Raw genomic sequence first — 54722 nt, 5'->3', positions numbered from 1 at the left:
GATCCCGGCCTCGAAGTTCTCGTAGCGCAGGCGCACATCGGCCCAGTAGTCGGAGAGCTTCTGGAGCTTTTCGGGATCGAGACCGGTATCCCGCTCCTGACCCTGGAGGGCGGAGACCACCGCGTTCATGGAGGGCTGGCTGGTCATGGAGGACATGGAGTCGATGGCGCAGTCCACGATGTCCACGCCGGCCTCGGCAGCCATCAGGTAGGCGGCCACCTGGTTGCCCGAGGTGTCGTGGGTGTGCAGGTGGATGGGCAGGCCCACCTCATTCTTGAGGGTGGTGACCAGCTTCTTGGCGGCGTAGGGCTTCAGGAGGCCGGACATATCCTTGATGCACAGCATGTGGGCGCCCCGGCGCTCCAGCTCCTTGGCCATCTTCACATAGTAATCCAGTGTGTATTTGTCCCGCTTGGGATCCAGGATGTCGCCGGTGTAGCAGAGGGTGGCCTCGCAGAGCTTGCCCTGCTTGAGGACCTCGTCCATGGCCACCTCCATACCGGGAATCCAGTTCAGGGAGTCAAAGACGCGGAACACGTCGATGCCGGTGCGGGCGGCCTCCCGGACGAAGGCCCGGATGAGGTTATCGGGATAGTTGGTATAGCCCACGGCGTTGGCGCCGCGCAGAAGCATCTGGAAGGGGATGTTGGGGATCTTCTCCCGCAGCATCTCCAGCCGCTCCCAGGGGGACTCGTGGAGGAAGCGGTAGGCCACATCGAAGGTGGCGCCGCCCCACATCTCCAGGGAGAAGCAGTCGTTCAGGATCTCGGCGGTACCCTCGGCCCCCTTGAGCATATCCCGGGTGCGCACCCGGGTGGAGAGGAGGGACTGGTGGGCGTCGCGCATGGTGGTGTCGGTGATGAGGAGCTTCTTCTGATCCAGCACCCAGTCCCGCACAGCCTCGGGGCCCTTCGCGTCCAGAAGCTGCTTGAGGCCGGTGCACTTGGGCGGGGTGTGCTCGAAGGGCGGGAAGCGGGGAATGTCCCGCTGGACCCGCTCGGCGGAGGGATTATCCACCTGGATCTGGGCAATGTACTTGAGCACCTTGGTGGCACGGTCCCGGCTGTTCTCAAACTCGAAGAGCTCGGGAGTCTCGTCGATGAACTTGGTGTGGCACTTGCCAGCCCGGAAGGTGGGGTGGTTCAGAATGTTGGTGACGAAGGGGATGTTGGTCTTGACGCCGCGGACATGCTCCTCGCTGATGGCGCGCAGGGCCTTGCGGCAGACCGCCTCAAAGGTGGAGTCCCAGGAGGTCACTTTGACCAGCAGGGAGTCGTAGTAGGGGGAGATCACCGCGCCGGTGTAGGCGTTGCCGCCGTCCAGACGCACACCGAAGCCGCCGCCGGAGCGGTAGGAGGTGATCTTGCCGGTGTCGGGGGCAAAGTTGTTGGCCGGGTCCTCGGTGGTGACGCGGCACTGGATGGCGTAGCCGTTCATCTTCAGATCGCTCTGGCTGGCCATGCCGATCTCGGGGGTGGAGAGGGGCTTGCCCTCGGCGATGAGGATCTGGGCCCGGACCAGGTCGATGCCGGTGACCATCTCGGTGACCGTGTGCTCCACCTGGATGCGGGGGTTCATCTCGATGAAGTAGTGGTTGCCGTCCTTGTCCACCAGGAACTCCACCGTGCCGGCCGAGACATAGCCCACGTGCTTGGCCACCTTGACGGCGTCCTCGTAGAGGGCCTGACGGGTCTTTTCGGGCACCGACCAGGCGGGGGCGAACTCCACCACCTTCTGGTAGCGGCGCTGGAGGGAACAGTCGCGCTCACCCAGGTGGACCACATTGCCGTACTGGTCGCCCAGGATCTGCACCTCGATGTGCTTGGGCTCCACCAGGTACTTCTCAATGAAGATGTCCTCGTTGCCGAAGGCCTTCTTGGCCTCGCTCTTGACCAGCTCAAAGGCGGGCTTGACCTCCTCGGGGCTGTCGCAGCGGCGCATGCCGCGGCCGCCGCCGCCGCCGGCCGCCTTGAGGATGATGGGGAAGCCGTAGGAGATGGCCTTCTCCAGCGCCTCGTCCCCGTCCTTCAGGGGCTGGGTGGAGCCGGGGATGGTGGGGACGTTGCAGGCGTGGGCGATGGCCTTGGCGGTGAGCTTGTCGCCCATCTGGCCCAGGATCTTGGAGGAGGGGCCGATGAAGGCGATCCCCGCCTCCTCACAGGCCCGGGCAAAGTCGGCGTTCTCGCTCAGGAAGCCGTAGCCGGGGTGGATGGCATCCACATTGCGCCGCTTGGCCAGGTCGATGATCGCGGGGATGTCCAGGTAAGCGCCCAGGGGGCTCTTGTTCTCCCCGATGAGATAGGCCTCGTCCGCACGGGTGCGGAAAAGGCTGTATGTATCCTCATTGGAATAGATGGCCACCGTGTGAAGTCCCAGGTCGTAGCAGGCGCGGAAGACGCGGATGGCGATCTCGCCGCGGTTTGCCACCAGGACTTTTCCGAAGGAGTGTTCTGCCATGGGGAATACCGTCCTTTCTTGCATTAATATGAAGGAATTCCTGCAATACCTTGCTGTGCATTCTTGGGATGCTTCGGTGAATTTGCCTTTATTTCCTTCAAAACAGCCATTTGTTTTACGAATATTATAAGTCTAGACTCTTGGTTTTGCAATCCTTTTATGTCAAAATTGCATTTTTGGCAGAAGAGACAGGATTCCGTGCCCGAAGGAAGAAACCCTTGGGAAAAACCACCAGAGTCTTCCGGCGGCGGGGACGGCCTTGCCGCTGTCCGATGATTTGTGGTAAACTAAAAGATATTGCCCGGGGAGAGGAGGGATCGGCATGGAACTGACCCTGGGCTCCGGCGTGCGGGAGCTGCCCGGGATCGGGGAGGCGCGGGCTGCCCGGCTGGAGAAGCTGGGCCTGGCCACCGTGGAGGATCTGCTGCGCTATTTCCCCCGGGACTATGAGGACCGGCGGAAGCACTATACCATCGCGGCGGCCCCGGTGGGGATCCCCGTGTGCGTGGCCGCCATGGTGGCCGAGCCGCCCCGCCGCTCCTACGTCCGCAAGGGGCTGGAGCTGACCAAGGTGCGGGTGGTGGACGCCCATGGCTCCATGGAGGTCACCTTCTTCAACCAGGGCTATGTGAAAAATGCCCTGGTCCCCGGGGAGAGCTATATCTTCTACGGTATGGTGGAGGGCCTGCCTCCCCGCCGGAGGATGACCAACCCGGTCTTTGAGCCGGAGGACCGCCCCCGCTTCACCGGGCGGATCATGCCCATCTACCCCCTGACGGCGGGGATCTCCAACAACCTGCTCTCGGGGCTCACCCTCCGGTGCGCCCAGGACTGCGCCCAGGAGATGCCCGAGATCCTCCCCTTCCGGGTGCGGCAGGAGCACGCCCTGGCCGCCTGCGGCTACTCCTACCAGAACATCCACTTTCCGGCCTCCGAGGAGGCACTGGATCTGGCCCGGCGGCGGCTCATCTTTGAGGAGCTCTTCTACCTCTCCTGCGGTCTGGCCTTTCTCCGCTCCCGGCGGGAGGGGGCGTCCGGCCCCACTTTCCGGCGGGAGAGCCTGGAGCCCTTTTTTGCGCTCCTTCCCTTCGCCCTCACCCAGGCCCAGCAGCGGGCTATCCGGGAGGCGGCGGAGGACTGCGCCTCGGGCCGCCCCATGAACCGGCTGGTCCAGGGCGATGTGGGCTCGGGCAAGACCATGGTGGCGGCGGCCTGCTGCTTCCTGGCCTGGAAGTCCGGGTGGCAGGCCGCCCTGATGGCCCCCACCGAGATTTTGGCCGAGCAGCACTTCCGCACCCTGTCGGGGGTGCTCGCCCCGGCGGGGCTGCGGGTGGGACTTCTCACCGGCTCCATGCGCGCCAGTGAGAAGAAGAAGGTCCGCGCCGCCCTGGCCGCCGGGGAGATCGACCTGCTGGTGGGCACCCACGCCATCCTCTCCGCGGGGGTGGACTTTGCCCGGCTGGGCCTGGTGATCACCGACGAGCAGCACCGCTTCGGCGTGGGGCAGCGCTCCGCCCTGGCGGCCAAGGGGGGCGGGCTCTCCCCCCATGTGCTGGTCATGTCGGCCACCCCCATCCCCCGTACCCTGGCCCTCATCATCTATGGGGATTTGGATGTGAGCGTCATCGACGAGCTCCCCCCGGGGCGCACCCCGGTGGAGACCTTCCTGGTGGGGGAGGACAAGCGGGCGCGTATGTATCAGTTCGTCCGGCGGCAGGTGGCCGAGGGGCGGCAGGTCTATATCGTCTGTCCCGCGGTGGAGGAGGCCCAGCCCTCCCCCGAGGGGGTGGAGCCGCCCCCCGGCTTTGCCGACCTGAAGGCGGTCACCGCCTACGCCAAGGACCTCCAGGAGGGGGTCTTTCCCGACCTGCGGGTGGGCTTTGTCCACGGCAGGCTCAAGCCCAGGGAGAAGGAGGCCGCCATGGCCGCCTTTGCGGGGGGCGCGCTGGATGTGCTGGTCTCCACCACCGTCATCGAGGTGGGGGTGGACGTGCCCAACGCCTCCCTCATCATCGTGGAGAACGCCGACCGGTTCGGTCTCTCCCAGCTCCACCAGCTCCGGGGGCGGGTAGGGCGGGGAAAGCACCAGTCCTACTGCGTGCTCATCACCTCCAACCGGAACCAGGAGACCCGTGCCCGGCTCAAAGTCCTCACCCAGACCACCGACGGTTTCCGCATCTCGGAGGAGGACCTGAAGCTCCGGGGGCCCGGCGACTTCTTCGGCAAGCGGCAGCACGGCCTGCCCCAGATGCGCATCGCCGACCTGGCCGGGGACACCCGCCTGCTCAAGGAGGCCCAGGAAGCCGCCCAGGCTCTGCTGGCCGAGGACCCCACCCTGGACCGGCCGGAGCACCAGCCCCTGAAGGAGCAGATCCGGCGGCTCTTCACCGAGCACGCCGACATTTTTAATTGATGGACCGAAAAACAACCCAAGTTACGATTACACAGGAGGAAATCCATATGTTTGAGATCCGCGCCATGACCGCCGCCGACCACGATGTGGTTATGCCCATGGTCCAGGCCTTTTACCAGAGTCCCGCCGTGGACCACGACACCGACCCCGCCGTCCTGGAGCGCACCTTCCGGGACGCGGTGGACCCGGCTGAGCCTCTCCTCCGGGGCATGCTCCTGGTGGAGGACGGGCAGGCCGTGGGCTATGCCTACCTCACCGAGTGCTACTCCGGCGAGGTGGGAGGCCGCTGCGTCTTTTTTGAGGAGATGTACTTCACCCCCGCCTGCCGGGGCAAGGGCTACGGCACCGCCGTGTTCCGCTGGGTGAAGGAGCAGTACCCCAACTACCCCCGCATCCGTCTGGAGGTCACCGACGTGAACGAGGGGGCCATCCGGCTCTACCAGCGGCTGGGATTCCAGTTCCTGGACTACCGCCAGATGGTGCTGGAGGGCGACCTCCAGGCCTAAGCCAATTGTGAGAAAAGGAGAATCATTGTATGGATCGAATGGAAGCCTGCCGCGCGCTGCGGGGCGATACCAACGTACATTATAACTGCGCCCAGGCGGTGCTCCTGCCCTTTGCGGACCAGTGCGGCCTGGATGAGAAGGCCGCCTTCCAGCTGGGGGCCCACTTCGGCGCCGGGATGCGCCACGGCTCCACCTGCGGGGCCGTGACCGGCGCGCTCATGGCCCTGGGTATGGCCGGAAAGGGAGAGGCCGAGAGCCGGGAGCTGCTGCGCCGCTTCCGGGAGAAGAACCAGGCGCTGGACTGCGCGGGGCTCCTTCAGCGGGCCAAGGAGAACGGCGAGGAGCGTAAGCCCCACTGCGACCGGATGGTCTACGACGCGGTGGAGATCCTCCAGGACCTGCTGGGAGAGTAGATGTCCCGCCTGCGCCATCAGGACGCATCATAGGGAGGAGGTCCCGTCATGGAAACGATTTTGAATTTTCTGCCACTGACCGGGGAGGAGCGCGCGGCCTTTGCAGCGGCCGCACCCGGTGTGGAACAGCTCTTCCGCCCGGTGGCGGCCACCCGCTTTTCCCCCGAGGCCCCCGAGGAGGAGTATGCCCGGGCCACCGTCATTCTGGGCTGTGCCCCCACGGACCGGGTGGCAAAGGCCGGACAGCTCCGCTGGCTCCAGACCTGGAGCGCCGGGGTGGACCCCTATCTGAAGGAGGGGGTGCTGCGGGAGGGGGCCATGCTCACCTCCGCCGTGGGGGCCTATGGGCAGGCGGTGTCCGAGCATATGTTCGCCACCCTTCTGGCCCTGTGCAAGCGCCTGCACCAGTACCGGGACGCCCAGAACCGGCACTGCTGGACCCCGCTGGGAGAGGTCAAGACCCTGGCAGGAGCCACCGTACTGGTGGCGGGCACCGGGGACATCGGCTCCGCCTTTGCCCGGCTGGTCAAGGGGATGGGGGCACATACCGTGGGCCTGCGCCGCTCCCCCGAGCGGGGGGCGGAGGGCATCGACGAGATGCACCCCCTGTCCGCGCTGGACGAGTGGCTGCCCAAGGCGGACGTGGTGGCCCTGGTCCTCCCCCACAGCCCGGAGACCGACCGGCTCATGGACCGGGCCCGCATCGGGCGGATGAAGGAGGACGCCATCCTCCTCAACGCCGGACGGGGGAGCGCCGTGGACTGCGACGCCCTGGCCCAGGCACTGGAGGAGGGACACCTCTGGGGGGCCGGCCTGGATGTGACTTCCCCGGAGCCCCTGCCCGAGGACCATCCCCTGTGGCGGGCCGAGCACTGCCTCATCACCCCCCACGTGGCGGGGGGCGATCACCTTCCCGCCATCCGGGACCGGCTGGTGGAAATCGCGCTGGACAACCTGCGCCGCTATCTGGCCGGAGAACCGCTCCGCAACCGGATGAAATAAAAATACCGCCCGTCTCCTCATGTGCAGCAGGAGACGGGCGGTGTTTTTTCTTTTTATCCACATCAGGAGGGCGTGGTGTGGACCGCGGGCTGGGCGTCCAGTCCGGCGATCTGGACCCACTTTCCGCTGTGCCAGCGGTGGGTGCACAGGATGCCCCGGAGGATCAGGTCCACGCTCATGGCGATCCACACGCCGGCCAGGCCCAGCTTGCCGTAGATCACCAGAATGGGGGCCAGGACGATGCGCACGCCCCACATGCAGATGAGCCCCACCACCATGGGATAGCGCACATCGTGGGCGCCCCGCAGGTTGCTGGAGAGCACGATGGACAGGGCGAAGAAGGGCTCGGCGAAGCAGACGATGCGCAGCATCAGGGCGGACTGCTCCACCACCTGGGGATCGGAGTTGAAGAGGGAGGCCAGGGCCGGGGCGAAGAGGAAGAGCAGGACGGCCAGGCCGGTGCAGAGGACCAGAGCCACCTTGGCCGAGAGGGAGCCGTAGGCCCGGGCGTTCTCCGCCGAGCGGGCCCCCACTGACTGGCCCACCAGAGCCACACTGGCGTAGGAGATGCCGTAGGCCGGGAGATAGCACAGGCCCTCGGCAGTGGTGGCGATCTGGTTGGCCGCCAGGGCCACCGTGCCGATGGAGGCCACCAGGGCGGTCATGACGATCTGGCCCAGGTTGATGGTGGCACGCTCCAGGGCGGAGGGGAGGCCCAGGTGGAGGGCCATCTGGATGATGCTGCTGTCGGGGCGGAAGCCCTCCCGGAACCGGACCTGGAAGCGGGGGCCCTGACGGATGCCCGCGTAGAGCAGCATGGACCCGGCAAAGGCCCAGGCCACCGCCGAGGCGATGGCCGCTCCGGCCACCCCCAGTCCCGCACCGGGGACTGTGAGGGAGAATCCGCCCACGGTGACGGTGCGCGTCTCATAGATGAGGAAGAAGTTGAGAACCAGGTTGATGAGGTTGGCCGAGAAGTTGAAGATCAGCGGGGTCTTGGTGTTGCCCATGCAGCGCAGGATGGCCGAGAAAATGGCACTGGCCGCGGCGAAGGGCATACAGAGGGTGTACCAGCGCAGGTAGGCGGTGGCGGTGGGACGGACAGAGGGCTCCGCGCCCAGCCAGACCGGAATGAAGGGGGCCAGCAGCTGGAAGAGAAGCAGGGCGGCCATACCACATACCACGGTGGCCAGGATGCCCTGCCGGATGATGCGCCGGGCCCGCGCGTCGTCCTCCGCGCCGATGGCGTTGGAGACCTGCACCGAATAGCCCACCCCGATCCCGGCCAGAATGCCGTTGATGAGCCAGATGGAGGAGGCGTTCACCGAGACCGAGGCGGTGGCCGCCGCGCCCAGCACGCCCACCATGGCGGTGTCCACATAGCTGACCATGGTGGCCAGCACCTGCTCGATGATGGCAGGCCAGGAGAGATGCCACATGACCTTCATACGCGGGTTGGAGCCGAAACGACTCAGGGCCATAAATTCACTCCTAACAGTTGAAAATAAAGTCGAATATACGAAATGTTTTCGGGGATTGCGGGAAAATCAGAGGGCAGGCTTCTCCACCCCGGTGAGATCAAAGGAGGGGATAAAGGTACTCGCGGCCGAGGAATCCTCCTGGGTAAAGCCCGAAAGACCCAGGGCGTCCATGTACTGCCGGGCGCTGCGAGCCTCGGAGGGGCGCAGCTTCCGGTTGATCTCGGGGAACTCCGCCGCCCGGCCCCAGGGGATGTACTGACTCATGAGGGAGAAGAGGACCTGACCGGGTTCAAAGTGCTCGGCCACCCAGTCCATGACGGCCTTGGCCTCACTGAGCCGCCCCGGGAGGACCAGATGGCGGATGATGACTCCCCGCCGGAGCAGGCCCTCTTCGTCATAGACACAGGGGCCGGTCTGGCGGTACATCTCCAGAATGGCGGCACAGGCCACCTCCGGATAGTCGGGGGCGTCGGAGTAGCGCGCCGCCGTCTCGGGGCGGAGGTACTTGAGGTCGGGGAGATAGATGTCCACCTTCCCCTCCAGGGCGCGGAGGGTCTCCGGCGCGTCATAGCCCCCCGAGTTCCACACCACCGGCACGGGCAGGGGCTCCTCCAGGGCCTGGAGCACCGCGTGGGCAAAGTGGGTGGGATTCACCAGGTCGATGTTGTGGGCACCCTGGTCGATGAGCTCCTGAAAGATGGCGCGCAGCCGCTCCACCGAGATGGGGCGGCCGAAGTTCTCGTGGCTGATGGACTCGTTCTGGCAGAACACACACCCCAGCGGGCAGCCCGAGAAAAAGACGGTGCCCGCCCCACGGGTACCCGAGAGGGGCGGCTCCTCCCACTGGTGGAGGGCGGCCCGGGCCACCACCGGAAGGGAGGGCATGCCGCAGCGTCCCTCCCCGCGGGTGTCGGTGCGCAGGGCGGCGCACTTCCGGGGACAGAGATTGCAGATCATGGCCGCCGCCTCACTTGGAGGAGGGGGCGCCTACCCGGGCGTCCGGTCCCAGATTGCCCTCTTTCCAGTGCTTGCGGCACAGGCCGATGTACCGGTCGTTGGCCCCCAGCACCACCTGCTCGCCCTCCTTGAGGACGTTGCCATGCTCGTCAAAGCGGGCGTTGCAGGTGGCCTTCTTGCCGCACCAGCAGATGGTCTTGATCTCCTCGATGATGTCGGCGCAGGAGAGCAGCTCCTGGGAGCCGGGGAAGAGGTCCCCCTTGAAGTCGGCCCGCAGGCCGTAGCAGATGACCGGGATGTTCTGCTCATCCACCAGATCGGTGAGGTAGCGCACCTCCTCCCGGGTGAGGAACTGGGCCTCGTCCACGATGATACAGGCGTAGGCCTTCAGCTCCTCCGGGGTCTTTTTCATCAGGTCGGTAAAATAGATGCACGGATGGCTCAGTCCCGCCCGGGAGGCCACGAAGCGGGCCCCGTCCCGCTGGTCCAGCTCAGGCTTGACCAGGAGGGCGTCCTGCCCTCGCTCCTCGTAATTATAGCGCACCATCAGGGCGTTGGCGGTCTTGCTGGACCCCATCACGCCGTAGCGAAAATACAGCTTTGCCATGGTCGTTCCATTCCCCCGTTTTTCTCTGTATAGGTTCTGATATGGTCACATGAGTTTCTTGAGCGTGCTCAGGCTCTTGCCCTTGTGGGGCGGGTAGCGCACCGGAATGTCCAGTGAGAACTTGCGCAGGATGCCCTTCTCGTGGGAGAAGGTGCGGTAGCCCCACTCCCCGTGGCAGCGGCCCATGCCGCTCTCTCCGATGCCGCCGAAGGGCAGGTTGCCGTTGGCCAGGTGGACGATGGTATCGTTGACGCATCCGCCGCCGAAGGGGAGCAGGGCGCTGATGCGGTCCATCCGGTAGTGGTTGCGGGTGAAGAGGTACAGGGCCAGGGGCCGGGGCTTGCTCTGCAGGTGGAGGACGAGCTCGTCCAGATCCTCATAGGTGAGCACCGGCAGGATGGGGCCGAAGATCTCCTCCCCCATGACCGGCATGTCCTCGGTGACATCCACCAGGACGGTGGGCTCGATGCGCCGGGAAGAGGCGTCCCAAGCGCCGCCGCAGGCGGTGGTTCCCGACTTTAAGAGGCCCAGCAGACGCTCGAAGTGCTTGTCGTTGATGATGCGGGGAAGGTCGGGGCTCTCCAGGGGCCGCTCCCCGTAAAAGCGGGTGATACAGGTCTTGAGCTTCTCCACAAAAAAGTCCCTGGCCTCGGCGGGGACCCAAACATGGTCGGGGGCCACACAGGTCTGGCCCGCGTTGAGGAACTTGCCCCACACGATGCGCCGGGCCGCCAGGTCCAGATCGGCGTCGTGGGCCAGAATGACGGGGGACTTGCCCCCCAGCTCCAGGGCCACCGGGGTCAGATGCCGGGCGGCGGCGGCCATGACGGTGCGCCCCACCTCGGTGCTGCCGGTGAAGAAGATGAAGTCGAAGTGCTCCTCCAGCAGGGCGGCGTTCTCGGCCCGGCCGCCCTGGACGCAGGCCACATAGCGCTCCTCAAAGACCTCCCCCAGCAGGTCGGCCACCGCCTGGGAGGTGGCGGGGGCATAGGCCGAGGGCTTCACCACCGCAGTGCACCCAGCCGCCAGGGCGGAGATGAGGGGGACCAGGGTGAGCTGGAGGGGGTAGTTCCAGGGCGAGAGGATGAGGGCCACCCCGAAGGGCTCCCGGTAGACCCGGCTGACGGCGGGGAACTGGGAGAGGGGGGTGGGCACCCGGCGGGGGCGGGCCCATTTCTCCAGGTGCTTCCAGGCGTCCCGGAGCTCGGAGCGGACGATACCCAGCTCGGTCTCGTAGGCCTCAAAGCGGGACTTGCCCAGGTCCTGCTCCAGAGCGGAGAGGAGGGCCTCCTCATGTTTTTCCAGGCCTCGTTTCAGGCGCAGGAGCATTTCCCGGCGGAAGGAGATGCTCCGGGTCAGGCCCTCGTTGAAGTAGCGCCGCTGGGCGGCGATCAAGGCGGTAAAATTCATAGTCGCTCCTTTGGTGTGTGATGTCAGAGGGAGGAACGCAGCCGGGCGGACACGGTATCCGAGAAGGCCTGGAAGGCGTTGGGGATGGCATAGACCTCCTCCAGCTCCCGCCCGTCGGCCCAGACCCAGCCGTCGGGGAGGATGTCGTCCGCCGTCTCGGCCAACAGGGCATGCATGTGCCACTCGATGTGGGAGAAGATGTGCTTTCCCGCGCCCCCCGCTTCCAGCGTGCGGGGGGTGACGCCCCAGGCCTCCAGGGCGGCGGGGCCGGCCTCCACCTCGTTGGGGTACTCCCAGAGTCCCGCCAGCAGGCCCCGTTTGGGGCGGCGGCGGAGGGCCACCCTGCCGCCGTGGAAGAGGAGAAACACGGTCCGTTTCTCCACCCGGCGGGCCTTCTTGGGGGCCTTGACCGGGAGCTCGCCGGTGAGCCCCTCCTGATAGGCAGTACAGAAGGAAGCGGCGGGGCACTGCTCGCACAGGGGCGCGCCGTTGGGCAGGCACACCAGGGCGCCCAGCTCCATGAGGGCCTGGTTGTAGGCCCCCGGGAACTGTTTGGGCATGGTCTCCAGCAGGGCGGCGCGCATCCGGGCCTTGGTAGCGGCGTTCAGAATGTCCCCCCGGTCACCGGTGATCCGGGCCACCACACGCAGGACGTTGCCGTCCACCGCGGGGACCGGGATGCCGAAGGCGATGGAGGAAATGGCCCCCGCCGTATACTCCCCCACCCCGGCCAGGGAGAGGATCTCCTCGTAGGAGGCGGGAAAGACCCCGCCGAACTCCTCCATGATCTGCCGGGCGGCCTTCTGGAGGTTGCGGGCCCGGTTATAGTAGCCCAGCCCCTGCCAGAGCTTGAGAAGGGTATCCTCCTCCACGGCGGCCAGATGGGCCACGGTGGGGAGGGCGTCCAGAAAACGGCGGTAGTAGTCCAGCACCGCCGCCACCCGGGTCTGCTGGAGCATGATCTCCGAGATCCACACGTGGTAGGGGGTGGGATCGCTGCGCCAGGGGAGCACCCGGGCGTGCTCCTGAAACCACTGGAGCAGAGGGATGGGAAGCTGTTCAAGTTGATTCACGATTGTCCTCCGGGGAAAGAGTTTGCCCCTTATTCTATCATACCCGCTCCGGGCCTTCAAGAGAGGGAGAGAGGGAAGAAATCTCCAGCAGGCGGAGCAGGTCCGGGGGCAGGGGGGCCGTCCGTTCCAGCACGTCCCCGGTGATGGGGTGGCGCAGGGAGAGAAGCCAGGAGTGGAGGGCGGGACGGGGGATGAGGTTAGGTTCCTCCCGGCCGTAGAGAAAGTCCCCCGTCAGCGGACAGCCCAGGTGGGCCATGTGGAGCCGGATCTGGTGGGTGCGCCCGGTCTCCAGCTCCAGGCGCACCAGGCTCCGACCCTCGCCCCGGGAGAGCACCTCATACCGGGTGCGGGCGGGGGCGCCGTCGGGGCGGACCTCCCGCCAGAGGAGGGAGTCCTCCGCCCGGCCGATGGGGGCATCCACCAGTCTCCGGTCGGATGGGGGGCACCCCTCGCATACAGCCAGGTAGACCCGGCGGAAAGCGGGAGTGTGGAGCTGCTCCTTGAGAAGCTCGTGGGCGTGGGCGTGCTTGGCCACGCACATGAGGCCAGAGGTCCCCCGGTCCAGCCGGTTGACCGGGCGAAACCGGGCGATCTGCCCCGACGTTTTGTAATAATAGGCCACAAAATTACCCAGCGTATGGTCAAAGTGGTCCGGGCTGGGGTGGACCGCCACCCCGGGGGCCTTGTTGAGGAGGAGAATGTCCGCGTCCTCATAGCGGATGTCCAGAGGGCCGGGGGTGGGGACAAGGGTCTCATCCGCCTCGGTGTCCCCCACCAGGACGGAGAGCTGCTGCCCGGAGCGGGCCCGGACCGTGACAAAGACGGGCACGCCGTCCAGCTGGATGCCGCCGGGCACGCGCTTGGCCCGCTTCACCGAGGTGCCCGACAGGCCCAGAGTCCGCCGCAGCAGGGTGTCCACGGTGCTCCCCTCCTGGGCGGGGGAGACGGTGAGGGTGAGCCGCCGGGGAGAATGATCTTCCATGCCGATTCCTCCTGTGTGCAAAGGGCTCCCGGCCGGGCGGGAGCAGGTATATGAAGTATAGCAGGGGGGGCGGAAAAGTCAAGGCCGCCGCCCTGCCGGATACGGAAGAAGCTGGAAACGCTTTTCAACTGGGGAGAAACAGGGTATAATAAAAAAATATAGAGAATAGAAAGACCCTGATCGGAAGGTGTACCTGTATGGCTGGAAAACTCGGAATCTATATCCACATCCCCTTCTGCCGCAGAAAATGTGACTACTGCGACTTTTACTCCCTGGCCGGACGGGAGGGGCGGATGGACGACTATCAGAAGGCGCTGATCGCCCACATCCGGGAGACGGCCCCTCTGGCCCGAGGCCATCAGGTCGATACCATCTATTTTGGCGGAGGCACCCCCAGCTACTACGGCGAGAAGCGCCTGCGGGAGCTGCTGGGTGAGGTCTGCCGCCGGTTTGACGTGGCCCGGGACGCCGAGGTCACCGTGGAGTGTAATCCCGACAGCGTGGAGAAGAAGATGCTCTGCCGCCTGCGCCGGGCGGGGGTCAACCGCATATCCCTGGGGGTGCAGTCCTGCTGCGACCGGGACCTGGAGGGGCTCCACCGGCCCCACACCTTTGCCCAGGCCAAGGCCGCGGTCCAGGCCGCCCGGGAGGCCAAGATCAAAAATGTGAGCCTGGATTTCATCTACGGCCTGCCCCACCAGAGCATGGAGGCCTGGAAAGAGAGCGTGGAGAGCGCCCTGGCCCTGGAGCCGGAGCACCTCTCCTGCTACGGCCTGAAGGTGGAGGAGGGGACACCCCTCTACACCCGGGTGGAGCGGGGGGAGATCCTCCCCGACGACGACATGCAGGCCGACATGTACCTGTGGATGGTGGAGCGGCTGGCCAAGGCCGGATACAAGCAGTATGAGATCTCCAATTTCGCCCGGCCCGGCTTCCAGTCCCGGCACAACCTGAAATACTGGATGGGACGGCCCTACATCGGCTTCGGGCCGGGGGCCCACTCCGACTTCGGAGGACGGCGCTACTCCTTCGTGCGGGACCTGGACGCCTATATCGAGGGGGTGCTCCACGGCGGGAACATCGTGGACGAGTCCGAGCTCATCCCCCAGCGGGAGCGGGGCGGGGAGTATCTGATGCTCCGACTGCGCACCACCCGGGGCATCGAGGAGTGGGAGTACCGGCGGGAGTATTTTATGAACTTCGACCCCATCGAGCAGAAGCTGGAGGAGTACGAGCGCCGGGGCTGGGCCGCCCGGCAGGACCGGCGGTGGTACTTTACGCCCCAGGGGTTCCTGGTGTCCAACCAGCTCATCGGCGCCCTGCTGGAGATCCAGGAGAAGGCGGCCCTGGACACCCTGCTTCCCCGCCTGCGCCGGAACGTCCGGGACACGGAACCGGGCCAATCCTGAGAAAATCGGGGAGAAAGACGGCTTTCGGTTTACAAATGAGCGGCGATGTGTTAACATAACAAAGTATTGGCGCGCCCGGAGCGGTTTGCCCGGGCGCCTTTTCCTGGCCGGAGGGGGTCTCTCCGGCCGGTGAGGAATCGGGATTGGACCGGCTGTGAACAGCCAAGGAGGTTTTTTGTACATGAGCATTTGGAGCAAGCGCGCCGCCGCCGCGGCCATGGCCCTGGTCATGGTGGGGAGTACCGCGGCCTCTGCGTCGGTGGCGCTGGGACATGACATCCACAGCGGCAGCGTGGGACTCTCCCCCGGGACTGGCGTGGACTTCCAGATCTTCTGGAGCGACACCTATTCCGACCTGCGCACCGAGAACTATCTGACCTATACCCCCAACGCCGACGTGCGGCCCACCATGGCCTACGGCAAGAGCATCACCAGCCGGGAGACCCTCACCACCATGGCCAAGACCCTGGAGAGTCAGGGCAAACGGGTGGTCGGCGGCATCAACGGGGGCTACTACTCCTTCTCCACCGGAGCGCCCGAGGGGGTCATCATCACCGACGGCATCCTGCGCTCCACCCCGTCGGCCGACAGCTCCCAGGGGGGCGGCTCCTGGTACTACGGCATCGGCTTCCGGGAGGACGGGACGGCCTTCATCGGCCAGCCCAAGATCGCCGTCCGGGCCAACTTCGGGGGCCAGACCTACAACATCGCCGGCGGCCTCAATAAGGTGCGCAGCGATACGGGCGGGTATGTGCTCCTCAACAGTGATTTCGGCAGCACCACCAACAACACCAGCGCTGGCGTGGACGTGATCCTCACCCCGGTGCTGGACGGAGTGGGCGAGACCGTCACCCGGGAGGACGGAGCGGTCCTCACCCGGCGGGAGGCCCCCGCGGTCATGAGCCGCATGACCTTCACCGTGGACCAGGTGCTGGAATCCAACTCTTCCATCGCCATCCCCAGCGGGAAATATGTCCTGACGGTCAACAATAAGAGCGGCGAGGCGGCCACCGCCCCCCTCAAGGCCCTCAAGGCCGGGGACACGGTGGAGGTGGACTTTGCCACCAGCGACACCCGCTGGACCGAGGCGGTGGAGGCCACCGGCGCCCCCAGCCGCCTGGTGAACGCCGGACAGGTGGACTACGCCAGCTTCATCAACGACCCCAACGCCAAGACCCGCCGGGCCCGCACCGCCATCGGTCTGAAGGCAGACGGCAGCGTCGTCTTCTACACCATTGACGGGGACCAGTCCGGGTACAGCGTGGGCGCGACACTGGAGCAGGTGGCCATGCGCCTGATCGAGCTGGGCTGCGTGGAGGCAGTGGCTCTGGACGGCGGCGGCTCCACCACCCTGGGCGCCACCTATCCCGGTGAGAGCACCCTGGGCGTGGTGAACAAGCCCTCGGGCGGCTCCCAGCGGGCCAACAGCACCGCTATTTTCCTCACCACCACCCTGACGGCCACCGGCGTCCTGGGCTCCTACTATGTGACCCCCAGCGACGCTATGCTCCTGGCGGGCAGCAGCATCCAGCTCTCCGCACAGGCCCTGGACACCGCCTACTACCCCATGAGCGACACCACACCGGTGAGCTATTTCATCCAGAATGGGGACGGACTGGTCACCACAGACGGCCTCTTTACCGCCGGCAGTGAGAGCGGCACCACCCAGGTCACCGCCAGCGGCGGCGGCGCGGAGGGGAGCGCCACCATGACGGTGGTCAAGACCCCCGACTCCATCTCCCTGCGGAATGAGAGCAGCGGAAAGTCTGTGACCGCCCTCAATGTGGCGCCCAGAGAGCAGGTCAACCTGAAGGCCGACGCGGTCTACCGGAAGCTCTCCCTGGTCTCCCAGGACAGCAGCTATACCTGGACCTGTGACCCGGCGGTGGGCACCGTGGACCCCAACGGCGTCTTTACCGCCGGGAGCGAGGGAGCCAGCGGCACCCTCACCGTGAGCGCCGGCGGGAAGAGCGTGAGCATCCCCGTCAGCGTGGCCGGACACATCCTGCCCCTGGAGAACTGTGAGGGGGACCTGTCCGCCTTTGTGAGCGGCGAGACCGTCACCGCCTCCCCCGAGACCGGACTGGAGCACGTGCGCTTTGGCCGCCAGAGCGTGCGTCTGGACTATGACGCCGCCCAGAACGGTACCGCCGCCCTGAGCGTGAACCTGCCCATCACCGACGGGGAGCGCAGACTGGACCTGTGGGTCTACGGCGACGGCTCGGGCAACAGCCTGACCGCCAGCGTGACCGTGGGCAGCGGCGAGGGAGCCGCGGTGGAGCCTGTGGTTCTCACCGGACTGGACTTCACCGGCTGGAAGAAGATCTCGGTGGAGCTGCCGCAGGGCGCTACCGCGCTGAGTGGACTGAACATCATCTACGGCGGCGGGGCGCAGAGCCAGGGCACCATCTGGGTGGACCAGCTGACCACCGCTAACCAGCAGATGGAGGACAACGCCGCACCCAATGTGACGGTAAAGGTCTCGGGCAGCCAGGTCACCGCCACCGTCACCGACGATGTGGATAAGACCAGTTACGCCAAAAACGTGGAGGCCACCTATGACGGCACGCCCCTGGAGGTGACCTGGAACGAGAGCACCAACAGCCTGAGTGCCACCCTGCCCGCCTCGGATGGGAAGGCCCACCGGGTCACCGTGACCGCCAGCGACGCCAGCGGCAATCTGGCCCGGGCCTCGGCGGACATCGCCCCCGACGCAGCGCATGCCAATGTCTTTACCGATATGACGGGACACTGGGCGGCCAAGTATGCCACCTACCTCTATGATACCGGCGTGACCTCCGGCACCGGGGCACCGGGCGAGCCCCTCACCTTTGCCCCCGACCGGAACATCACCCGGGGCGAGTTTTTCGCCCTGGTGGCCCGCTGGCTGGACCTGGATCTGGAGCAGTACGCCGATGTGGAGCTGCCCTTTGCCGACGCCGATCAGGCGCCCGCCTGGGCCCTGGGGGAGATCAAGGCCATGTACAGCCTGGGCATCCTCAGCGGCAGCGAGAGCGGCGGAAAGCTCTACCTGAACGCCAATGCCAACATCAGCCGTGTGGAGGTCATGACCATTCTGGGCCGGACCCAGGCCAAGGGGTATGAGGCCCCCGCCCTCACCGCGGCCGACGCGGGAGACGTGCCCGCCTGGGCCCTGGACTATGTCCGCATCCTGGTGGGTCAGGGCGTGGTGTCGGGATACGGCAACAAGCTCAATCCCAACCAGTCCATCACCCGCGGCGAAGTGGCCACCATGCTCTATACCATGCGCTGAGCCCTCCCGAACGGGTGGGATCAGGCCGCCAACATGAGAAGCTGAAGCAAAACTGCCGCTCTCCGGAACACTCCGGGGAGCGGCAGTTTTTTCGTGTAGAGGGAGAATGTCTTACGTTTTCATAAAGAAAAGCGATGGATTCCCTTGGGTGTGTTGACGGAGCATGACCGGACCTGTTACAATCGGCCCTGCTGCGCGCTGCGGCGGGAAATGCGCTCTATCACATGCTGGGCGCTTCGAAGGGGCTGTATATATCCAATAACATCTTCTTCACACTGGCGCTGGGCGTTTTGATGCTGAACATCCTGGAGCAGGGGAGGAACACCCCACACCGGGGGAAAAAGGTCCTGTGTATCGGCGGTGTGGCCGCCGTCCTGGTCCTGGGGGCCGTTCTGGCAGAGGGAGGGATCATAGTCCTGCCCTTTATGCTCACGGCCTACGTCCTGCGGGACCGGGTCGCTCTGCGCAACGGGCTGTGGCTGGCCGGCTCGGCCGTGCTGCTGGCGCTGTCCTATGTGCCCTATCCGACCCGGTTTGAGACGCTGGTCATGCTGGGATATAATTCCGATTTCCTCTTTGTTCTGGCGATTCCCTTTCTGATGCTCTATAATGGGGAGCGTGGACCCAAAACAGCGGCGTCCAAATATCTGTTTTATGGATTCTACCCGCTGCATCTCTGGGTGATCGGCCTGCTGGCGCTGGCCGTAGCCTGAGTGCACGGAGCGGAGAAAAGGAGACGTGGGGTATGTATCGGCTCATCGCACTGGATATTGACGGGACCCTGATCGGTCCGGACGGCCGGGTGAGTCCCGCCAATCGGGAGGCTATCGCCCGGGCCCGGGCGGCGGGGATGAAGGTCGTGCTGTGCACCGGCCGCTCCTGGCAGGAGTCGGAGGATGTGGCCGACCAGGCCGGGTGCGACCGCGTGCTGGTCTGCCAAGGGGGCGCGGCCCTGGCCGATCTGGGTCTGCGGCGCAACACCCGCCGGTGGGACATGCCCCGGGAGACCGGATTGGCCCTGGTGGAGCGGCTGGAGCGGGAGGAGCTGGGCCTTATGCTCTTCGCCGGGGAGGAGCTGCTGGTCAATCCCAAGGGGGATGAGATCTTCCGCGCCTATCCCAGCGCCGGGTTCCACCGGTGCAAGCGGGTGGAGGGAAGCCCCGGCGCCGTCCTGGAGCGGGAGGGGCTGCCCCTGAGCAAGATCTATGCCCAGGGTGCGCCGGAGACCTTCCCGCCCCTGCTGGCGGAGCTGGGAGAGTACGCCGATGTGGAGCTGACCTCCTCAGCGCCCTATAATTTTGAGATCGTCCCCGCCGGTGTGGACAAGGGGACCGGACTGGCCGCCCTGGCCAGAGGGCTGGGGATCGCGCTGGAGGAGTGCGCCGCCATCGGGGACAGTGACAACGACCGGGGCATGCTGACGGCGGTGGGAATGCCCATCGCCATGGGAAATGCCACCGAGGCCATCCGCGCCCTGGCGCGCCGGATCACCGCCAGCAACCGGGAGGACGGTGTGGCAAGGGCCATTGACCGCCTGCTGGAAGAAAATTGAGGAGAAAACAGAAAGGGCCCGGGACGGAAAAACCGTCCCGGGCCGCTTGCTTACGGTACTTCCACTTCCGGCGGAGCGTCGGCCGGGCGGAGGAACCGCCGGCAGAACTCCTCCGCAGGGAGGGGGTGGGAGAAGTAATATCCCTGTACCATGTCGCAGGGATAGTGCTTGAGAAATTCCAGCTGCTCCTGGGTGGAGATCCCCTCGGCCACTGTCTTGAGGCCAAGGCGGCGGGCCAGCTGAAGGACGGCCTCCACCACAATGGCGGTGCGGGGACATTCCGGCTGGGAACGCAGCCCGTCAAAGAGGGATTTGTCCAGCTTGATGGTGTCCACCTGGACCTGCTGGAGCATATAGAGGGTGGAGTAGCCGCTGCCGAAGTCGTCGATGGAGCACTGGAAGCCCATCTGATGCATGGCCTCCACCACCTCGGAGAAGAAGGTGGGATTCTCCCCCATCATGGTCTCGGTGAGCTCAAACTCCAACAGGGAGGGGGGCACGCCGTAGCGCTCCTGGATGGCCTGATAGGCGGCCAGAGTGCCCACGGCCAGGTTGGCCCGGGAGAAGTTCACCGAGATGGGCACCGGCTTCAGCCCGGCGTCCAGCCACTGGCGCAGCTGGATACAGCTCTGCTCAAACATATACCGGTCCAGCCGGGTGATAAAACCGTTGCGCTCAAAGTACGGGATAAAGGAGTCCGGGCGGAAAAAGGCCTGCTCCCCGTCCTGCCAGCGGACCAGGGCCTCCGCCCCCACCACCCGGCGGCCGGCCAGGGAGAATTTGGGCTGGAGATAGATCTTGAAATCGCCGTTCTCCAGCGCGCGCTCCATCTGATTGCAGATGTTCTGCTCCCGCAGGCGCTGCTCCTGGTCCTCCGGACGGTACCAGGCACAGGTGGAGAGCTTGTCTGTGGAGTGCTGCCGGGCCCGCTTCCGGGCCAGGTTGGCCTGGTCCAACAGATCGGAGAGGGGATGGGATGGATCGTTGACCAGACACAGGCCGATGGTGAGATGGAGATAGTAGGGGGTGGGGGTGTGCTCGTTGAAGCGGTTGACATGGCGGGCCATCTCCTCCAGCCGGGCCTCCAGCGCGGCGGGAAGGTCCGCGTGAAGGAGGAGAAGGAATTGATCCTGGGTGTCCCGGGCCACCAGCTCTCCGGGCTGGAGGCGGTCCTGGAAGGAGCGGCACAGGTGGGAGAGGACCCGGTCCCCCGCGCTCTCTCCAAAGATCCGGTTGACCAGACCAAAGGCCTGGATATCCGCGCTGACCAGGACATAGGAGGCGGGAGGGGCCTCCGGGAGGATCTTTTCCACCCGCATGGAGAAGCGCAGGGCATTGTCACCCCCGGTGACGGGATCGGAGAAGGCCAGCTGCTCCAGCAGCTGGGTATGCCGCTGCTGCGCCCGGCGGAAAAAGTACAGGAACAGCAGGAAGGCCGCCCCCAGCAGGAAGCACAGAAGGATTCCCAGCAGCATGGCCTGGGAGAGGGAGCGGTTCATGCTCTCCAGCGGCGTACGCAGCAGCAAAAACCAGTTCCCGAACGGAAGGGGGAAGTAGGTGATGGCCGCCTCCTCCACCGTGTTGTGATAGTAAAAGATGCCCTGGCGGCCCTCAGAGAGGTCAGAGCGAAGCTGATCCAGGGAACAGTCCCGCTCGGGCACGGTGCGGGAGAGAAGGTCAAAGACATTTTCGCCCCACTGCTCCGAGAGAATGATGGAGCCGTCAGACTCTACAATGGTGATGCGGTCGGACTGGTTCTGGGGAAACCAGTGGGTCACAAACCGCTGGGTGTCCCGCCAGATGAGGGCGCCCAGAATGGAATTGTCGTGGCCTACGATGGGCACGGCGTACACCAGATACTCGGTCTGGTCGTCCAGGGAGAATTCCTGGCTGATCGCCAGTACTTCGGAGCCCTGGAGGGCCTGCTCCACAATGGAGTTGCCCGCCATGGAAAACGAATTGCCGTTGGTGAGGTAGAGCGTCCCGTCCGGCTCGGCCAGCGCCAGCTTGTCCAGGGTCTGCCCACCGGCCAGATTGCGCAGGTGGGTCAGCCGATTCTCCCGATCGGGCAGGTTGGCGCAGGTCTCGGCCGCCAGATTCAGGTTATAAAAATCTTCTTCGACCCGGCTGGTCACCGTGAGAACGGCGTTCTTCGCATTTTCCAGGAGATACTGGTCGGTATCCGAGCGCATCAGGTGGAGTACACGCAGCGTATAGGCCGTAGCACATCCAATCACAGCCAGACAGACCAGCACCAGCGCGGCAGCGGTCCAGGTCCGGGATTTGTCGGAAATATCCTTCATATACAGACTCCTGATCCATAGGATGAGGTGTTTTTTTGCACCGCAAAGTGGTTACATATGCATTTTATTTTATCACAGGAAGATAGGCGGCCGCAACCGTGTATTTTCCGGTCGAAGGAACGGCCTTTTGGACAAAATGACCCCGGCAGGTTGCTTTTTATATGGAGAGCGGATATAATTTGAAATAAGTGGAACTTTCCCTGCTGAAATGCGTCTGATGATTGGAAACATCCCAACGTCATTTTCCGGAGGTGTATGGAATGAAAGGAACAAGATGGCTCTCCGCAGCCCTGGCCCTGACCATGACGGTGAGTCTGAGCGCAGCGCCCGCGGCGGCGGCGACCTTTACCGATCTGAACGGCCACTGGGCCAAGGCCGATGTGGAATATCTCTCCTCCCTGGGGCTGGTCAGCGGATATAACGACGGGACCTTCAAGCCCGACGCCGCCATGAGCGCGGTGGAGGCCCTGCTCTTCTGTGCCCGGGTGACCGGCGTCGACAGCGCCACCAAGACCAAGATCGCCCAGGCCTGGGAGGATACCCTGAAGGAGATCGTGCCCGCCGATATGCTCACCTGGGCGGCCCCCGATCTGGCGGTGTGCCTGGAGACCGGAATCATCACGAGCGCCGAGCTCAAGGCCCTGGCCAACGGGAGCGGGCTGCTCAACGCCATCCACCGGGAGAAGGTGGCCCTCTACCTGGCCCGGGCCATGCAGATCGACGGCGCGGCCGAGAGCCTGACCGAGTACGAGCTGACCTTTGCCGACCAGGACAGTATCTCCCGGGACCTGCGGCCCTATGTGTATCTCCTCACCGACTACGGCATCCTCAAGGGGGACGAGCTCAACCGCTTTCTCCCCAAGAGCAGCGTGAACCGTGCCTCGATGACCTCTCTGATGCGCCGTGCCATGGACTTTATGAAGGAGAAGGGCATCACAGTGGAGCTGGCCGACTACACCACCTATGACTGGGTGGGCGGCACCATCACCTCCACCTCGGTGAGTAGCGGCGGGACCACCGTCCTCACCATCCAGAGCCCCCTGAGCGGCGCGCGCACCCTCACCCTCCCCGCCGGGGTCACCATCTATGAGAACAATATGAAGTCCACCGGCGGAGCCCTGAAAAACGGCTCCTATGCCCGGGTGAAGCTTAACAGCAGCGGCACCCCCACCGCCGTTTGGGTCAGCGGCGCGCTGGAGACGCTGTCGGGCAGCGTATCGGATATGGAGGGACATACTGTCACCGTGCAGACCGGCAGCGGTGTGCGCGACTTCCGGGCCGACCGCTTTACCGAAGTGCAGGTGGGCAACGCCACCGGCGGCGTGGAGCTGCTGGACGACGGGGCGGGCTATGCCCGGGCCGAGTGCATGGTGGACGCCCAGGGCCATCTGGCCGCCCTGCGCCTCACCGGCGGCACCCGGCAGGAGAATGGCCTGCTCTCCGAGGTGAAGAGCAACAGCGACGGGTCCTACACGGTGCAGGTCACCAGCATGAGCGGGGTGAAGACCCGCTATACCGTGCCCTCCGGAGCGGGGGTCACCATTAACGGCGCGGTGGGCAAGCTGAGCACCGGCCATGTGGGAGACTATGTGACCCTGCGGGTCTCCAACGACGAGGTTTCCACCGTCTCCGCCCTGAATGTGGATACCGCCTCCGACTATGTACAGGGCTCCATCCGCAGCGTGAGCTACTCCCAGACCCCCGGCAAGCTCACCATCAACGAGTTCAAGAGCGGGAAGAGCGTGACCTACACGGTGGCCAGCGGCGCGGTCATCACCTATGACGGCAAGGCCACCACCCTCTCCAAGCTGGAGAAGAACGCCTACGTGACCCTGCGCCTCTCGGGCACCGAGGCCGCCGAGGTCCTGGCCTATCCCGGCTCCTCCACCGAGGAGGGCGTCATCACGTCCATCACCTACGGCTCTCCCATGGTGATGGAGGTCACCCGCGCGGACGGACAGGTCCTCACCTTTGACATCGACCTGACCGATCCCCCGGAGGTCTACCGCAACGACGCGCGCAGCTCCATCGACCGGCTGAAAAACGGCGACTCGGTGGTGGTCACCGTGCGCTACCAGGAGGTCAGCTCCATCGACGCCACGCCCCAGAGCGCCAACGCCAGCGGCATCATCCAGAAGGTGACCATGGACACCAGTGGCACCCTCATCGAGGTGGCCCTCTCCGACGGGGGAACCGCCTCCTACCGGGTGAGCGCCGGTGTGTCGGTGACCCAGGACGGCAAGGCCGTGTCCATCGACTCCCTCAAGCCGGGCTATCAGATTGCCATGGTGCTGGACGGAGACCAGATCCTCTCCATCGAGGTGGACAAGAGCGCCGTCTCCTCCAACCAGATCGACGGCACCGTGCTCTATGTGAACACCTCCAGCGAGGAGATGCTCATTCAGCGGCGGGGCGAGGACCAGAGTGTTATCACCGTGGATGTCTCCGACGCCCAGCTCCTCTCCGTGACGGGGGGAGAGCTCTCCCTGCGGCAGTTCGAGACCAACCAGAACGTGACCATTTACGGCTCCTATGACGGCCTGACCTTCCGGGCCACGCTGGTCATCCGGACCTAAAACACAGCTTGCATGGCGGCCCGCGGGCTTACAGCCCCCGCGGGCCGCGTCTTTTCCCCAGGTGCGCCTTGACTTTTGGGGAAGAAGTGAATAAAATGAAGAGAACCGACACCAAACTGACAAAAAAGGATTGAGAAAAAATATGGCACAGGACAAAAAGCAGGTGGAGCAGATCACCGATATGGAGGTGGACTTCGCCAAGTGGTTCACCGACGTGTGCAAGAAGGCGGAGCTCATCGACTACTCCTCCATCAAGGGTATGTTCATCCTCCGGCCCTACGGCTACGCCATCTGGGAGAACTTTCAGAAGATCCTGGACGAGAAGTTCAAGGAGACCGGACATGAGAACGTATATCTCCCCATGCTGATCCCCGAGAGCCTGCTCCAGAAGGAGAAGGACCACGTGGAGGGCTTTGCCCCTGAGTGCGCCTGGGTGACCTACGGCGGCTCGGAGAAGCTGGAGGAGCGCTACTGCATCCGGCCCACCTCGGAGACCCTGTTCTGCGAGCACTATGCCAACATCATCCACTCCCACCGGGACCTGCCCAAGCTCTACAACCAGTGGTGCTCCGTCCTGCGCTGGGAGAAGACCTCCCGCCCCTTCCTGCGCCACCGGGAGTTCCTGTGGCAGGAGGGCCACACCATGCACGCCACCGCCGAGGAGGCCATCGCCGAGACCGAGCGCATGTTCAACATCTACGCCGACTTCTGCGAGAACTACCTGGCCATGCCCGTGGTGAAGGGCCGCAAGACCGACAAGGAGAAGTTCTCCGGCGCTGAGGCCACCTACACCGTGGAGTGCATGATGCACGACAAGAAGGCCCTTCAGGCCGGTACCTCCCACTACTTCGGGGACGGCTTTGCCACCGCCTTTGACATCACCTTCACCGGCAAGGACAACAAGCCCCACCATCCCTTCCAGACCTCCTGGGGCGTGTCCACCCGCCTGATCGGCGGCGTCATCATGACCCACGGCGACAACAACGGTCTGGTCCTGCCCCCCCGCATCGCCCCCACCCAGGTCATCATCATCCCCGTGGCCCAGCACAAGGAGGGCGTTCTGGAGGCCAACGAGGCCGTCATGAACCGCCTGAAGGCCGCCGGCATCCGGGTGAAGATGGACGCCTCTGAGCAGTCCGCCGGCTGGAAGTTTGCCGAGTACGAGATGAAGGGCGTGCCTCTGCGCCTGGAGATGGGCCCCAAGGACATGGAGAAGAACCAGTGCGTGCTGGCCCGCCGGGACAACGGCGAGAAGAGCTTTGTGTCCCTGGACAACATCGAGGAGACCGTCAAGACCATGCTGGACGCGGTGCAGCAGGGCCTCTTCGACAAGGCCAAGAAGAACCTGGAGGACAACACCTACGCCTGCTCTTCCCTGGAGGAGGTCAAGGAGAAGATGGCCAGCCAGGGCGGCTTCGCCAAGACCATGTGGTGCGGCGATCTGGAGTGCGAGCTCAAGATGAAGGAAGAGGCCGGCGTCTCCTCCCGCTGCATCCCCCTGGAGCAGGAGCACCTGGGCGATGTGTGCCCCATCTGCGGCAAGCCCGCCAAGCACATGGTGTACTGGGGCGTGGCGTACTAAGCGCGCCTGCTTGTCGAACAGGTTCGACAAGCATCTCAAAAATGCAAGCATTTTTTCGAGGGGATGCAGACCGCTGCGCGCATGGCCCGAAGGGCCAAACACTTGCGGCCTGAGCAGTGTTTTTTCCGACGTACACGCCGCCGGAAAAAACGATTTGACTCTCTTCCGCCGTCCGCAGACGGCGGAACTCTGCGAGGCGTTTGCATCACAGATCATAGAAATCCCCTTGATTGACAGACTACGAGGGCCGTCCCACCGGGACGGCCCTTCGTGCATAAAGGGGACAACGGGGATAGAAGAAAAATTCCGTGTTGCATTTCCGGAAAAATGGGGTTATAATGACCTCAACCTGTTAAAGTGAGGAAGTAACCATGAGACAGCAGCCCCTCACAACTGCATCCTATTTTGTTTCCTTTGGCTGGGCCCGATTTATGGGCGCCGGCTTTTTTGGCATGGGGAAATAAGAGGGATGAGATGAGTGGGGGACCTGCCGAAGGTCTATTCTTTGCCGCAATTTGTGGGCGCTCATTGAGTTCATCAATGAGCGCCTTTTGTTATGTAAAGCACAGGTGTACGGGCCGGAAGGACCCGGATACAGAAAGGATGGAAATACTATGGTAGTCGTAATGAAACCCGGCACGCAGCAGCAGGAGATCCAGGCCCTGGCCCACAGCTTTGAGGAGATGGGCCTCCAGGTGGGCATCACCAACGGCGTGGGATGCAGCATCCTGGGCCTGGTGGGCGACACCACCGCCGTGGACATGGACAAGATCTCCATCAATCCCCACGTGGAGCGGGTCATGCGGGTACAGGAGCCCTATAAGAAAGCCAACCGGAAGTTCCATCCCGAGGACAGCGTGGTGGACGTGCAGGGCGTGAAGATCGGCGGGGGCCACTTCGCCGTCATCGCCGGGCCCTGCTCGGTGGAGAGCGCCGAGCAGGTCACCTCCATCGCCCGGGACGTGAAGGCCTCCGGCGCGGCCATGCTCCGGGGCGGCGCCTTCAAGCCCCGCACCTCCCCCTACTCCTTCCAGGGCATGGGGGAGAGCGGCCTGGACCTCCTGCTGGAGGCCAAGGCGGCCACCGGACTGCCCATCGTCTCTGAGATCATGGCCCCCCGGTATGCCGAGCTCTTCGAGGAGAAGGTGGACCTGGTGCAGATCGGCGCCCGGAACATGCAGAACTTCGACCTGCTCAAGGAGGTGGGCAAGCTCTCCAAGCCCGTCCTCCTGAAGCGGGGCCTGGCCAACACCTACGAGGAGTGGATCATGTCCGCCGAGTACATCATGGCCGCCGGAAATGAGAACGTCATCCTCTGCGAGCGGGGCGTGCGCACCTTTGAGACCTACACCCGCAACACCCTGGACCTCTCCGCCATCCCCGCCATCCGGCAGATGAGCCACCTGCCCATCATCGTGGACCCCTCCCATGCGGCGGGCATGTACTGGATGGTGGAGCCCCTGGCCCTGGCGGCCACCGCCATCGGGGCCGACGGCCTCATCGTGGAGGTCCACAACGATCCCGCCCACGCCAAGTGCGACGGACAGCAGTCCCTCACCCCCGAGAAGTTCGACACCCTCATGAAGAAGGTGGAGAGCCTGCGCGCCTGGCGTGAGGGCCAGAACTGAGAGAGGAGCGGCCATGAAAACACTGAGGGTAGACCTGCCCGGACGGGCCTATGACATCCACATCGAACGGGGCGCCCTGGACCGGGCGGGCGAGCTGTGCCGCGGCGTGCTCCCCCGGTGTACCCGCCTCTTTGTGGTGACCGACTCCAATGTGGCCCCCCTCCACCTGGGACGGGTGGTGAAGAGCCTGGAGGAGGCCGGCTTTGAGACGGCCTGTCAGGAGATCCCCGCCGGGGAGAGCAGCAAGTCCCCCGCCATGCTCACCGAGCTCTGGGAGAACATGATGGACTTCGGCCTCACCCGCACCGACGCGGTAGTGGCCCTGGGCGGCGGCGTGGTAGGCGATCTGGCAGGCTTTGCGGCCGCCACCATCCTGCGGGGGGTGGATTTCATCCAGATCCCCACCACCCTGCTGGCCCAGGTGGACTCCTCCGTGGGGGGCAAGGTGGCGGTGGACCTGCGGGCCGGGAAGAACCTGGCCGGGGCCTTCTGGCAGCCCAAGCTGGTCCTCATGGACCCGGAGGTGCTGGAGACCCTCCCCGACGGCGTGTTCGCCGACGGCATGGCGGAGGTCATCAAGTACGGCTGCATTCAGGACGCCGCCTTCTTCGATTTCCTGGCCCAGCGGCCCAGCCGGGGGGAAATCATGGCAGAGATCGAACACGTCCTGTATACCTGCTGCGATTTAAAACGCACTGTTGTGGTGGAGGACGAGCGGGACGTGGGCGCCCGGCTGGTCCTCAACTTCGGGCACACCCTGGGCCACGCCTACGAGCTGGCGGGGAACTATACCTGCTGGACCCACGGCCAGGCGGTGGCCGCCGGGATGGTGCGGGCCGCCGCCCTGGGCGAGAAGCTGGGACTTACCCCTGCCGGGACGGGGGAGCGCATCGCCGCTCTGCTGAAGGCCTTCGCCCTGCCCACCGCCATCCCCTGCACGGCGGAGGAGTATGCCGCCGCTGTGGGGCTGGACAAGAAGGGAAGCGGGGGAGACATCCAGGTCCTCCTGCTGGAGGAGATGGGGAAGGCGGTCCCCCACCGGATGACCAAGGCCGCCCTGCTGGAGGAACTGAAATGAACGTGACCATTATCCCCAAGAAGCTGGCGGGGGCCATCACCCCGCCCCCGTCCAAGTCCCAGGCCCACCGGCTCATCATCGCCGCCGCCCTGTCCGACGGGTTCTGCCATCTGTCCAATGTGTCCCTCTCGGAGGACATCCAGGCCACCCTGCGGTGCATGCGCACCCTGGATGCCGACGCCTCGGCCGACGGCACTGTCATCCGGGGCGCCGACCTGGTGGACGGCCACGAGGACCCCGCCCCCACCGTCATGGACTGCGGGGAGAGCGGCTCCACCCTCCGCTTCCTCATCCCGGTGGCCCTGGCCCTCAAGGGGAAGGGGAGCTTCACCGGGCACGGCCGTCTCATGGAGCGGCCCCAGGAGCCCTATTTTGAGCTCTTCCGGGAGAAGGGGATCGCCTGGAGCCGGGAGGGAAGCGTGCTCACGGTGGAGGGACGCCTTACCCCCGGGATCTACGCCATCCGGGGGGACGTGTCCTCCCAGTTCATCACGGGTCTGCTCTATGCCCTCCCCCTCCTGGACGGGGACAGTGAGATCCATCTCACCACCGAGCTGGAGAGTCGGGGCTATGTGGACATGACCCTGGACGCCCTGGAGCGGTTCGGCGTGGAGGTAGAATATGACGGGGCGCGGACCTTCCGGGTCAAGGGGAACCAGATCTACCGCCATCAGGACCTGACCATCGAGGGGGACTGGTCCAACGCCGCCTTCTGGTTTGCCGCCGCCGGGATGGGGTGCGAGCTGGACATCCAGGGGCTCAATCCCCTCTCCTGCCAGGGGGATATGCGCATCGCCGCCCACTATGCCGCCCTGTGCGGGGAGGAGCTGGTCCGGGAGGCGGGGGAGGCGCCCGCCGCCCGGGAGGGCCGCCGGACGGTGGAGCTGGACATGAGCCAGTGCCCCGACCTGGTGCCCCCGGTGGCCGCCCTGGCTGCCCTCACCCCCGGGTGCGACACCCATCTGGTGAACGCCGCCCGCCTGCGCATCAAGGAGAGCGACCGCCTGGCCACGGTGACGGAAGTCCTCAATGCCCTGGGCGCCCAGGTGGAGGAGTACCCCGATTCTCTCCTCATCCACGGCCGGGCGTCCCTGGCCGGAGGGGTCACCGTGTCGGGCCACAACGACCACCGCATCGCCATGATGGCCGCCATCGCCGCTATCCGGTGCGAGGCCCCCGTGACCATCACCGGAGCGGAGTGCGTGAAGAAGTCCTACCCCAACTTCTGGAAGGAGTATGCGCGGCTGGGCGGAGCCATCCGCCGGAAGGAGGAAGCGGTATGAGATACACCATCTTCGGCGAGTCCCACGGCCCGGCCATCGGCGTGACCCTGGAGGGGGTGCCCGCCGGGCTGGCCCTGGACTGGGACTTCATCCGCGCCGAGCTCAAACGCCGCGCGCCCGGGCAGGACGACACCTCCACCCCCCGGCGGGAGGCCGACGAGGTGGAGATCCTCTCCGGCGTCTTTGAAGGCCGGACCACCGGCACTCCGCTGTGCGCCGTCATCCGCAACACCGACACCCGGAGCCGGGATTACAGCAAGCTCCGGGACATGCCCCGGCCGGGCCACGCCGATTACACCGGACAGCTCCGCTACGGGGGATACAACGACTACCGGGGCGGGGGACACTTCTCCGGACGGCTCACCGCGCCTTTGGTCTTTGCCGGGGCGGTGGCCAAGCTGGCCCTGGGGGAGCGGGGGATCACCGTGACCGCCCGGGTCTCCAACATCGGCGGCATATCTGACCCCACGCCCGAGCAGGCCCGGGCGCGCATCCTGGAGGCCAAGCGTGAGGGCGACTCGGTGGGGGGCTGTGTCCGCTGTACCGTGGAGGGCATGCCCGCCGGACGGGGCGCCCCTGACTTCGGGTGTAATGTGGAGGGGATCTTCTCCCAGTACCTCTTTGCCATTCCCGCGGTGAAGGGGATCGCCTTCGGGGCCGGATTCGGCTTTGCCGCCATGCAGGGGAGCGAGGCCAACGACCCCTTCTGCCTGGAGGGGGGCGCGGTGCGCACCGCCACCAACCACACCGGCGGCGTCAACGGCGGCATCACCAACGGGATGCCGGTGGAGTTTGAGGTGGTCTTCCGCCCCACGCCCTCCATTTCCAAACCCCAGCGGACCGTGAGCCTGAGCGCCATGGAGGAGCGGGAGCTGGTGGTGGAGGGCCGTCACGACCCCTGCGTGGTGCTGCGGGCCGTGCCCGTGGTGGAGGCCGCCGCCGCCCTGGCCGCCTGCCAGGTGCTGGGACTGGACTAGAGAGAGGAGCACGTGAGGATGAACGATCTGGAACAATACCGCCAGGAGATCGACGCCATCGACGGGGAGCTGGTACAGCTCTTCCTCCGCCGGATGGAGGTCACCGGCAAGGTGGGGGAGTGGAAGCAGAAGAACGGGGTGCCCGTACTGGACGCCGCCCGGGAGCGGCGGGTCATCGCCGCCAAGACCGCCCTCACCGACGACCCGGTGCGCCGGGCCGATCTGGCCGAGCTCTATGAGACCATTATGGCCATCTCCCGCCGTCAGCAGCGCAAGCTGGTGCGGGAGGGGACCGAGGACCCGGGCTACGCGGCCTATGCCGAGGCCCTGGCCAACGCCCGCACGCCGGTGGCCTCCCCCCGGGTGGTCTACCAGGGGGAGCCGGGCTGTTACAGCGAGGAGGCCGCCGTAGGCTTCTTCGGCGAGGGCGTGGAGAGCCGGGGCTGTCCCTGGTTCTCCGATGTGTTCGCCGCCCTGGAGCGGGGAGAGGCCGACTACGCCGTCCTCCCCATTGAGAACAGCTCCACCGGCTCCATCCGGCAGGTCTACGACCTGCTGGCCCAGTACCGCTACTATGTGGTGGGAGAGTATGACGTAAAGGTGGAGCACTGCCTCATGGCCCTGCCCGGCGTGGGGCTGGAGGACATCCGCACGGTCTACTCCCACGAGCAGGGCCTTATGCAGAGCGAGCGCTTCCTGGACACCCACCGGGACTGGCGGCGGGTCCCCACCCTGGACACCGCCGGATCGGCCAAACAGGTGGCCGAGAGCGGGGAGCGCACGGCTGCCGCCATCTGCTCCCGCCGGGCGGCCCGGCTCTATGGCCTGAACATCCTGGTGGAGGGCACCAACCACAATTCCCTCAACCACACCCGCTTCGTGGTGGTCTCCCCGGTCATGGAGATGCGCCCCGGGCGCAACAAGATCAGTGCCCTCTTCCACCTGCCCCACCAGAGCGGCTCCCTCCATGAGATCCTCACCCTCTTCGCGGTGCAGGGGCTCAACCTCCTGAAGATCGAGTCCCGGCCCATCCCGGGGCGGAGCTGGGAGTACCTCTTCTTCCTGGAGTTCTCGGGTGACCTGCTCTCCCCCGCCATGGACGGGGTGCTCCATGAGCTCTCTCAGCTCTCGGGTGAGATGCGGGTACTGGGCAATTTCCAGGCCTATGAGGGGGGAGCGGAATGAGGGGAAATCTCATTCTCATCGGCATGATGGGCTGCGGCAAGTCCACCGTGGGGGGCCTTCTGGCCCGCCGCCTGGGGTGGGAGCTGGCCGACACCGATTCCCTCATCGAGGCCCGGGAGGGCTGCTCCATCCCCGCACTCTTCGCGCAGCGGGGGGAGGGGTATTTCCGGGACTGCGAGCGGCAGGTGTCTGAGGAGCTCTCCCGCCGGACGGGACTGGTCATCGCCTGCGGCGGCGGCCTTCCCCTGCGGGAGGACTGCATCGGTCCCCTCCGGGAGAGCGGAACGGTCATCTTCCTCCACCGGCCCCCGGAGGAGATCTACGACAAGGTATCCATGGCCGGCCGGCCCCTGGGACAGCAGGGGCGGGAGGCCTTTTTGGCGCGCTACGCACAGCGGGAGCCGGTCTATCAGGCCTGCGCCCACCACCAGGTGGAGGTACAGGCCACCCCGGAGGAGACGGCGGCGCGCATTCTGGAGGTGCTCACATGAAATTTCTCATCATCAACGGACCCAACCTGAACCTGCTGGGCAAGCGGGAGCCGGGCATCTATGGGGAGAACAGCTATGAGAGCCTGTGCCGGCGGCTGGAGGAATTCGCCGCCGCCCACGGCTCCACCGCCGTGTGCTTCCAGTCCAACCACGAGGGGGCCATCATCGACGCCATCCAGGCTGCCGACGGGGTCTATGACGCCATCGTGATGAACCCGGGGGCCTTCACCCACTACTCCATCGCCATCCTGGACGCCCTCAAGGCGGTGAGCGTGCCCTGTGTGGAGGTCCATATCTCCAACATCCACCAGCGGGAGGAGTTCCGGCACAAGAGTGTCACCGCCCCCGCCTGTGTGGGCCAGATCTGCGGCCTGGGCCTCTATGGCTACGAGGCCGCCCTGTCCTACTTTCTCTCGCGAGAGAAAGTAGGCAAAGAGAGCTTTCAATAAAAGTCTGGCGTGGCTGGAGCAGAAGAGCGCCCAAGCCATTTTCAAGAAAGGAGACGCAGCCATGGAAGTCACGCTGCACAATACGACTCAAAAACTCTGTGTCATCGGGGACCCGGTGCTCCATTCCAAGTCCCCTCTGATCCAGAACACCATGCTGCGCGCCCTGGGACTGGACTATATCTATCTCTGCCAGCCGGTGCCCCGGGGCAGGGCAGGGGAGTGGCTCAAATGTGCCGCCTTCGCGGGCTACGCGGGCTTCAACGCCACCATGCCCCACAAGGAGGAGCTCCTTCCCCTCATGGACGAGCTGGACGAGGACGCCCGGATGTACGGCGCGGTGAACACCGTGTGCATTCGGGACGGGAAGTACTATGGCTTCAACACCGACGGCAAGGGCTTTCTGGCCTCCCTCCGCCATGCGGGGGTGAACACGGCGGGACAGCGGGTGCTGGTGCTGGGGGCGGGAGGCGCCGCCAAGGCAGTGGCCCCCAAGCTCTGCCAGGAGGGAGCGGCCCAGGCCGTCTATGTGGCCAACCGCACGGCGGAGAAGGCCCGGGCCCTGTGCGCCCCCTGGGGGGAGCGGATGATCCCCGCGGATTTCCGCCCGGAGACCCTGGCCGATCTGGCCGCGCAGTGCTCCCTGGTGGTCAACTGCACCAATCTGGGCATGGAGGGGACGACGGGACAGTTTGCCGACTTCTCCTTCCTGGACGCCCTTCCAGCCGGAGCGGCGGTGTGCGACCTTATCTATGCCCCCGCCGAGACCGAGCTTCTCCGGCTGGCGCGGATGCGGGGCTTCACAGCCCTCAACGGCCTGGGCATGCTCATCTGGCAGGCGGTCTTCGCCCTGGAGCACTTCACCCGCACCCCAATCGACGGGGCGGCCATGCTCCCCCTGGTGGAGGAGGCGCTGGAGGCACAGAGCAGGTGATCCGGATGAAAGAGGGACGGAATGGAAGGGCCATTCCGTCCCTTTTGCGAAGCTGCACAAAGGAAAGGGGCGGGATGCGCCCCGGAATCGGCGAAAAGCGGACGAAAAAAATCAAAAAACCTCTTGACTTCCGGCACAGTATCCAGTACAATAATGGGGCGCCTGTGAAAAGGCGCACTGCGATGATGCGGGAGATTGCGGCGTGAGCCGGTAACTTCCGCGGAGTATGTCCGAGCGAATCGGGCGGCTGAGAAGGTTCCGTACACGGCGTATATCGCTGTGCAGGGACGAAACCGGCTGCTGTTGCGCCGGTTTTCTTCGTGTCACAGAATGATACGCACGGAAACGTGTACAGAAGATTCTCACCGTACGAAGCGTGCACGGAATACAGAACGTCACTTCGTATGTTTAAGGAGGAAAAACACCATGGCAGCTCAGAAAGAAATGATCCGCATCCGCCTGAAGGCCTACGACCATCAGCTCATCGACCAGAGCGCTGAGAAGATCGTGGAGACCGCCAAGCGCACCGGCGCTTCCGTGTCCGGCCCCATCCCCCTGCCCACCAAGAAAGAGGTCGTGACCATCCTGCGCGCCGTCCACAAGTACAAGGACAGCCGTGAGCAGTTCGAGCGCCGCACCCACAAGCGCCTCATCGACATCCTGAAGCCCTCTCCCAAGACCGTTGAGGCTCTGATGTCCCTGGAGCTCCCTGCCGGCGTCGAGATCGAGATCAAGCTGTAAGCAAAGCAGCAAACCTCAAACCGGCAACCAAATGTGTTGAACCCGCTGTCCATCGCGTTTTTGAGATGGACGGGTCAAGTTGGCCGAGCAATGAGAGTCCAATGCTCAACTCGCCCAACCAATAACCTTATAAGGAGGAAAAAACATGGAAAAGGCCATCATCGGTAAGAAGGTCGGCATGACGCAGATCTTCGACGCCGAAGGCAAGGTCATCCCGGTCACCGTCATCGAGGCGGGTCCCTGCACCGTCGTGCAGAAGAAGACCGAGGAGAAGGACGGCTACACTGCTGTTCAGCTCGGCTACGAGGACGTGGCGGAGCGCAAGCTCACCAAGCCCGAGCTGGGTCACATCAAGAAGGCTGGCGTCGCCCCCAAGAAGGTCCTGAAGGAGTTCAAGCTCGACAAGGCCGCTGAGATGAACGTGGGCGATGAGGTGAAGGTCGACGTGTTCGCCGAGGGCGACCGCGTGGATGTCACCGGCATCAGCAAAGGTAAGGGCTACGCCGGCGTGATCAAGCGCCACGGCGCCCATCGTCTGAAGGAAACCCACGGTACCGGCCCTGTGCACCGTCACGCCGGCTCCATGGGCCCCGCCACCGATCCTTCCCGTATCTTCAAGGGCAAGATCGGCGCCGGCCACATGGGCTGCGAGCAGGTCACCGTGATGAACCTGGATGTCATCAAGGTCGACTCCGAGCTGGGCATCATCGCGGTCCGCGGCGCCATCCCCGGCCCCAAGGGCGGCGTTGTGTACCTGCGTAACAGCGTCATCAACGTCAAGGAGAAGGGCGCTGCTGCTGGCATCAGCAACAACCCGCAGAAGGCTTCCGCCCGCGTCAATCCCCAGAAGGCGTCTGCGCGTAACCGCTAAGAAAGGAGAGAAACCAAATGCCTAAGGCAACTGTTGTTAACATGACCGGCACGAAGGTCGGCGAAGTGGAGCTCTCCGACGCCATCTTCGGAATCGAGCCCAACGAGGTCGTTGTCCACGAGGTCGTCAAGAACCACCTGGCCAACTGCCGTCAGGGCACCCAGTCCGCTCTGACCCGCGCCGAGGTCTCCGGCGGCGGCATCAAGCCCTGGCGTCAGAAGGGCACCGGCCGCGCCCGTCAGGGCTCTACCCGTGCTCCCCAGTGGACCCACGGCGGTATCGTCTTCGCTCCCAAGCCCCGCGATTACAGCTATGCGCTGAACAAGAAGGTTAAGCGTCTGGCTCTGAAGTCCGTCCTCTCCGCCAAGGCCGCTGAGGGCAACGTCATCGTGGTCGACGGCCTGGAGCTGGGCGAGATCAAGACCAAGGCCATGGTCAACTTCCTGAACGCCGTTGAGGCGGGCAAGAAGTCCGTGGTCGTGACCAACGAGGTCAACGAGAACGTGGTCAAGTCCGCCCGGAACATCCCCGGCGTGACCACCACCACCGCTAAGATCCTGAGCGTTTACGACATCGTGAACGCCGACAAGTTCATTGTCGACAAGGCCGCCCTGGCCGTCATCGAGGAGGTGTTCGCGTAATGGCTACCGTCGCTTATGATATCATCAAGCGTCCCATCATCACTGAGAAGTCCGCTTCTCTGTTCGAGATGAAGAAGTACACCTTTGAGGTGGCCAAGGACGCCAACAAGATCGAGATCGCCAAGGCTGTGGAGGAGATCTTCGGCGTGAAGGTCGCCAAGGTCAACACCATCAACATGGATGGTAAGGCCAAGCGCACCGGCCGCTTCCCCGCTGGCCGCCGTCCTTCCTATAAGAAGGCCATTGTCACCCTCACCGAGGACTCCAAGACCATCGAGTTCTTCGAGGGCATGGTGTAAGGAGGTAATGAAACATGGCTATTAAGACGTTCAAGCCCACTACCCCCTCCCGCCGTCACATGACTGTGTCCGCCTTCGAGGGGATCGACAAGAAGGCTAAGCCCGAGCGCAGCCTGACCGAGGTTCTGAAGAAGAACGCCGGCCGCAACAGCTACGGCCGCATCACCGTCCGTCATCGCGGCGGCGGCAACAAGAAGAAGTACCGCATCATCGACTTCAAGCGCGACAAGCAGGGTTCCGCTACCGTGCTGCGCCTGGAGTACGATCCCAACCGCTCCGCCAACATCGCCCTCATCCAGTATGAGGACGGCGAGAAGCGCTATATCCTGGCTACCGTCGGCATGAAGGCTGGCCACATCATCATGACCGGTCCCGACGCCGACATCCTGCCCGGCAACTGCCTGCCCATCGCCAACATCCCCCTGGGCACCCTGATCCACAACATCGAGCTGTATCCCGGCAAGGGCGGCCAGCTGGTCCGCGCCGCTGGTGAGTTCGCTCAGCTGATGGCCAAGGAGAACGGCATGGCTCAGGTCCGTCTGCCCTCCGGCGAGGTGCGCTATATCCGTCCCGAGTGCCTGGCCACCATCGGCCAGATCGGCAACATCGAGCACGAGAACATCCAGATCGGTAAGGCCGGCCGCAAGCGTCACATGGGCTGGCGTCCCACCGTTCGCGGTTCCGTCATGAACCCCAATGACCACCCCCACGGCGGCGGTGAGGGCAAGAGCCCTGTCGGCCGTCCCGGCCCTGTCACTCCTTGGGGCAAGCCTGCTCTGGGTTACAAGACCCGCAAGCTGAAGAACCGCACGGAGAAGTTCATCGTCAAGCACCGCAACGCGAAGTAAGGAGGCAGTAAAAGATGAGCAGAAGTATCAAGAAAGGCCCCTTTTGCGCCCCCGAGCTGCTGAAGCGGGTCGATGAAATGAACCAGACCGGCGAGAAGAAGGTCCTCAAGACCTGGAGCCGCGCCTCCACCATCTTCCCCGCCTTCGTGGGTCACACCTTCGCCGTCCATGACGGCCGCAAGCATGTGCCCGTCTACGTGACCGAGGACATGGTGGGTCACAAGCTGGGCGAGTTCGCCCCCACCCGTACCTTCAAGGGCCACGCTGGCAGCAAGACCGGTAAGTAAGGAGGAGAGAACATGGAAGCGAAAGCTGTTTTGAAGTATGCCCGCATCTCTCCCCGCAAGGTCCAGATCGTCTGCGATCTGATCCGCGGCAAGAGTGTGGCTGAGGCCACCGCCATCCTGATGGCCACCCCCAAGGCCGCCTCCGAGCTGATGCTCAAGGTGCTCAAGAGCGCCGCGGCCAACGCTGAGAACAATCACCAGATGGACCCTGAGAAGCTCTACGTGTCCACCACCTACGCCGCCCCCGGTCCCATCATCAAGCGGATCATGCCCCGTGCTCAGGGCCGTGCGTACCGGATCAACAAGCGCACTTCTCACATCACCATCGCGGTGAGCGAGCGCTAAGGGAGGAGGAACAAAATGGGACAGAAAGTCAATCCCCACGGCCTGCGCGTGGGTGTCATTAAGGATTGGGACTCCCGCTGGTACGCCCGCAACGAGAAGGTCGGCGACCTGCTGGTCGAGGACAAGAAGATCCGCGATTACCTGAAGAAGACCCTGTACGGCGCTGGTATCCCCAAGATCGAGATCGAGCGCGACAACGCCAAGGTCCGCATCTACCTGCACTGCGCCCGCCCCGGCGTGGTCATCGGTAAGGGCGGCGCCGACATCGAGCGCCTGCGCCTGACCCTCGAGAAGATGATCGGCAAGTCCGTTGCCCTGAACATCGTCGAGGTCAAGAACCCCGACATGAACGCTCAGCTGGTGGCCGAGAACATCGCTCAGCAGCTGGAGAAGCGCATCGGCTTCCGCCGTGCGATGAAGAACGCCATGGGCCGCGCGATGCGCATGGGCGCCCGCGGCATCAAGACCTGCTGCTCCGGCCGTCTGGGCGGCGCTGAGATCGCCCGCACCGAGCACTATCACGACGGCACCATCCCCCTGCAGACCCTGCGCGCCGACATCGACTACGGCTTCGCTGAGGCTGCCACCACCTACGGCCGCATCGGCGTGAAGGTGTGGATCTACAAGGGCGAGGTGCTCACCCAGAGCCTGCGGACCACCCCCCGCACCCTGGACACCAAGAACTTCAAGGAGCGCTCTGACCGTCCCCGCCGCGATCGTCGCGACGGCGACCGCAAGGGCGGCTTCAACCGCCAGGGCGGTTTCAACCGCAACAACGGCGGCCGTCCCCAGGGCGGTTTCCGTCAGGGCGGCGCTCGTCCCGCCAACACTGCTAAGGAAGGAGGCTCCAACTAATGCTGCTGCCTAAGAGAGTGAAATACCGCCGCGTGCATCGCGGACGCATGAAGGGCAAGGCCCTCAAGGGCAACACCGTCACTTACGGTGATTGGGGCCTCCAGGCCACCGAGCCCTGCTGGATCACCAGCAACCAGATCGAGGCCGCCCGTGTGGCCATGACCCGTCACACCAAGCGTGGCGGTAAGGTCTGGATCAAGATCTTCCCCGACAAGCCCATTACCGAGAAGCCTGCCGAGACCCGCATGGGTTCCGGTAAGGGCTCTCCCGAGTACTGGGTGGCCGTGGTCAAGCCCGGCCGCGTGATGTTCGAGATCGCCGGCGTTTCCGAGGAAGTCGCCCGCGAGGCCCTGCGTCTTGCTTCTCACAAGCTGCCCGTCAAGTGCAAGATTGTGAAGAAGGAGACCGCCGAGACCGAGAATGGTGGTGAATAATGATGAAGGCAAATGAAGTCCGCAAGATGAACGCCGAGGAGCTCAACTCCAAGCTGGGCGACCTGAAGAAGGACCTGTTCCAGCTCCGTCTTCAGCATGCCACCAATCAGCTCGAGAATCCCGCCAAGATCGCCGAGGTCAAGAAGGATATTGCCCGAGTCAAGACCATCCTGCGCGAGCTGCAGCTCGCTGGCCGATAACAGTAAGAAGGAGGAAATAGATCATGGAAAACAGAACTTCTTCCCGTAAGACCAGAGTCGGCCTGGTGGTCTCTGACAAGATGGACAAGACCGTTGTGGTGGCCATCGCCGACCGTGTGGCCCATCCTCTCTACAAGAAGATCGTAAAGCGGACCTACAAGCTCAAGGCCCATGACGAGCAGAATTCCTGCGGCGTGGGCGACCGCGTCCGCGTTATGGAGACCCGCCCCCTGTCCAAGGACAAGCGTTGGCGCGTCGTTGAGATCATCGAGAAGGCGAAGTAAGGAGGTGCCGGAATGATTCAGCAGGAAAGCTATCTGAAGGTCGCCGACAACACCGGCGCCAAGGAGATCAAGACCATCCGCGTGCTGGGCGGTTCCAAGCGCAAGTACGGCAACATCGGCGACGTCGTTGTTGCTTCCGTGCGCAAGGCCCAGCCCGGCGGCACCGTGAAGAAGGGCGAGGTCGTCAAGGCCGTCATCGTCCGTTCCGTCAAGGGTGTCCGCCGCAGCGACGGCAGCTATGTCCGTTTTGACGACAACGCCGCCGTCCTCATCAAGGAGGACAAGAACCCCAAGGGTACCCGTATCTTTGGGCCCGTGGCCCGCGAGCTGCGCGACAAGGATTACATGAAGATCCTGTCCCTGGCTCCCGAAGTGCTGTAAGGGGGTAGGAGATAACATGAACAAGATGAGCATCAAGAAAGACGACCTGGTCGTCGTCCTGTCCGGCAAGGACAAGGGCAAGCAGGGCAAGATCCTCTCCGTCCTGCCCAAGGAGAGCAAGGTCATCGTGGAGGGCGTCAACGTCGCCACCCGTCACACCAAGCCCCGCAAGCAGGGCGAGCAGGGCGGCATCGTCAAGCGCGAGGCCCCCATCTACGCCTGCAAGGTGCAGAAGGTCTGCCCCAAGTGCAACAAGCCCACCCGCATCGGCCACAAGGTCGAGGGTGACAAGAAGGTCCGCATCTGCAAGAAGTGCGGCGCCGAGATCTAAGAGAGGAGGAGTCAACTATGGCTAACATGCCCAACCTGAAGAAGAAGTACCAGGAAGAAGTCGCTCCTGCTCTCATGCAGAAGTTCGGCTACAAGTCCGTCATGCAGATCCCCAAGCTGGACAAGATCGTGGTCAACTGCGGCTGCGGTGAGGCCCGCGACAACGCCAAGGTCCTCGAGGCCGTGGTGGGCGATCTGACCAAGATCACCGGCCAGAAGGCCATCGTGACCAAGGCCAAGAAGTCCGTCGCTAACTTCAAGCTGCGCGAGGGTATGCCCATCGGCGCCAAGGTCACCCTGCGCGGCGACCGTATGTGGGAGTTCGTGGACCGCCTGTTCAACGTGGCCCTGCCCCGCGTGCGTGACTTCCGCGGCATCAACGGCAACGCTTTCGACGGCCGCGGCAACTTTGCCCTGGGCATCAAGGAGCAGCTGATCTTCCCCGAGATCGAGTACGACAAGATCGACAAGATCCGCGGCATGGACATCGTGTTCTGCACCACCGCTCAGACTGATGAAGAGGCCAAGGAGCTGCTGACCCTGATCGGCGCGCCCTTCGCCCGCTAAGGAGGAGAACGTTAATGGCTAAGAAGTCTATGATCCTGAAGCAGCAGGCGGAGCCCAAGTTCTCCACCCGCCGCTACAACCGCTGCAAGATCTGCGGCCGCCCCCACGCCTACCTGCGTGACTACGGCATCTGCCGTATCTGCTTCCGCGAGCTGGCCTACAAGGGTCAGATCCCCGGCGTGAAGAAGGCCTCCTGGTAAACAACCGATCGTAACGCTAACGCCGCGCCCGACGTGTGAAAACACGTCTGGCGCTTGCGTTGCGTGACGGGAGGTTCGCCCGGAGTCCACCCCCGCGGGTCGAGCGCTGCTCCCCGCCGGTCTTTTGGGGCCGCCGCCCCTTCCTTACGGAGCGGTTTTCGACGTAAAATTCTCCGTTTAAGTGATAAACTGGCTGGATAGTGCAAGCGACGCTGTGAAATTTGAATAAGAGACCCCCGTTCTGGGACGGTGCCTAGGGCATTTCTCCAAAAGTGCGGATTTGGGACAATTTTTCCTTTTCACAGCGGGCTTTTCACTATATAATATCCCCTAGCAGACGGTTAAAAGGTCGGAGCCTTGCGAACTCCGATACCTTGCCGCCTTAACAGATCTTCTCACGGATCTGTAACTCTAAAAAGGAGGGTAAACTCATGCATATTACCGACCCCATTGCGGATATGCTGACCCGCATCCGCAACGCGAACAACGCAAAGCATGACACCGTGGACGTACCCGCGTCCAACATGAAGAAGTCCATCGCTCAGATCCTGCTGGATGAAGGCTACATCAAGAACTTCCAGCTGATCGACGACGGCACTCAGGGCGTTATCCGCATCACCCTGAAGTACGGCGCTGGTAAGGAGAAGGTCATCTCCGGTCTGCGCCGCGTGTCCAAGCCCGGCCTGCGCGTGTACGCTGGCGCTGATGAGCTGCCCCGCGTCATCCGTGGTCTGGGTATCGCTATCGTGTCCACTTCCAAGGGCGTCATGACCGATAAGGCTGCGCGTGCGGCCCACGTCGGCGGCGAGGTCCTTGCGTTCGTGTGGTAAGGGAGGGAGAGTAGAATATGTCTCGTATCGGAAGAAAGCCGATCTCCATCCCCGCCGGTGTGGACGTGAAGATCGATGGGAACGTCGTGACCGTTAAGGGCCCCAAGGGCACCCTGACCCGTGCGTTCCACCCCAATATGAACATCGCCCAGGAGGGTAACGAGATCCTCGTGACCCGTCCCAACGATGCCAAGGAGAACCGCAGCCTGCATGGCCTGACCCGCACCCTGATCCACAACATGGTCGTCGGCGTGACCGAGGGCTTCAAGAAGGAGCTGGACGTCAACGGCGTGGGCTACCGTGTTGCCATGGAGGGCAAGAAGCTGGTCATGAACCTGGGCTTCTCCCATCAGGTCTTTATGGAGGCTCCCGAGGGAATCACCATCGAGACCCCCAGCGCCAACAAGATCGTCGTCTCCGGCGCCAGCAAGGAGCAGGTCGGTCAGTTCGCCGCTGAAGTCAGAGAGAAAAGACCCCCCGAGCCTTACAAGGGCAAGGGTATCAAATACACTGACGAGGTCATCCGCCGCAAGGAAGGCAAGACCGGCGTCAAGAAGAAATAAGGAGGTGTGCCACTATGATCAATCGTCCCAATACCAAGGCGCAGCGGCTTAAGCGCCATAAGCGTGTCCGCTCTAAGATTTCCGGCACGCCCGAGCGTCCCCGTCTGAACGTGTTCCGCAGCGAGACCAACATCTATGCCCAGATCATCGACGATGTCAACGGCAAGACCCTGGTCTCCGCTTCTTCCCTGGAGAAGGGCTTTGAGGGCAAGGGCTCCAACTGTGAGGCTGCCAAGAAGGTCGGCCTGACTGTTGCTGAGCGCGCCAAGGCCGCCGGCATCAGCACTGTGGTCTTCGACCGCGGCGGCTACGTGTATCACGGCCGGGTGGCTGCTCTGGCCGAGGGTGCCCGCGAGGGCGGCCTCGAATTTTAAGGGGAGGAGATAACGAACATGGCTAGATTTGAAAGAGAACCCAGCGAGTTCACCGAGAAGCTCGTTTCTCTGAACCGCGTTTCCAAGACCGTCAAGGGCGGTCGCATCTTCAAGTTCGCCGCTCTCATGGTCGTGGGCGACGAGAAGGGCCGCGTGGGCTTCGGCCTGGGCAAGGCCGCTGAGGTGCCCGAGGCTATCCGCAAGGGCATTGAGGATGCCAAGAAGAACATGTGCACGGTGAGCCTGTCCGGCACCACCATTCCCCACGAGGTCATCGGCGAGTTCGGCGCCGGCCGCGTGCTCCTGAAGCCCGCTGCCCCCGGTACCGGTATCATCGCCGGCGGTCCCGTCCGCGCTGTCATGGAGGCCGCCGGCATCCACGACATCCGCGCCAAGTGCCTGCGCTCCAACAACCCGCAGAACGTGGTTTCCGCTACCTTCGAGGGCCTGAAGGCTCTTCGCAGCCCCGAGGAAGTGGCCCGCGTCCGCGGCAAGAGCGTCAGCGAGATCGTAGGTTAAGGAGGGCCGATCACAATGGCTAACATGAACATCAAGCTGGTCAAGAGCCTGAACGGCCGCATCGCCAAGCATAAGGCGACTGCCGAGGCTCTGGGTCTGCGTAAGATCGGCGACACCACCGTACAGCCCGACAATGTCGCTACCCGCGGCAAGATCGCTCAGATCGGTTACCTGCTCCAGGTCACCGAGGAAAAGTAAGGAGGTGCGCGATATGAAACTGCATGAACTTTCTCCCGCGCCCGGCTCTGTGAAGAAGGCTTTCCGCAAGGGCCGCGGCAAGGGTTCCGGTAACGGCACCACCGCCGGCCGTGGTCAGAAGGGCCAGTGGGCTCGCTCTGGCGGCGGCGTCCGCGTCGGCTTCGAAGGCGGCCAGATGCCTCTGACCCGCCGTCTGCCCAAGCGCGGCTTCAACAACATCTTTGCCGAGCGCCTGGAGGCCATCAACGTCTCCGCTCTCAACAAGTTTGAGGACGGCGCTACCGTCAATGTCTGCGACCTGCTGGAGAAGGGTATCCTCTCCAAGTGTGAGCACGGCGTCAAGATCCTGGGCAACGGGACCCTGACCAAGAAGCTCACCGTCCGTGCCTCCGCGTTCTCCGCTTCCGCGAAGGAGAAGATCGTCGCGGCGGGCGGAAAGTACGAGGTGATCTAAGTGATCGAAACCGTACGCAATGCCTGGAAGATCCCGGATCTGCGTAAGAAGCTCCTCTTTGTGATCTTCGCGCTGCTGGTCTTCCGCCTGGGCTCTGCCGTCCCCGTTCCCTTCGTGAACGGAGAGGTATTCGCCAATCAGATGAACGCCATGAGCGGCACCATCTTCGGTCTGCTGGGCGCGATGAATGGCACCGCCTTCTCCCAGGCGACTGTGTTCGCCCTGGGTGTGCAGCCCTATATCAACAGCTCCATTATCGTGCAGCTGCTGACCGTCGCTATCCCCGCTCTGGAGCGTCTCCAGAAGGAGGGCGGCGAGGAGGGCCGCAAGAAGATCGCCGCCATCACCCGGTATGTCACCGTGGCCATCGCGGTGCTGCAGGGCTTCGGCTACTACACCCTGATCAAGACGGCCGGCGCTTCCAGCGGCGTGAGCGTGCTGGACACCACCGGTGTTCCCGGCTGGTGGGCCGCCATCGTGATCATCGTGTCCTTCACCGCCGGTTCCGCCTTCATCATGTGGCTGGGTGAGCAGATCACCGAGTTTGGCATCGGCAACGGTATCTCGATCATCCTGTTTGCGGGCATCCTGTCCCGCGGCCCCTCCATGATCCGTTATATGATCGTGGGTGTGCAGAACTGGGCCAACGGTGTCACCACCGAGGGAGCCTTCCGGCTCCATCCCGTGGGCATCGTGGCGATCCTGATCGGTATGCTGGCCATGGTGGTCTTCATCGTGTTCATCCAGAATGCCGAGCGCCGCATCCCGGTGCAGTACGCCAAGCGCGTGGTTGGCCGGAAGATGTACGGCGGCCAGTCCAGCCATCTGCCCCTGAAGGTGAACATGACCGGCGTTATGCCCATCATCTTCGCCCAGGCCATCGCCAGCCTGCCTGCCACCATCGGGGCCTTCGTCCCCTCTTCCCGCACCCCCGGCACCGGCTGGTATACCTTCCTGCAGATCTTTGATACCACGAGCGTGTTCTACATCGTGGTGTATTTCCTGCTGATCCTCGGCTTCAGCTACTTCTACTCCACCATGCAGTTCAACCCCGTGGAAGTGGCCAACAACCTGAAGAAGAACGGCGGCTTCGTGCCCGGCTTCCGGCCCGGCAAGCCTACCGCTGATTTCATTCAGAAGGTACTGGGGAAGATCACCTTCTTCGGCGCCATCTACCTGTCTGTGATCGCCATCGCCCCCATCGTGACCGGTGCGCTGGTGAACAACAGCTCTCTGGCCATCGGCGGCACCTCCGTCATCATCGTCGTGGGCGTCGCGCTGGAGACCACCAAGGCCATGGAGGCCCAGATGCTCATGCGGCATTACAAGGGCTTCCTGGAATAATCGAGGTGTATCGGATATGAAGCTGATTCTGTTGGGCGCCCCGGGCGCCGGTAAAGGCACCCAGGCTGAGATCATCAGCCAGAAGCTGGGCATTCCCACCATCTCCACCGGCAACATCCTGCGCGCTGCCGTGAAGAACGGCACGCCCGTGGGCCTGAAGGCCAAGGAGTATATGGAGGCCGGCAAGCTGGTTCCCGATGAGGTCATCATTGGCATCATCCAGGAGCGGCTGGCTGAGGCCGACTGCGCCAATGGCTACATCCTGGACGGCGTGCCCCGCACCATCGCCCAGGCCGAGGCCCTGGACAAGGCCGGTATCCACTTTGACGTGGTGCTCTCCCTGGAGATCGCCGACAGCGTCATCGAGGCCCGTATGACCGGCCGCCGGACCTGCCACGGCTGCGGCGCCACCTACCACATTGTGGCCGCGCCCCCCAAGACCGAGGGCGTGTGCGACAAGTGCGGCGGCGCGCTGGAGCAGCGGAAGGACGATCAGCCTGAGACGGTCAAGCACCGTCTGGAGGTCTATCATCAGGAGACCGAGCCTCTGAAGGATTACTATCAGGCCAAGGGCCTGCTCCAGAACGTTCCCGATCTGGGCGGCATCGAGGCCACCAACGAGGCCATTATGAAACTGTTGGGGAAGTGACTCGGATGGAAATGATTTCCCTCAAGTCCCCCCGTGAGATCGAGCGGATGCGCAGGGCCGGGCGGATTACCGCCCAGGCCCGCGCATTGGCCGGCACCCTGGTGCGGCCCGGCGTCACCACGCTGGAGATCGACACCGCGGTGCGCAAGTTCATCGAGAGCCAGGGCGCCAAGCCCTCGTTTCTGGGCTACGGCGGGTTTCCCGGTTCGGCCTGTATCTCGGTGAACGACGTCGTCATCCACGGTATTCCGGATCACCGGAAGCTCCAGGAGGGCGACATCGTCAGCGTGGACGTGGGGGCCTGCATCGACGGCTTCCACGGCGACTGCGCGGCTACCTTTGCCTGCGGAGAGATCTCCGAAGAGGCAAAGCGCCTCATTGAAGTGACCGAACAGAGCTTCTGGGAGGGCTTCAAGATGGCCAAGGCCGGCAACCGCGTCTATGACATTTCCCACGCCGTACAGCAGTTCGTGGAAGCGAACGGCTGCTCGGTGGTGCGGGACTTTGTGGGCCACGGCGTGGGCATGAAGCTCCACGAGGCCCCGGAGGTCCCCAACTTCGGTCCCGCCGGCCATGGCCCCCGGCTCCAGCCGGGCATGACCCTTGCGGTCGAACCTATGGTCTGCGCCGGAGACTGGCGCGTCAAGGTCCTGAAGGACAAGTGGACCACCGTCACCGTTGACGGCTCCCTGGCCGCCCATTATGAGAACACCATTCTCATCACTGACGGGGAGCCGGAAGTGCTCACCTGTCCTGGAGAGTGAGCCTTATGTACGATTATACCGGCTGGATCGTGCGGTCCACCGCTGGTCACGACAAGGGCGAGCTCTTTTGTGTGGTCGGAATGGAGGATTCCTTCCTCCTTCTGGCCGACGGTAAAAGACGGAAAATCGCAAAACCCAAGCGCAAGAAGCTGGGCCATGTTTCGGTGGAGAACCGGGGAGCCTTCCTCAATCCCACCATCCAGCGCGTGCACCTGGGCGAGACGGTTTCCGACAGAGCACTCCGGAGGGCGCTGGCCGCTTTCCGAGCTGTATCAAGGAGGGTATGACGCTTTGGCAAAAGACGATATGATCGAAGTGGAGGGCGTCGTGGTTGAGTCCCTTCCCAACACCACGTTCCGCGTGGACATCGGAAACGGCCACATCATTCTGGCCCACATCTCCGGTAAGCTGCGGATGAACTTCATCCGCATCCTGCCCGGCGACAAGGTGACGGTCCAGATGTCTCCCTACGACGTGACCCGGGGAAGAATCACCTGGCGAAGCAAGTAAAACAACGAAGCGCGAAGCGCCCCGAACAGGCGCCATAGCGTGACAACGCGCGGCGACATGATCCCATGTCCGCGCATGTACCGAACAACGACCGGCAGTCGAGGGGCCTTGCCCCCACCCCGCCGGGGCCATCAGGCTACCAGATGGAGGTAACTAAAATGAAAGTTAGACCGTCCGTGAAGCCCATGTGCGAGAAGTGCAAAGTCATCAAGCGCAAGGGCAAAGTCATGGTTATTTGCGAAAACCCCAAGCATAAGCAGAGACAAGGTTAATTAGGAGGTGCTGAAACAGTATGGCACGTATTGCTGGCATTGACCTGCCGAAGGATAAGCGGATCGAGATCGGCCTCACTTATATCTTTGGCATCGGGCGCACCAGCGCCAATAAGATCCTGGCTGAGACCGGGATCAACCCCGACACCCGCGTGAAGGACCTGACCGACGAGGAAGAGGCCAAGCTGCGCGAGTGCATTGCGCACAACTACACTGTGGAAGGCGACCTCCGCCGCGATGTGGCGATGGACATCAAGCGCCTGACCGAGATCGGCTGCTACCGTGGCCTGCGTCACCGCAAGGGCCTGCCCGTCCGCGGTCAGCGCTCCAAGACCAACGCCCGTACCCGCAAGGGTCCCAAGCGTACCGTCGCGAACAAGAAGAAGTAAGGAGGGATAAGCAATGGCTACTGCTGCTAAGAACGGCAAGAAAGTGGTGCGCAAGCGCCGCGAAAAGAAGAACGTTGAGAAGGGCCAGGTGCACATCCGCTCCTCTTTCAACAACACCATGGTTACCGTGACCGACATGGGCGGCAACGCCCTGTCCTGGGCCTCCTCCGGCGGCCTGGGCTTCCGCGGTTCCCGTAAGTCCACCCCCTTCGCCGCCCAGACCGCTGCCGAGACCGCCGCTAAGGCTGCCATGGAGCACGGCCTGAAGACCGTCGAGGTCTACGTGAAGGGCCCCGGCGCCGGCCGTGAGGCTGCCATCCGCGCCCTGCAGGCCGTGGGCCTGGAAGTCACCCTGATCAAGGACGTGACTCCCATCCCCCACAACGGCTGCCGTCCGCCCAAGCGTCGTCGCGTGTAAGAGAAGGAGGAAGTACAAATGGCAAAGAATATGCAGCCTATCGCCAAGCGCTGCCGTGCGCTGGGCATTTCTCCTGCCGCTATGGGCTACGCCAAGAAGGAGAGCAACCGCAATCCCGGCGGCCAGATGAGAAAGAAGAAGAGCGAGTACGCTCTGCAGCTGTCTGAGAAGCAGAAGGTCAAGTTCGTTTACGGCATCATGGAGAAGCAGTTCCGCTCCTACTATGAGAAGGCCGCTCGTATGCCCGGCAAGACCGGTGAGAACCTGCTCGTCCTGGTGGAGCGCCGCCTGGACAACGTGGTCTACCGTCTGGGCTTCGCCATGACCCGCCGTGAGGCCCGTCAGCTGGTGAGCCACGGCCACTTCACCGTCAACGGTCAGCGCGTGGACATCCCCTCCTTCCTGGTGAAGGCCGGCGATGTGATCGAGGTCCGCGAGGCCAGCCGTTCCTCTGTGAAGTTCAAGCGCCTGACCGGCGAGGACGCCCCCGCCGTGCTGCTGCCCCAGTGGCTGGAGCGCGAGAAGAACTCCCTGAAGGGCACCGTCACCAAGATGCCTGTCCGCGAGGACGTGGATCTGCCCATCGAGGAGCACCTGATCGTCGAGCTGTACTCCAAGTAAGAGAGCGCGTACCCTCGATTATTGGTGAGCTGTAAAACCAGGCGGCGGGCTGCCCGGCCCGCCGCTGCGAAAAGGAGGGTAACACATGGTAGAAATCGAGAAGCCGCGCATTGAATGTGTAGAGAATCCGGGAGACGGCTCCTACGGCAAGTACGTGGTCGAGCCCCTGGAGCGCGGTTACGGCACCACGCTGGGTAACTCCCTGCGCCGCATCCTGCTCTCTTCTCTGCCTGGCACGGCGGTCACCTCCATCAAGATCGCCGGTGTGCAGCACGAATTCACCACCATCCCCGGCATCAAGGAAGATGTGACCGAGATCGTTCTCAACGTGAAGAACATCATCGCCAAGCTCCACTGCGAAGGCGTCAAGACGGTCTACATCGAGGCCAGCGGTGAGTGCGAAGTCACCGCCGGGGATATCAAGGCCGACGGCGAGGTGGAGGTCCTCAATCCCGACCTCCACATTGCGACCCTGGGTCCCGACGCCAGCCTGAATATGGAGCTGACGCTCTCCCACGGCCGCGGCTATGTGCCCGCCGACCGGAATAAGCCTGCTCAGACCGTTATCGGTCTGATCCCGGTGGATTCCATCTATACCCCGGTGCGTAAGGTCAATTACACCGTGGAGCCCACCCGTGTGGGCGATCAGACCGACTTTGACAAGCTGACCCTGGAGGTGTGGACCAACGGTACCATCACCGCGCGGGACGCTGTCAGCCTGGGCGCCCGCATCCTGTGCGATCACTTCGTCCTCTTCACCGATCTCTCTGAGACGATGGGCTCCAAGTCCACCGTGGTGGAGAAGAGCGAGGCGCAGCGCGACAAGGTGCTGGAGCTGACCATCGAGGAGCTGGACCTCTCCGTCCGTTCCTTCAACTGCCTCAAGCGTGCCAACATCAACACCGTCGAGGACTTGATCTCCAAGACCGAGGACGAGATGATGAAGGTGCGCAACCTGGGCCGCAAGTCCCTGGAAGAGGTCATCAACAAGCTGGCCATGATGGGTCTGTCCCTGGCCAGCGAGGAGAACAACTGATTCCAGCCTGACAAACAGGCGGATCAGGGAAGCAGTCCGGGGGCATGTAACGTCCCCTCCCGGATACGCCAATGGTGATGCCCCGCTCCGGCGGGGCGCTTCCCGGCGGGACCCAAGGGTCCCTCAGGACGAATTTACACTGGATTTCGCCGCGCGAAATACCGATAGGAGTTGACTGATATGTCCGGACATCGTAAACTGGGCCGTCCCACTGATCAGCGTATGGCTATGCTGCGCGCTATGACCACCTACCTGCTGGAGAACGGTCAGATCAAGACCACCCTGAGCCGCGCCAAGGAAGTGGCCCCTCTGGCTGAGAAGATGGTGACCCTGGCCAAGAAGAACAACCTGGCCAGCTACCGTCAGGCCCTCGCCTTCATCACCAAGGAGGATGTGGCCAAGAAGCTGTTCGACGAGATCGGCCCCAAGTACGCCGAGCGTAACGGCGGTTACACCCGTATCGTGAAGATCGGCCCCCGCCGCGGCGACGCCGCCGAGATGGCGATCGTCCAGCTGGTGTAAGAGAGCTGAAAAAATCCCCTGCCCATCGGGCAGGGGATTTTTCGCGTGTCGAGAGACTTCGACACGCTTCTCAAAAATGCAGGCATTTTTGAGAGGGGATGCAGCCCCCTGCGTCGCACGCGCAAAGCGCGCACGCTTGTGGGCTGAGAAGTGTTTTTTCGAGGCACATGTCCTCGAAAAAACGGATTTGGACCTTCTTCCGCCGTCTGCGGACGGCGGAACTCTGCGAGGCGCTGCGGACAAAGCGCAGAAATGCACATTACCCACAGATTAACCTCCCCTGCCCGATAGGCAGGGGAGGTTTGCGTTCTGTTGCCGAAACTTGCGCATCATTCGAGTCTCTGGGTGCCCAATTGCAGCTGTTCGATCTGGAGGGTGTCACCGGCCTGGAAGGCATCCAGGATCGACTCTCGGACACTCAGAAGGACATCGTCCCCAACTTGTAAATCCGCAAAGGAGATGTCCCTCACATCGCCGGTCTCATAGTTGCAATAGATGAGGAAGATTTCCGAGCAGTCGATGGAGCAGGCCTCTCCCAAAGGTCCGCCTTCGTCACTGTCCCGGACAGTAATGGTCTCATTTGCGGCGTCGATCTGGGTGATGACCGCGTTGATCCCCAGGTGCAGAGGGTCTTTCTTTGAGAGGCTGCATGCAGCCAAAGCGAAGAGAACCAGGAAGAGACACAGGATGGATCGAATGTGTTTCATGGCGCTGCCTCCTTTTCACGCGGGCTTCCGGTGTGAGATGCGCATGATCCTCCGACCGTGGGGCTTACTGGAGCAGAATGGACAGGAAGGTATCCAGATCCATAGCGTTGAAGTAGTGGCCGATATCCACACCCTCCAGGGCGGCGCGGAGGGCCGACTCCTCCAGGGGGACCCCGATGAGCCGTCCGGCCAGCTCCTGGCCGTCCCCGTTGCCGAAGTAGTCCCCGTAGAAGGAGAGGGCGGTGATGTCCCCGCCCCGGGCCACGTCCATGTGGATCTCCAGTTTGCCGCAGCCCTCCACCCGCCGCTCCTTCTGGATCTGGCAGGCGGGAGAGCGGCCGAAGTTCCACTCCCACTGGTCGTAGACCTGGTGCTGGAGCTCCCGCACCGCGGCCAGGTCCTCCTCCGTGAGGACATAGGGCTGGAGCTGATACTCCTCAAACATGAACTCCCGCAGGATGCGGAAGAAGTCGGCGGTGGTGATGTCCTCCTGCACATAGGGCTTGATGTTGGTCACCCGGCTGCGCACCGACTTGAGGCCCTTGGACTCGATCTTGTCCTTGGAGACCGCCAGAGCTTGGCTCACCACCTCCAGATCGGAGTGGAACATGAGGGTGCCGTGGTGCATGACCCGGCCGTGCTTCATGTACTGGGAGTTGCCCGAGAACTTCTTCCCGTCCAGGGTCATGTCGTTGCGGCCGTTGATCTCCGCCGGGACGCCGATGCTGTGCAGGGCCTTCACCACCGGGCGGCAGAAGGTGGAGAAGTCAAACTTGGAGGCGTCCCCCGTGTCGGCAATAAAGGTGAAATTGATGTTGCCCATATCGTGGTAGACCGCGCCGCCCCCCGAGAGCCGCCGGACCACGTGGATATTGTGCTCCTTCACATAGGCGGCGTTGATCTCCGCCAGGGTGTTCTGGTGCTTGCCTACAATGATGGCGTTGTCGTTTTGCCAAAGCATGAAATAGTCGTGGGTCTGGTCCAGCTGGTCAAAGACATACTGTTCCAGAGCCAGGTTGAAGTGGGGGTCGTTGCTGGGACTTTCAATGTAGTACATCATGGCGGATTTCCCCTTTCGGTTCGGTCGTGGGATGGATAGGAGCGGCACCGGCCCCGGAGAGGGGAAGCGGTGAAAGGGATAAACGAACGAGTTCATTTTAGCATGAAGGACTGCCCTTGGCAAGAGCAGGAAAAACAAAAGAGTCCCCCGCCTCGGTAAAGAGGCGGGGGACCAAAATTTAGAACAGGGTCTCCGGCGGGGTGTAGGGCAGTTCCAGAGCCTCCGCCACGCCCCGGCAGGTACACCGTCCGGCATAGCAGTTCACGCCCGCCAGAAGGCCGGCGTCGGCCCGACAGGCCTCCTCCACGCCCCGTTCCGCCAGGGCCAGACCGTAGTGGAGGGTGGCGTTGACCAGGGCCAGGGTGGAGGTGCGGGCCACCGCTCCGGGGATGTTGGCCACACAGTAGTGGACCACGCCGTCCACCGTAAAGATGGGATCGTCGTGGGTGGTGGGGTGGGTGGTCTCGGCACAGCCGCCCTGGTCCACCGCCACGTCCACCAGCACCGCCCCCGGCTTCATCACCGCCATATCCTCCCGGCGGATGAGCTTGGGGGCCGCCCGGCCGGGGAGGAGCACCGCGCACACCACCAGGTCGGCCTGGGCGATGGAGCGGCGGATGTTATCGGGCGTACTGAAGAGGGTGGTGATCTGCCGGGGGAAGATGTCGTCCAGGTAGGCCAGGCGGGCCAGATTCACGTCCAGCACCGTCACATTGGCCCCCAGGCCCACCGCCATCTTGCAGGCGTTGGCGCCCACGGTGCCGCCGCCCAGAATGACCACGTTGCCCCGCTCCACCCCGGGCACGCCCGAGAGGAGGACGCCCCGGCCGCCGTAGGTCTTTTCCAGATACTTGGCCCCCTCCTGAATGGACATCCGCCCGGCGATCTCGCTCATGGGCGCCAGACAGGGAAGGGAGCCGTCCCGGCCCACGATGGTCTCATAGGCCACCGCCTTCACCTGGGCGTCCAGCAGGGCCTGGGTGAGGGGCTGGTCGGCCGCCAGGTGGAGGTAGGTGAAGAGGATCTGGCCCGGACGGAAATAGCCGTACTCGCTGGGGATGGGCTCCTTGACCTTGACCATCATCCCGGCCTGCGCCCACACCGGGGCGGCGCCGTCGGTCAGCTCGGCCCCGGCCTGCACATATTCCTCGTCGGAGAAGCCGGCCCCCAGTCCGGCCCCCCGCTCCACCAGCACCCGGTGCCCCGCCCGAGTAAAGGAGCTGACCGCGCCCGGGGTCAGGCCCACTCGAAATTCCCGGTTCTTGATCTCTTTCACCACGCCGATGACCATAGCATAAGCCTCCTTATCCTGCGGTTTGTAGTATCTGTCTGAAAAATAAACAATATTCGAAAAGGACTTTGGCTACAATGCCATCATACTACAAACTGCCCCAAAGGGGAACCCCCATTTTTGAGGGGAGAAAAGGGCCGCCCCACAACAAGCGGGGCGGCCCTTGCTATCGAGGAAATTACGGAGCGACGGGGGTGGAGAGGTTGGTCTTGAGGGCGGTGATCTGGTCCGCGGTCAGGCCAATGCCCAGGAGGTAGTCCTCCGCGGCCTTGGACAGGTCCACCTTGGAGAGGTCGGCGTCCTTCTCCAGACCGGCCATATCCCGGAGCATGCCCTCGGCCACCTGGGCGATGAGCTTGTACTGCTCGGAACCCTTCTGCACGTGGTAGTAGTTCTCATAGGAGACCATGTAGTCGGCCACGATCTCCTCCTGGGTGGCGCCCATCAGGGACTCCAGCAGGATGGCGGTGAAGCCGGCACGGTCCTTGCCCTCGTTGCAGTGGAAGGCATAGGGGCCCTTGTTGGCGATGAGGAACTCCAGGCCGCTCTTGAGCTTGGACTGGAAGTCCTGGGACTTGTAGTCCACGCCCATGTTCAGGGCGATCACATGGCCGCCCTCATAGAGGCCCTTGTAGTAGGGGGAGTCGAAGCCCTCGGCGGCAAAGTAGCCCTGGATGGCCGCGTCATCGTCGGCCAGGTTGATGACGGTCTGGACGCCGGCCTTCTCGATGAGGTCGTCGGCATAGGAGGCACGGCCGATCTCCGGGTTCACGGGGCTGCTGGTGCGGTAGAGCACGCCCTCGGCGATGTCACCCATCACCACGGGGCGGAAGTTGGCAAAGACCTCGTCGGAGGAATAGTCCTTGCGCTCATTGGTGCGCTGGAGCTGGTGGGCCTGA

At 63.8% G+C, this 54722-nt stretch carries 62 protein-coding genes (2 of these 62 cut by a window edge); 50 read left to right on the top strand and 12 right to left on the bottom strand.

The window, feature by feature from the left end; all coding sequences use genetic code 11:
• Positions 1-2457, bottom strand: partial view of a pyruvate carboxylase gene (locus tag GPK94_RS02825; protein ID WP_215654322.1) — the 5' portion only. It extends 978 nt beyond the left edge of the window; the window shows 2457 of its 3435 coding nt (coding positions 1-2457); the start codon lies at positions 2455-2457; its stop codon lies beyond the left edge, outside the window.
• A 322-nt stretch (positions 2458-2779) separates the two neighbouring features.
• On the opposite strand from GPK94_RS02825, the gene recG reads away from it, so the two are divergent.
• From recG to GPK94_RS02805, 4 genes are read left to right on the top strand one after another with little or no spacing between them, the layout of a single operon-like run.
• Entirely contained in the window at positions 2780-4870 is a 2091-nt protein-coding gene (recG, locus tag GPK94_RS02820; protein WP_215654321.1) for an ATP-dependent DNA helicase RecG, read from the top strand.
• A 47-nt stretch (positions 4871-4917) separates the two neighbouring features.
• Positions 4918-5376 carry a GNAT family N-acetyltransferase gene (locus tag GPK94_RS02815; protein WP_101691631.1) on the top strand — a complete coding sequence of 153 codons (459 nt, stop codon included), beginning with the start codon at positions 4918-4920 and terminating at the stop codon, positions 5374-5376.
• Between the two features lie 29 nt (positions 5377-5405).
• Positions 5406-5789: a C-GCAxxG-C-C family protein gene (locus tag GPK94_RS02810; protein WP_215654320.1), complete on the top strand. Its 384-nt coding sequence runs from the start codon at positions 5406-5408 to the stop codon at positions 5787-5789.
• A gap of 48 nt (positions 5790-5837) precedes the next feature.
• On the top strand, positions 5838-6791 hold the full coding sequence (locus tag GPK94_RS02805; RefSeq protein ID WP_215654319.1) for a D-2-hydroxyacid dehydrogenase: 954 nt from the start codon (positions 5838-5840) through the stop codon (positions 6789-6791).
• A gap of 62 nt (positions 6792-6853) precedes the next feature.
• Here the strand turns inward: GPK94_RS02805 and GPK94_RS02800 are convergent, their stop codons facing one another.
• The 6 genes from GPK94_RS02800 to GPK94_RS02775 form a co-directional block, all read right to left on the bottom strand.
• The gene (locus GPK94_RS02800) at positions 6854-8272 is read right to left on the bottom strand and encodes an MATE family efflux transporter (protein WP_215654318.1); all 1419 of its coding nucleotides are present in this window, start codon (positions 8270-8272) and stop codon (positions 6854-6856) included.
• A gap of 66 nt (positions 8273-8338) precedes the next feature.
• Positions 8339-9229 (bottom strand): radical SAM protein, encoded by an 891-nt coding sequence (locus tag GPK94_RS02795; RefSeq protein WP_215654317.1) that lies wholly within the window; start codon positions 9227-9229, stop codon positions 8339-8341.
• 10 nt (positions 9230-9239) lie between these two features.
• Positions 9240-9836: a thymidine kinase gene (locus GPK94_RS02790; RefSeq protein ID WP_215654316.1), complete on the bottom strand. Its 597-nt coding sequence runs from the start codon at positions 9834-9836 to the stop codon at positions 9240-9242.
• Between the two features lie 45 nt (positions 9837-9881).
• On the bottom strand, positions 9882-11246 hold the full coding sequence (locus tag GPK94_RS02785; protein ID WP_215654315.1) for an aldehyde dehydrogenase: 1365 nt from the start codon (positions 11244-11246) through the stop codon (positions 9882-9884).
• 23 nt (positions 11247-11269) lie between these two features.
• Positions 11270-12319 (bottom strand): A/G-specific adenine glycosylase, encoded by a 1050-nt coding sequence (gene mutY, locus GPK94_RS02780; protein ID WP_215654314.1) that lies wholly within the window; start codon positions 12317-12319, stop codon positions 11270-11272.
• A gap of 37 nt (positions 12320-12356) precedes the next feature.
• Positions 12357-13301, bottom strand: coding sequence for an RluA family pseudouridine synthase (locus GPK94_RS02775; protein ID WP_215654313.1), 945 nt, complete (start codon positions 13299-13301; stop codon positions 12357-12359).
• 197 nt (positions 13302-13498) lie between these two features.
• On the opposite strand from GPK94_RS02775, the gene hemW reads away from it, so the two are divergent.
• The 4 genes from hemW to GPK94_RS02755 all read left to right on the top strand — a co-directional run bounded on the left by hemW (position 13499) and on the right by GPK94_RS02755 (position 19536).
• Positions 13499-14710, top strand: coding sequence for a radical SAM family heme chaperone HemW (hemW, locus tag GPK94_RS02770; protein WP_215654312.1), 1212 nt, complete (start codon positions 13499-13501; stop codon positions 14708-14710).
• A 181-nt stretch (positions 14711-14891) separates the two neighbouring features.
• On the top strand, positions 14892-17984 hold the full coding sequence (locus tag GPK94_RS02765; RefSeq protein WP_215654310.1) for a phosphodiester glycosidase family protein: 3093 nt from the start codon (positions 14892-14894) through the stop codon (positions 17982-17984).
• Positions 17985-18208: 224 nt separating this feature from the next.
• Positions 18209-18697, top strand: coding sequence for a TraX family protein (locus GPK94_RS02760; protein ID WP_215654309.1), 489 nt, complete (start codon positions 18209-18211; stop codon positions 18695-18697).
• A gap of 32 nt (positions 18698-18729) precedes the next feature.
• Positions 18730-19536: a Cof-type HAD-IIB family hydrolase gene (locus GPK94_RS02755; RefSeq protein ID WP_215654308.1), complete on the top strand. Its 807-nt coding sequence runs from the start codon at positions 18730-18732 to the stop codon at positions 19534-19536.
• A gap of 50 nt (positions 19537-19586) precedes the next feature.
• Here the strand turns inward: GPK94_RS02755 and GPK94_RS02750 are convergent, their stop codons facing one another.
• Complete coding sequence (locus tag GPK94_RS02750; protein WP_215654307.1) at positions 19587-21839, bottom strand: EAL domain-containing protein; 2253 nt, start codon at positions 21837-21839, stop codon at positions 19587-19589.
• 260 nt (positions 21840-22099) lie between these two features.
• Here GPK94_RS02750 and GPK94_RS02745 point away from each other — a divergent pair, with 260 nt between their 5' ends.
• The 42 genes from GPK94_RS02745 (at position 22100) to rplQ (ending at position 50765) form a co-directional block, all read left to right on the top strand.
• Positions 22100-24415, top strand: coding sequence for an S-layer homology domain-containing protein (locus tag GPK94_RS02745; RefSeq protein WP_195279352.1), 2316 nt, complete (start codon positions 22100-22102; stop codon positions 24413-24415).
• Positions 24416-24557: 142 nt separating this feature from the next.
• Positions 24558-25997 (top strand): proline--tRNA ligase, encoded by a 1440-nt coding sequence (proS, locus tag GPK94_RS02740; protein WP_101691649.1) that lies wholly within the window; start codon positions 24558-24560, stop codon positions 25995-25997.
• Between the two features lie 614 nt (positions 25998-26611).
• Positions 26612-27625, top strand: coding sequence for a 3-deoxy-7-phosphoheptulonate synthase (gene aroF / locus GPK94_RS02735; protein ID WP_101691653.1), 1014 nt, complete (start codon positions 26612-26614; stop codon positions 27623-27625).
• Positions 27626-27638: 13 nt separating this feature from the next.
• Positions 27639-28703 carry a 3-dehydroquinate synthase gene (aroB, locus tag GPK94_RS02730; RefSeq protein WP_215654306.1) on the top strand — a complete coding sequence of 355 codons (1065 nt, stop codon included), beginning with the start codon at positions 27639-27641 and terminating at the stop codon, positions 28701-28703.
• Positions 28700-29986 carry a 3-phosphoshikimate 1-carboxyvinyltransferase gene (gene aroA / locus GPK94_RS02725; protein ID WP_215654305.1) on the top strand — a complete coding sequence of 429 codons (1287 nt, stop codon included), beginning with the start codon at positions 28700-28702 and terminating at the stop codon, positions 29984-29986. The genes aroB and aroA overlap by 4 nt, the downstream gene beginning before the upstream one ends.
• A complete protein-coding gene (locus GPK94_RS02720) occupies positions 29983-30963 on the top strand; it encodes a chorismate synthase (protein WP_215654304.1) in 981 nt (326 codons plus the stop codon). Before aroA ends, GPK94_RS02720 begins: the two co-directional genes overlap by 4 nt.
• An 18-nt stretch (positions 30964-30981) precedes the next feature.
• Complete coding sequence (locus GPK94_RS02715) at positions 30982-32148, top strand: bifunctional chorismate mutase/prephenate dehydratase (RefSeq protein WP_193538597.1); 1167 nt, start codon at positions 30982-30984, stop codon at positions 32146-32148.
• Positions 32145-32639: a shikimate kinase gene (locus GPK94_RS02710; protein ID WP_186963508.1), complete on the top strand. Its 495-nt coding sequence runs from the start codon at positions 32145-32147 to the stop codon at positions 32637-32639. Before GPK94_RS02715 ends, GPK94_RS02710 begins: the two co-directional genes overlap by 4 nt.
• Positions 32636-33088 (top strand): type II 3-dehydroquinate dehydratase, encoded by a 453-nt coding sequence (gene aroQ / locus GPK94_RS02705; RefSeq protein ID WP_101691659.1) that lies wholly within the window; start codon positions 32636-32638, stop codon positions 33086-33088. Before GPK94_RS02710 ends, aroQ begins: the two co-directional genes overlap by 4 nt.
• 61 nt (positions 33089-33149) lie before the next feature.
• Positions 33150-34019: a shikimate dehydrogenase gene (aroE, locus tag GPK94_RS02700; protein ID WP_215654302.1), complete on the top strand. Its 870-nt coding sequence runs from the start codon at positions 33150-33152 to the stop codon at positions 34017-34019.
• Between the two features lie 426 nt (positions 34020-34445).
• Positions 34446-34760, top strand: a complete 315-nt coding sequence (rpsJ, locus tag GPK94_RS02695; RefSeq protein ID WP_006573401.1) for a 30S ribosomal protein S10 — start codon at positions 34446-34448, stop codon at positions 34758-34760.
• Positions 34761-34905: 145 nt separating this feature from the next.
• Positions 34906-35631 carry a 50S ribosomal protein L3 gene (gene rplC, locus GPK94_RS02690; RefSeq protein ID WP_101691661.1) on the top strand — a complete coding sequence of 242 codons (726 nt, stop codon included), beginning with the start codon at positions 34906-34908 and terminating at the stop codon, positions 35629-35631.
• Between the two features lie 17 nt (positions 35632-35648).
• Entirely contained in the window at positions 35649-36272 is a 624-nt protein-coding gene (gene rplD, locus GPK94_RS02685; protein WP_101691662.1) for a 50S ribosomal protein L4, read from the top strand.
• On the top strand, positions 36272-36571 hold the full coding sequence (rplW, locus tag GPK94_RS02680) for a 50S ribosomal protein L23 (protein WP_101691663.1): 300 nt from the start codon (positions 36272-36274) through the stop codon (positions 36569-36571). The genes rplD and rplW overlap by 1 nt, the downstream gene beginning before the upstream one ends.
• A gap of 14 nt (positions 36572-36585) precedes the next feature.
• The gene (gene rplB, locus GPK94_RS02675; protein WP_101691664.1) at positions 36586-37419 is read left to right on the top strand and encodes a 50S ribosomal protein L2; all 834 of its coding nucleotides are present in this window, start codon (positions 36586-36588) and stop codon (positions 37417-37419) included.
• Positions 37420-37433: 14 nt separating this feature from the next.
• Positions 37434-37706 (top strand): 30S ribosomal protein S19, encoded by a 273-nt coding sequence (gene rpsS / locus GPK94_RS02670; protein WP_101691665.1) that lies wholly within the window; start codon positions 37434-37436, stop codon positions 37704-37706.
• A 12-nt stretch (positions 37707-37718) separates the two neighbouring features.
• Positions 37719-38051 carry a 50S ribosomal protein L22 gene (gene rplV, locus GPK94_RS02665; protein ID WP_101691666.1) on the top strand — a complete coding sequence of 111 codons (333 nt, stop codon included), beginning with the start codon at positions 37719-37721 and terminating at the stop codon, positions 38049-38051.
• A 15-nt stretch (positions 38052-38066) separates the two neighbouring features.
• Positions 38067-38906: a 30S ribosomal protein S3 gene (rpsC, locus tag GPK94_RS02660; RefSeq protein WP_101691667.1), complete on the top strand. Its 840-nt coding sequence runs from the start codon at positions 38067-38069 to the stop codon at positions 38904-38906.
• Positions 38906-39340, top strand: a complete 435-nt coding sequence (gene rplP / locus GPK94_RS02655) for a 50S ribosomal protein L16 (protein WP_101691668.1) — start codon at positions 38906-38908, stop codon at positions 39338-39340. Before rpsC ends, rplP begins: the two co-directional genes overlap by 1 nt.
• Positions 39341-39342: 2 nt before the next feature.
• Complete coding sequence (gene rpmC, locus GPK94_RS02650) at positions 39343-39540, top strand: 50S ribosomal protein L29 (RefSeq protein ID WP_180956764.1); 198 nt, start codon at positions 39343-39345, stop codon at positions 39538-39540.
• Between the two features lie 23 nt (positions 39541-39563).
• Positions 39564-39824, top strand: a complete 261-nt coding sequence (gene rpsQ / locus GPK94_RS02645; RefSeq protein ID WP_101691670.1) for a 30S ribosomal protein S17 — start codon at positions 39564-39566, stop codon at positions 39822-39824.
• 12 nt (positions 39825-39836) lie between these two features.
• Positions 39837-40205 (top strand): 50S ribosomal protein L14, encoded by a 369-nt coding sequence (gene rplN / locus GPK94_RS02640; protein WP_101691671.1) that lies wholly within the window; start codon positions 39837-39839, stop codon positions 40203-40205.
• A 16-nt stretch (positions 40206-40221) separates the two neighbouring features.
• A complete protein-coding gene (gene rplX, locus GPK94_RS02635; RefSeq protein ID WP_101691672.1) occupies positions 40222-40536 on the top strand; it encodes a 50S ribosomal protein L24 in 315 nt (104 codons plus the stop codon).
• A gap of 17 nt (positions 40537-40553) precedes the next feature.
• Positions 40554-41102, top strand: coding sequence for a 50S ribosomal protein L5 (gene rplE / locus GPK94_RS02630; RefSeq protein ID WP_101691673.1), 549 nt, complete (start codon positions 40554-40556; stop codon positions 41100-41102).
• A 14-nt stretch (positions 41103-41116) separates the two neighbouring features.
• Positions 41117-41302, top strand: a complete 186-nt coding sequence (locus GPK94_RS02625) for a type Z 30S ribosomal protein S14 (RefSeq protein ID WP_006573415.1) — start codon at positions 41117-41119, stop codon at positions 41300-41302.
• Positions 41303-41733: 431 nt separating this feature from the next.
• Positions 41734-42132, top strand: coding sequence for a 30S ribosomal protein S8 (gene rpsH / locus GPK94_RS02620; protein WP_087259939.1), 399 nt, complete (start codon positions 41734-41736; stop codon positions 42130-42132).
• A 17-nt stretch (positions 42133-42149) separates the two neighbouring features.
• Positions 42150-42695 (top strand): 50S ribosomal protein L6, encoded by a 546-nt coding sequence (rplF, locus tag GPK94_RS02615; RefSeq protein ID WP_101691674.1) that lies wholly within the window; start codon positions 42150-42152, stop codon positions 42693-42695.
• A gap of 14 nt (positions 42696-42709) precedes the next feature.
• Positions 42710-43069, top strand: coding sequence for a 50S ribosomal protein L18 (gene rplR, locus GPK94_RS02610; RefSeq protein ID WP_186963505.1), 360 nt, complete (start codon positions 42710-42712; stop codon positions 43067-43069).
• An 18-nt stretch (positions 43070-43087) separates the two neighbouring features.
• Complete coding sequence (gene rpsE, locus GPK94_RS02605) at positions 43088-43588, top strand: 30S ribosomal protein S5 (protein WP_101691676.1); 501 nt, start codon at positions 43088-43090, stop codon at positions 43586-43588.
• Between the two features lie 15 nt (positions 43589-43603).
• On the top strand, positions 43604-43786 hold the full coding sequence (rpmD, locus tag GPK94_RS02600) for a 50S ribosomal protein L30 (protein ID WP_101691677.1): 183 nt from the start codon (positions 43604-43606) through the stop codon (positions 43784-43786).
• Positions 43787-43799: 13 nt separating this feature from the next.
• Entirely contained in the window at positions 43800-44240 is a 441-nt protein-coding gene (gene rplO / locus GPK94_RS02595; protein ID WP_101691678.1) for a 50S ribosomal protein L15, read from the top strand.
• Entirely contained in the window at positions 44241-45584 is a 1344-nt protein-coding gene (secY, locus tag GPK94_RS02590) for a preprotein translocase subunit SecY (RefSeq protein WP_215654300.1), read from the top strand.
• Between the two features lie 16 nt (positions 45585-45600).
• The gene (locus GPK94_RS02585) at positions 45601-46233 is read left to right on the top strand and encodes an adenylate kinase (protein ID WP_101691680.1); all 633 of its coding nucleotides are present in this window, start codon (positions 45601-45603) and stop codon (positions 46231-46233) included.
• Between the two features lie 11 nt (positions 46234-46244).
• Positions 46245-46997: a type I methionyl aminopeptidase gene (gene map / locus GPK94_RS02580; RefSeq protein WP_101692045.1), complete on the top strand. Its 753-nt coding sequence runs from the start codon at positions 46245-46247 to the stop codon at positions 46995-46997.
• A gap of 5 nt (positions 46998-47002) precedes the next feature.
• The gene (locus GPK94_RS02575) at positions 47003-47284 is read left to right on the top strand and encodes a KOW domain-containing RNA-binding protein (RefSeq protein WP_101691681.1); all 282 of its coding nucleotides are present in this window, start codon (positions 47003-47005) and stop codon (positions 47282-47284) included.
• A gap of 4 nt (positions 47285-47288) precedes the next feature.
• Positions 47289-47507, top strand: coding sequence for a translation initiation factor IF-1 (gene infA / locus GPK94_RS02570; RefSeq protein WP_087259922.1), 219 nt, complete (start codon positions 47289-47291; stop codon positions 47505-47507).
• Positions 47508-47665: 158 nt separating this feature from the next.
• Complete coding sequence (rpmJ, locus tag GPK94_RS02565) at positions 47666-47779, top strand: 50S ribosomal protein L36 (RefSeq protein ID WP_008982609.1); 114 nt, start codon at positions 47666-47668, stop codon at positions 47777-47779.
• 20 nt (positions 47780-47799) lie between these two features.
• The gene (gene rpsM, locus GPK94_RS02560) at positions 47800-48168 is read left to right on the top strand and encodes a 30S ribosomal protein S13 (RefSeq protein ID WP_101691682.1); all 369 of its coding nucleotides are present in this window, start codon (positions 47800-47802) and stop codon (positions 48166-48168) included.
• 13 nt (positions 48169-48181) lie between these two features.
• Complete coding sequence (gene rpsK / locus GPK94_RS02555) at positions 48182-48586, top strand: 30S ribosomal protein S11 (protein ID WP_101691683.1); 405 nt, start codon at positions 48182-48184, stop codon at positions 48584-48586.
• Between the two features lie 18 nt (positions 48587-48604).
• Entirely contained in the window at positions 48605-49207 is a 603-nt protein-coding gene (gene rpsD / locus GPK94_RS02550; RefSeq protein WP_101691684.1) for a 30S ribosomal protein S4, read from the top strand.
• A gap of 85 nt (positions 49208-49292) precedes the next feature.
• The gene (locus GPK94_RS02545) at positions 49293-50243 is read left to right on the top strand and encodes a DNA-directed RNA polymerase subunit alpha (protein ID WP_101691685.1); all 951 of its coding nucleotides are present in this window, start codon (positions 49293-49295) and stop codon (positions 50241-50243) included.
• Between the two features lie 180 nt (positions 50244-50423).
• The gene (gene rplQ, locus GPK94_RS02540) at positions 50424-50765 is read left to right on the top strand and encodes a 50S ribosomal protein L17 (RefSeq protein WP_101691686.1); all 342 of its coding nucleotides are present in this window, start codon (positions 50424-50426) and stop codon (positions 50763-50765) included.
• A 329-nt stretch (positions 50766-51094) separates the two neighbouring features.
• On the opposite strand, the gene GPK94_RS02535 is transcribed toward rplQ, so the two are convergent.
• The 4 genes from GPK94_RS02535 to GPK94_RS02520 form a co-directional block, all read right to left on the bottom strand.
• Positions 51095-51472: a hypothetical protein gene (locus tag GPK94_RS02535; RefSeq protein ID WP_215654298.1), complete on the bottom strand. Its 378-nt coding sequence runs from the start codon at positions 51470-51472 to the stop codon at positions 51095-51097.
• Between the two features lie 64 nt (positions 51473-51536).
• Positions 51537-52532 (bottom strand): lipoate--protein ligase, encoded by a 996-nt coding sequence (locus GPK94_RS02530; RefSeq protein WP_346727976.1) that lies wholly within the window; start codon positions 52530-52532, stop codon positions 51537-51539.
• 178 nt (positions 52533-52710) lie between these two features.
• Positions 52711-53823, bottom strand: a complete 1113-nt coding sequence (ald, locus tag GPK94_RS02525) for an alanine dehydrogenase (RefSeq protein ID WP_215654296.1) — start codon at positions 53821-53823, stop codon at positions 52711-52713.
• 178 nt (positions 53824-54001) lie between these two features.
• On the bottom strand, positions 54002-54722 hold the end of the coding sequence (locus GPK94_RS02520) for an S-layer homology domain-containing protein (RefSeq protein ID WP_215654294.1). Its footprint extends 1454 nt past the window's final position; the window shows 721 of its 2175 coding nt (coding positions 1455-2175); its start codon lies beyond the right edge, outside the window — the gene reads right to left on this strand; its stop codon occupies positions 54002-54004.

Source organism: Pseudoflavonifractor sp. MCC625, from assembly GCF_018784545.1.
GTDB lineage: Bacteria > Bacillota > Clostridia > Oscillospirales > Oscillospiraceae > Pseudoflavonifractor_A > Pseudoflavonifractor_A gallinarum.
The sequence above is the reverse complement of the archived record's forward strand: the minus strand, read 5'-3'. Positions and strand labels throughout refer to the sequence as shown.

What these genes read in the sequence shown, in the direction of transcription:
- rpsH (WP_087259939.1), top strand. Translation starts at nt 41,734, where the DNA reads ATGCATATTACCGACCCCATTGCGGATATGCTGACCCGCATCCGCAAC.
- GPK94_RS02710 (WP_186963508.1), top strand. Translation starts at nt 32,145, where the DNA reads ATGAGGGGAAATCTCATTCTCATCGGCATGATGGGCTGCGGCAAGTCC.
- GPK94_RS02815 (WP_101691631.1), top strand. Translation starts at nt 4,918, where the DNA reads ATGTTTGAGATCCGCGCCATGACCGCCGCCGACCACGATGTGGTTATG.
- rplR (WP_186963505.1), top strand. Translation starts at nt 42,710, where the DNA reads ATGATCAATCGTCCCAATACCAAGGCGCAGCGGCTTAAGCGCCATAAG.
- ald (WP_215654296.1), bottom strand. Translation starts at nt 53,823, where the DNA reads ATGGTCATCGGCGTGGTGAAAGAGATCAAGAACCGGGAATTTCGAGTG.
- rplN (WP_101691671.1), top strand. Translation starts at nt 39,837, where the DNA reads ATGATTCAGCAGGAAAGCTATCTGAAGGTCGCCGACAACACCGGCGCC.
- rplC (WP_101691661.1), top strand. Translation starts at nt 34,906, where the DNA reads ATGGAAAAGGCCATCATCGGTAAGAAGGTCGGCATGACGCAGATCTTC.
- rplX (WP_101691672.1), top strand. Translation starts at nt 40,222, where the DNA reads ATGAACAAGATGAGCATCAAGAAAGACGACCTGGTCGTCGTCCTGTCC.
- aroA (WP_215654305.1), top strand. Translation starts at nt 28,700, where the DNA reads ATGAACGTGACCATTATCCCCAAGAAGCTGGCGGGGGCCATCACCCCG.
- GPK94_RS02775 (WP_215654313.1), bottom strand. Translation starts at nt 13,301, where the DNA reads ATGGAAGATCATTCTCCCCGGCGGCTCACCCTCACCGTCTCCCCCGCC.
- GPK94_RS02530 (WP_346727976.1), bottom strand. Translation starts at nt 52,532, where the DNA reads ATGATGTACTACATTGAAAGTCCCAGCAACGACCCCCACTTCAACCTG.
- GPK94_RS02545 (WP_101691685.1), top strand. Translation starts at nt 49,293, where the DNA reads ATGGTAGAAATCGAGAAGCCGCGCATTGAATGTGTAGAGAATCCGGGA.
- rplD (WP_101691662.1), top strand. Translation starts at nt 35,649, where the DNA reads ATGCCTAAGGCAACTGTTGTTAACATGACCGGCACGAAGGTCGGCGAA.
- aroQ (WP_101691659.1), top strand. Translation starts at nt 32,636, where the DNA reads ATGAAATTTCTCATCATCAACGGACCCAACCTGAACCTGCTGGGCAAG.
- GPK94_RS02715 (WP_193538597.1), top strand. Translation starts at nt 30,982, where the DNA reads ATGAACGATCTGGAACAATACCGCCAGGAGATCGACGCCATCGACGGG.
- GPK94_RS02805 (WP_215654319.1), top strand. Translation starts at nt 5,838, where the DNA reads ATGGAAACGATTTTGAATTTTCTGCCACTGACCGGGGAGGAGCGCGCG.
- rpsC (WP_101691667.1), top strand. Translation starts at nt 38,067, where the DNA reads ATGGGACAGAAAGTCAATCCCCACGGCCTGCGCGTGGGTGTCATTAAG.
- GPK94_RS02585 (WP_101691680.1), top strand. Translation starts at nt 45,601, where the DNA reads ATGAAGCTGATTCTGTTGGGCGCCCCGGGCGCCGGTAAAGGCACCCAG.
- rplE (WP_101691673.1), top strand. Translation starts at nt 40,554, where the DNA reads ATGGCTAACATGCCCAACCTGAAGAAGAAGTACCAGGAAGAAGTCGCT.
- recG (WP_215654321.1), top strand. Translation starts at nt 2,780, where the DNA reads ATGGAACTGACCCTGGGCTCCGGCGTGCGGGAGCTGCCCGGGATCGGG.
- GPK94_RS02795 (WP_215654317.1), bottom strand. Translation starts at nt 9,229, where the DNA reads ATGATCTGCAATCTCTGTCCCCGGAAGTGCGCCGCCCTGCGCACCGAC.
- GPK94_RS02800 (WP_215654318.1), bottom strand. Translation starts at nt 8,272, where the DNA reads ATGGCCCTGAGTCGTTTCGGCTCCAACCCGCGTATGAAGGTCATGTGG.
- rpsM (WP_101691682.1), top strand. Translation starts at nt 47,800, where the DNA reads ATGGCACGTATTGCTGGCATTGACCTGCCGAAGGATAAGCGGATCGAG.
- aroE (WP_215654302.1), top strand. Translation starts at nt 33,150, where the DNA reads ATGGAAGTCACGCTGCACAATACGACTCAAAAACTCTGTGTCATCGGG.
- GPK94_RS02535 (WP_215654298.1), bottom strand. Translation starts at nt 51,472, where the DNA reads ATGAAACACATTCGATCCATCCTGTGTCTCTTCCTGGTTCTCTTCGCT.
- aroF (WP_101691653.1), top strand. Translation starts at nt 26,612, where the DNA reads ATGGTAGTCGTAATGAAACCCGGCACGCAGCAGCAGGAGATCCAGGCC.
- GPK94_RS02810 (WP_215654320.1), top strand. Translation starts at nt 5,406, where the DNA reads ATGGATCGAATGGAAGCCTGCCGCGCGCTGCGGGGCGATACCAACGTA.
- rpmD (WP_101691677.1), top strand. Translation starts at nt 43,604, where the DNA reads ATGGCTAACATGAACATCAAGCTGGTCAAGAGCCTGAACGGCCGCATC.
- rpsQ (WP_101691670.1), top strand. Translation starts at nt 39,564, where the DNA reads ATGGAAAACAGAACTTCTTCCCGTAAGACCAGAGTCGGCCTGGTGGTC.
- GPK94_RS02575 (WP_101691681.1), top strand. Translation starts at nt 47,003, where the DNA reads ATGTACGATTATACCGGCTGGATCGTGCGGTCCACCGCTGGTCACGAC.
- GPK94_RS02745 (WP_195279352.1), top strand. Translation starts at nt 22,100, where the DNA reads ATGAAAGGAACAAGATGGCTCTCCGCAGCCCTGGCCCTGACCATGACG.
- aroB (WP_215654306.1), top strand. Translation starts at nt 27,639, where the DNA reads ATGAAAACACTGAGGGTAGACCTGCCCGGACGGGCCTATGACATCCAC.
- map (WP_101692045.1), top strand. Translation starts at nt 46,245, where the DNA reads ATGATTTCCCTCAAGTCCCCCCGTGAGATCGAGCGGATGCGCAGGGCC.
- rpsE (WP_101691676.1), top strand. Translation starts at nt 43,088, where the DNA reads ATGGCTAGATTTGAAAGAGAACCCAGCGAGTTCACCGAGAAGCTCGTT.
- GPK94_RS02755 (WP_215654308.1), top strand. Translation starts at nt 18,730, where the DNA reads ATGTATCGGCTCATCGCACTGGATATTGACGGGACCCTGATCGGTCCG.
- GPK94_RS02760 (WP_215654309.1), top strand. Translation starts at nt 18,209, where the DNA reads ATGCTGGGCGCTTCGAAGGGGCTGTATATATCCAATAACATCTTCTTC.
- rpsJ (WP_006573401.1), top strand. Translation starts at nt 34,446, where the DNA reads ATGGCAGCTCAGAAAGAAATGATCCGCATCCGCCTGAAGGCCTACGAC.
- rplV (WP_101691666.1), top strand. Translation starts at nt 37,719, where the DNA reads ATGGAAGCGAAAGCTGTTTTGAAGTATGCCCGCATCTCTCCCCGCAAG.
- rplW (WP_101691663.1), top strand. Translation starts at nt 36,272, where the DNA reads ATGGCTACCGTCGCTTATGATATCATCAAGCGTCCCATCATCACTGAG.
- rpsK (WP_101691683.1), top strand. Translation starts at nt 48,182, where the DNA reads ATGGCTACTGCTGCTAAGAACGGCAAGAAAGTGGTGCGCAAGCGCCGC.
- GPK94_RS02785 (WP_215654315.1), bottom strand. Translation starts at nt 11,246, where the DNA reads ATGAATTTTACCGCCTTGATCGCCGCCCAGCGGCGCTACTTCAACGAG.
- hemW (WP_215654312.1), top strand. Translation starts at nt 13,499, where the DNA reads ATGGCTGGAAAACTCGGAATCTATATCCACATCCCCTTCTGCCGCAGA.
- proS (WP_101691649.1), top strand. Translation starts at nt 24,558, where the DNA reads ATGGCACAGGACAAAAAGCAGGTGGAGCAGATCACCGATATGGAGGTG.
- GPK94_RS02750 (WP_215654307.1), bottom strand. Translation starts at nt 21,839, where the DNA reads ATGAAGGATATTTCCGACAAATCCCGGACCTGGACCGCTGCCGCGCTG.
- GPK94_RS02720 (WP_215654304.1), top strand. Translation starts at nt 29,983, where the DNA reads ATGAGATACACCATCTTCGGCGAGTCCCACGGCCCGGCCATCGGCGTG.
- rplQ (WP_101691686.1), top strand. Translation starts at nt 50,424, where the DNA reads ATGTCCGGACATCGTAAACTGGGCCGTCCCACTGATCAGCGTATGGCT.
- rplO (WP_101691678.1), top strand. Translation starts at nt 43,800, where the DNA reads ATGAAACTGCATGAACTTTCTCCCGCGCCCGGCTCTGTGAAGAAGGCT.
- GPK94_RS02765 (WP_215654310.1), top strand. Translation starts at nt 14,892, where the DNA reads ATGAGCATTTGGAGCAAGCGCGCCGCCGCCGCGGCCATGGCCCTGGTC.
- rplB (WP_101691664.1), top strand. Translation starts at nt 36,586, where the DNA reads ATGGCTATTAAGACGTTCAAGCCCACTACCCCCTCCCGCCGTCACATG.
- rpsS (WP_101691665.1), top strand. Translation starts at nt 37,434, where the DNA reads ATGAGCAGAAGTATCAAGAAAGGCCCCTTTTGCGCCCCCGAGCTGCTG.
- GPK94_RS02790 (WP_215654316.1), bottom strand. Translation starts at nt 9,836, where the DNA reads ATGGCAAAGCTGTATTTTCGCTACGGCGTGATGGGGTCCAGCAAGACC.
- rplP (WP_101691668.1), top strand. Translation starts at nt 38,906, where the DNA reads ATGCTGCTGCCTAAGAGAGTGAAATACCGCCGCGTGCATCGCGGACGC.
- rpmJ (WP_008982609.1), top strand. Translation starts at nt 47,666, where the DNA reads ATGAAAGTTAGACCGTCCGTGAAGCCCATGTGCGAGAAGTGCAAAGTC.
- GPK94_RS02625 (WP_006573415.1), top strand. Translation starts at nt 41,117, where the DNA reads ATGGCTAAGAAGTCTATGATCCTGAAGCAGCAGGCGGAGCCCAAGTTC.
- rpmC (WP_180956764.1), top strand. Translation starts at nt 39,343, where the DNA reads ATGAAGGCAAATGAAGTCCGCAAGATGAACGCCGAGGAGCTCAACTCC.
- rplF (WP_101691674.1), top strand. Translation starts at nt 42,150, where the DNA reads ATGTCTCGTATCGGAAGAAAGCCGATCTCCATCCCCGCCGGTGTGGAC.
- rpsD (WP_101691684.1), top strand. Translation starts at nt 48,605, where the DNA reads ATGGCAAAGAATATGCAGCCTATCGCCAAGCGCTGCCGTGCGCTGGGC.